Consider the following 54,754-nt stretch of genomic DNA (forward strand, 5'->3'; position numbering starts at 1 on the left):
AATAATGACTTCCAAGCAACGTTCAAACAATTGACGATTAATGCTGGTGAGGCGCCTGCGGCTAAAACACTTTATACGTTAGCATCGAAAAAATTGTATACCACTGACTCAGCATCAGGTGATGCGCAAGGTCAATTATACCCTGCATCAAAAGTTGAAGTGCTAGGTACAAGTGGTGACATGATTAAAGTACAAATTACCGGTTGGCAGCAGCAAGGTTCAACAACTGGTATGTTAGTACAAGACATGGCGAAACAAATTCAAACTGTCTCTTTAAATGCAGACTTACAAAAGTCAGCAACTATCTTACAAACAGTGAAAGCTAAAGATGGTCAGACATGGCAGCAAGAACAAGTATCAGCGTGGATCACTCAGCGTAATATGCTAGCAAGCATGAAGCCTATTTGGGCATACGGTAAAGAGATCTTAGATGCAAGTTGTAATCAATGTCATGCTATTCCAGATCCAAAACACCTAACAGCAAATGGTTGGGTTCAGGGTCTAAAAGCGATGCAACAATACTACATGCTTAATAAAGATGAAGAGCGTACATTACTGAAGTATCTTCAAGATAATGCGAAGGATGCACCAGTAGCTGCACCTCAAGCTGCTCAATAAAATTGAGATAATAAACTTTATCTTTGACTAATAAAAAGCCTGCGTTTAGCGCAGGCTTTTTTGTGCGTGATTGTTTTTATTTTGCTTTACTTTGCGATAGCAATCGCATTTGTTTGAGGTGAAAGGTTATCACCTAGCGCATGAAGTTCAGGCAGCATGCAGTGAATCAAATGCAGTTGTTGTAATACCATGCGAGTTGAGGTGCAATCTTCATCTCGCCATTGTCCCAAACGTTGCTCGAGACTGAGGTTTAATGATGGTGATGTTTCAATAAGAGAACCACTAAGTTGCGATGATATACATTCTAAATGATTATGAATTATACGATGAGCTTCTGATACTAACTGATGGGTTTGATTATCTTGTAGCTGAGTACGATGGGCACCGAGTGCAGAAATATAGCTCAACATAGCATGGTTTAATGTCAAAAAACGAAAGCTCTTATCCGTATCTATTTGGTATTTATCAGGCTCTGCTAGCATATTATTGATAGCCGTACTCAGTTGTGCGTCTTTATTGTGAGCTTCACGACGTGCAATACGATAATTCATATTATCGCGTTTACCAATACGGTATTGAGCAATGATTTGTGCTAAGTAATCTTTATTGGCAAGCGTGGCTTCTGCCATTACTTTATGTAAACGTTTTGATTCCCAATCAGGCAAGATGAAACTGACGGCTAATACGGCTAATAAACAGCCCAGTAATGTATCACCTAAACGCGGTAGAATAACGGCAAAACCTTCTCCTAATTGGTTAAAACAAAACAACACTAATAATGTGATAAAAGCAGTTGCCCAATCATATTTTACCGCCCTAAAGGCAAAGAATAGCACCCCCATTAGCACCATGAGAACTAATTGGCCTTCTTGACCTGGAAATAAATACAGTAGGGGGATGCCCGCAAGTAAGCCGCCTAAGGTACCAATAACACGCTGTACTAGCTTTTGACGAGTGGCGCTATAGTTCGGTTGGCATACAAAGAGGGTCGTTAATAAGATCCAATACCCACGTTGAAGATCTAGCACTTGAATAAAGCCATAGCCCACAATTAATGCAATTCCCAAGCGAATAGCATGACGAAATAACATTGAATCAGTATTAAGTTGACTGCTAATACGCTTCCACATTTCTTTGATGCTGTGCGCTTCAGTATCTACTAACTCAATATCAATTTGTTGTTCAATGTGCTCTGCATCTGGATTATTAATATTTTGTAGTTGCCGTTCTACTGTCGCTAAATTATTAAATAAATAATCCAATTGATTCAGCAGTAAACGCCATTGCGGGTTGTTTTGTTGTTTGAGGTAATTCAGGGATTGTTGCAGTTCATCTAACGCACTGATGGAATCAGAACCATGATGATAGGGCTTACCTTGTTTTAGCGCATCAGCAATGCCGTGACAAGCTTGAGCCTGTACGTGTAATAAACGTTGAAAGCGAAATAAGACATCACTACGCTGAAAAGCTAACGCCAGTTCTCGATAACGATAATGTGATGAACTTGCGCGTTCATGGATATCTTGCGCCATAAAATAAATTTTAAGGAATTTATCACTTTGACCACGGCCTGCACGATGTAGCAATGTCATTTTAACGGCGTTTAATGCGTTAACGACTTTAGCATTTTGTTTGGCTGCTTGAATTCGAAATGGATGTGAGGTGAGATCAACTACCGGCTCAAATAATTTACTTTTATTATCGAGATAGTAACCAAATTCAGTGAACACATTTGCCAGCCCTTGTTGAACCGGTTGATTGGGCCATAAAACATGCCATAGCAAAGATAGCATTCCATACCAACAAGCGCCCGCTAGCAGTAACATTGGTTGGTACCAAAGATCAGCGCTGCTATTTGCGCCAAGCATGGTGTAAACCGCCAATAATAATGAGGCAAATGCGATATTGGCATAACGAGGCCCCATAGCCCCCAACATAATAAAGCCAAAGGTTGAACTAAATAATCCGATTGCAAATAAAATGGGGTAATCAAAGAGAATTTCAATCGAAAGAGAGGCAATTAAAAAGCAAATTAAAGTAATGGTTAAACCTTTAATACGGCCTGTTAAATTGTCATCAGATTCAGCCAGTGCTGCAGCAATAATACCAAGTACAAGTGGGGTTACTGCATGATTTGCGCCCAGATACCAACAGGGTAATACAACGCCAACTAAAGCAATCAATACTCGAATTGAATAATTGATTCGGTCATTAACCCAATATTTGCGGAATTTTACGTGTAACTCTTTAGTTTGCATGGATATTAACAATCTTCTGATAATAAGGAATGGAGAAAACGATAGAATCATCTAACGTTATAAAAACGTGACTAAAGATAACAGATATCTTGTTATTGCCGATCAAAAAAATAAACTTTTAGCTCATGGAATAATATTTAGTCAAATAGACGTTTCAATACTATGGCTACACGAGAGTTATTGATACTCTAAGTAACATTATCCCGATAAGCGGGTGACAAGTAATGATTCAATTGAGGTTGGTGACGCTGTTATCAGCCAGTAATGAGTGTTACAGCCTAATTAAAGCATGGAACAATTGGTGGAATCACAATGCAATTAAGTGCCAGTCGACTAGCACAATGGCTAGTTCAAGGTGATTATTACAGTATCGCTTTAGACGGTAATAGCTTGGTATTAGATAGTCAGACTTCTTCTGACGTTATCTCTTTTGATGATTGGGATGGTTCGATTGAAATCCATCGCGGTGTATTATGGGGTGCGCTTGAGCTTACGTCTTCAAACCAACAATACTGTTGGACAGTTCACGGTTTACCTTGGCACGAATGTAAGTCTTTCGCGGCATTTTTAGTCCGTAGTTATCAAGATTGGGCACAAAGCCGTGTTGATAAACTAGATTCGATGTTGCCAGAAATGTTGCAACGTATCGCTTTGTTTTCTAATAAATCAGGGTATTTACGTCATTCTGAACATCATGAATTACATCAGTTTCTTAATGATGGTTTAGCCAACTCAGACTTAACGCCAGAGCTTGCTGCAACATTTAGACCTCGTAGTTTTGAAAAAATATCACCTTGGCTTGGTGAGCATCAAGCGTGGGTTGAAGAACACAATCAACAGTGGTTAACACAACAGTCGCAAAAATGGGGCTCATGGTTTGATAGCTTTGAGAAATCACCATTAAATGAATCACAGCGTTTAGCGACTTTGATTAACCAAGATTATAATTTAGTTCTCGCTGGCGCAGGTACGGGTAAAACCAGTGTTTTGATTGCGCGCGCAGGTTATTTAATTGCGAGTCAAGCTGCCGTGCCTGAAGATATTCTAATGCTGTCATTTGGGCGTAAAGCTGCTGATGAAATGGCTGATAGACTAAAAGAGAAAGTCAGCGATCGCGTTAAAGTCGCAACGTTCCATAGTTTGGGATCGCAGATTATTCGAGATGTTGAACTAGATAAACCTAATGTAGCTTCAATTACCTTAGATACGCGTGCTCGTAGTGCATGGCTTGCTCGCATGTTAATTGAACAATGGAATAATACGACCTCTGCCAATAAGTGGCAGCGTCACCTTACGCAGTGGCGAGTTCCTGGGTTTAGTAAAGAAAACTCAATGGAACAACAAGCGGAAAATGAGCAGTTACAAGCTTGGGTGTGGCGCCATATTGAGTTATTAGGCCAGTCAGGGATGAATAAGGAATCATTGCTTGAGGCTATTCAAAATAATAATAATCCTGCAATGCGACCTCGTATGAAAAGTGAGTTAACATTGTTATGGCCATGCTATCAGGCGTATTTGCAGCACTTGAAAGTGAAAAAGCAAATTGACTTCAATAGTATGATTGAAGTGGCAACTGAGTATGTTAAAACGGGTAAATTTATCTCACCATGGCGTTATATTATGGTTGATGAATACCAAGATATTTCGCCACAACGATTAGCATTGATTGATGCTTTATGTCATCAAAAAATTGTAGGACATGCAACATCAACATTATTTGCAGTTGGCGATGACTGGCAGGCAATTTACCATTTTGCGGGTGCTGATGTTAATTTAACCACTGATTTTGAAAGTCGTTTTAGTAATAGTCGTATTACTGAACTTTCTACCACATATCGCTTTAATAGTATGATTGGTGAAGTGGCAAATGTATTTATACAACAAAATCCATTCCAAATTAAAAAGCAATTAACCAGCTTTACTAAGCAGAGTAAAAAAGCGGTTACCTTATTGGCGACTGATTTATTGCCACAAGAGTTAATTCGGTTAAGTAAGCATTACGAGAAGAAGACAACGACAGTACTTATTCTTGGGCGTAATAATAAGCAAAAACCAGAGAAATTTGAAACATGGAAGAATCAGTGGCCACAACTTAACTTGGAATACATGACGTGCCATTCAAGTAAGGGACGTGAGGCTGACTATGTATTTATCGTTGATGTAAATAAAGGTATTTTCCCGTCGCCAGATCGTGAAACGGGATTAGCTGCCATTATGCAATCGCGTACTGAAACTTATAATGATGCAGAAGAGCGCCGCTTATTCTATGTTGCATTAACGCGAGCTAAAAAACATGTGTGGGTATGCGCTGATCCTGACAAGACATCACCGTTTATTAATGAATTAATTGAAGATAAATATCCCGTCAATAATAAAATTAAACGCACTAAGTAAATATTATTAGTTGATTGAAGCCCTGTTATTATGATTGCTTGTTATTATAGCAATAAATAGTACAGGGCTTTTTGTTGCTCAATTTTCACCTTATGAGCCGACGTGAACGACGATTTTACCTGAATGGGTATTGTTTTTTAGTTCTGTTAAGGCAACGGCAAGTTTATCAAAGGGAACGATTTTTTCGACCATGCTGTGTAAACGGCCATTAGCGACCCACTCGCTGAGGTTGTTTCCAATATCGGCTAGATGAGAAATGTGTTCAGGAGCGCCATGGGCATAGGTGCCATGAAGGGCGACCTCGTGAATGCTGAGGGCTTTAGTTGTGGCAAGCATTGGTACTTGGTCAAACTGATTCGCAACCATAACTATATGACCATTATAACGAATCAATGCACTCATTATGCTGCCTGACTTGGCCGAAATACAATCAATTACGCCATGCAATAATCTATCTTCTGTCAGGTTTATAAGCTCAAGTGCAACATTTTGTTGAGGACAAATAACCGCATCAATACCATAGCTGAGTAATCGAGCATGGTGTTGTCGTTCTGCAATTGCATAGACATGCGCGCCTGCAAGCTTGGCTAATTGTGCTGCAAATCCACCAACGCCACCTCCTGCTCCTGTGATTGCAATGTGCTGTCCTGCTGTAACTTGTAATTTATCATGTACTGCTATCCATGCACTGTATCCAGCACAGGGGAGAGCGGCAGCATCAGTAAATGATAATGTAACTGGAATGCGACTGACAGCAATAGCTTTTACACAGATATATTCAGCAAACCCACCAGCAGTACGGGGATCGGCAAAAAACATAACTCTATCATTTATATGAAAATGGTGAACATTTTCACCAACACTTTCAATGCTACCGGTAACATCTAATCCGATAATCTGTGGATAATTCCATGTTGCATACCCCCAATCGGTTAACTTGTAATCGATTGGATTTAATCCAACGGCAGCAACTTTGACGCAAATTTCATCTGCGGTTGGTACTGGTTTATTGGTAGTTGTGAGTGATAAGGCTTGAAGCCCATCTGGCTGTTGTAAAATCCACGCTTGCATAGGCGACTCCTTGAGGTACTACTTATAACCATATAATGAATTATTTTTTTTGCCTTAAATATTATGTCTAAATAATAAAAAGCCTTTGATAATAACAAAGGCTTATGATTGAAATAACAAAAGCTATTGATGCTTAATCAATGCGTTCTTTAAGGTAAGCATCATAGTCTGGAATTTCAATATCAATTTCTTTATCAAGTAATGGTGATGTAACAATAAAGTTAGCACTTGCACGGTTAGTTGCAACGGGAATATTCCACACAGCAGATATGCGTAATAATGCTTTCACATCAGGATCATGTGGTACTGCATTAAGTGGATCCCAAAAGAAGATCATGATATCAATTTTGCTTTGTGAAATTAATGCGCCCAGTTGTTGATCGCCACCCATAGGGCCACTGATTAAACAAGTGATTGGTAAGCCAGTTTCTTTTGCGAGTAGGTGCCCAGTAGTACCGGTTGCATAGAGTTCATGATTTGCTAACTTATGTTGGTGTTCTTTCACCCAACGCAGTAAAGCTGTTTTACAATTGTCATGAGCAACTAAGGCGATATTTTTTTTAGCTGCCATTTTGCGTGTTGTAGTGATCATGCTCTTCCTTTTTATCTCAAATTCATCTTGATGAAACGAGGTGACGATGTTTATAAGTAACAAAGACTAGGCATAGTGTAAATCAAATTAGACTAAAAGTTAGTGGTAGCCCATAAATTATTGATATTCATCTTTATAGGCACCATCTAAACATGACTTATCTACTGATATGATGATTATTAACGTAGAATGAAGGTCTAAACTCTGCTGGCGATAAAGAATCACTAATTACAGTGGCAGGTAAATATTGTGGTGTTAAATCAACAATTAATGGCGAAATATCCAGGACAACAGGTTTCTTCTCTAAGTAACGTACAGTTTGATCTATTGATAGTCGTGCTTGTTCAGCCATTTTATCGGTTGGTGCAAATAAAATTTTATTGCGGCGTAAACCACGATAAACACCATGACTAAGATAGGTCGAGATTATCTTTATATTGGTTATGTGGTTAGTCCGTAATTCACTGATCGCAACTTCAGCTGCGACTGCGCCACCGACAATATAATCAATGTTTTTATAGTCGGTAAATAATTGCTGTAATAGGTTTCGTTGGAGTTCTTTACTGTTATCACCCCATAAGGTCGTTATAATTTCGACATCACTATTGGCAATAGCAGCTTTAAAACCTTTAGTTACAGGTTTAGTTCCACCACGTAATTGTGGTCCTGGTAGCCAAGCAATGCGTACTTTACCAGAGCCTTTAGGATGGTGTTTTGCAAGGTAGGTTCCCGCGGCTTTGCCCATTTTATACCAATCGACACCAACTTTAGCTTTTACATGTTGACGAATATCAGGATCAGAAAAATCGATGTCATTGGTCATCAGAAAGACGGGAGTATTACCGATTAATTTAGAGAGTTTACCGTTATAAGCTTGAGCATCGACGGTGCCTAAAATAATGGCATCTGCCCCCCAATCACGGCAAGCAACGAGTTGGCTTTGTTGTTTATCAAGGTTGCTATAACCACCGGCTTCAAGCACTTTTAATGTAATACCAAGCTTTTTTGCTTGTTCAACCATTCCATAATTGATCGATAACCAATAAGAATCTTTTAAATGTGGGTACACTGCACATACTTTCCACGGTTTAGAAACTGAGGTTAAAAAAGAATATTGAATTTCTGTCGGTTTTTTATCCGTTTGAAAAGGGGGTTTATATGAGATCACCTCAAGCGCAGATGCGGATTGAGCAGAGAAAATCATTAACATAAAAAATAAAATGCGCATTGTTACCAACATTATTTAGGTCTAAAGCCATATCGCTGGCAAAATAGTACCGTTTTATTGTGTCTGGTGAAATAGCCAGTATCGAACAAGGCATATTTATGCTGATTATGAACTGTTCTAAACAAGATTTTTGAGATAGAGACTATTTATGACGTTTACCCGAAAAGGTATCGGAGCCAAACTGTTATTAGCCTTTTCTGCCATGGCTGGTTTAATGATCATCGCGGTGATGATTGGTGTGGCAGGCTTTTCGTTAGTTGCTAAAACCGAGCGTACTGTTATTAATTCTGCGGTACCTTCATTAGCGGAAGCGCGAAAATTATCAGATTTAAGCTCACGTATTATCTTTAATGCTCAAGTTCTTGCTAAATCGAAACTTGAATCAGAACGAATGCAGCAAGGGCGAGCATTGACTGTGCATATTGAGGCTTTAACCCGTAGCCTGCATGCACTTGAGCTGTATTCGTTTGATCAACCGCTAATGTTGAAATTAGAAGATGATGTAAAACGCATTGTTGATAATTTAGCTCTACTTGGATTACTTGTTGGTCGACAAATTGATTTGCAAAGTCAGCTCGATGAATTAATCGCAGTAATGACCAAAGCCACTCATCAAATTGACAGTTTGTCACAGTCGCAAGTTGCGAATGCTAATACTATTGCTGTCGCAAACGTGTCCCGTATTTATGATCTTGTTGCTGATAATAATAAACCTGCCGTTTATAACGCGTTAGATAGCTTGGTTGAAGTTGATATGGACTTATCTGAGCGTTTATTTGAGTTACGTTTTCTATCATTACAAGTGATTAATATGCTCGATGATTCTGAACGTATCATGGATATTAAATCGCTGGTGGCGCTAAAAAAACGGTTTAATAATGCGGTTAATATTATTAGTCATCGTGTAAAGTCTGTTGAAGATCCTAGTCGTTCAGCACAATTAATGAAACAAACGGCGAAACTTGAGCGTGGTAATGTACTGTTTGGTGTTAGTGAACAGCTTATTTATGCAAAACAAGATGTACAACGATTAGATCAACAGAACTTGGTCTTATTTCAAGAGTTAAATAGTACGGTAGATAATATTATTGCTGCCGCTAATACCAATACTCAACAGGCGGTTAAGCAGGTTGATCAAACATTGACGGTGGCGCGTAATACGCTGATCGTAATCTCTGGTATTGGCTTGCTCGCCTTAGTATTAATTATGTGGCGTATCGTTTATATTCGCGTTATTTGTCGCATTAACCGCTATAGCCGTGCTTTATTATCACTTGCGCGTGGTGACTTATGTATTCAGTTGGACGTTGATGGTGACGATGAGCTAGCACAAATGGGACGGGCTATTTTAGTGGCGCGTGATACCGCGAGTGAACGGCATCGCTTAGCTCAGGCTGAAGCTAAAATTCGTCAGGAATTACAGCAGCACAAGGCAAGTTTAGAACGGTTGGTTGCTAAACGAACGGGTGAGCTAGAGAGTATCAATAGTCGCCTCAATGAAGAAGTCTATAACCACTATAAAGCACGCGATGAAGCAGAAAAAGCAAACCGTGCAAAGTCTGCATTCTTAGCAACCATGAGTCATGAGATTAGAACCCCAATGAATGGCGTATTAGGTACGGCGTCATTATTGGCTGATACCACGTTAAGTACACAACAAAAACGCTATTTAGATGTGATTAACCGTAGTGGTGAAACTTTATTAGATATTCTAAATGACATTCTAGATTACTCTAAAATCGAAGCAGGACATTTAGATATAAGACCAAGTGATTTTGCTTTAAAACGTATGGTTGTTGATGTGTTTAATATGCTTCAAGGTCGTGCAATGGCAAAACGAATTGGGTTTGAATATCACATTGAACCTAATGCGGATGCGATTTGGTTTGGCGATGAAAGCCGTATTCGACAAGTGTTAGTCAACTTGGTTGGGAATGCGATTAAATTTACTGATAAAGGTAAAGTCACTATTAATGTTCAACTTCATCCTGATATGCCTGATGAAATACTATTTTCAGTGCAAGATACGGGGATTGGCATTGATGACAACGAACAGTCACTGCTATTTAGTGCCTTCCAACAAGCGGAAGCTGGCCGTAAATCAATTGAAGGTACAGGTTTAGGCTTGGCTATTAGTAAGCATATTGTTGCTGCAATGGATGGTGAAATTGGCGTTGATTCAATCGTGGGGGCGGGGAGTTGTTTTTGGTTCTCGTTACCATTAGAGCGTGGCCAAGTTGTTTTAAATACAGATATTGACCAAGTGCTAGTTCCTGCCGCGCACATTCTGTTAGTTGAAGATAATCCTGTAAATAGCATGGTTGCAGAAGGGTTTCTTAAACGGCTAGGGCATAGTGTTGTTATTGCAGAAGATGGGGCTCAAGCTGAACGGCTTTATCAAAATGAACAGTTTGATTTAGCGTTACTTGATATTAATTTACCCGATACCGATGGTGTAACTCTATTACATCAATTACGCCGTATTGATAGTCATCGTAAAGATACATGGCAAGAACCAACGCCGATGGTCGCTTTTTCTGCGCATGTATTTAGAGAAGAAGTTGAAATTTACTTAAATGCAGGGTTTGCAGGTTTCTTACCTAAGCCTTTAGTTGAGCAACAATTAATTGATACGATAAGCAGTATTTTAAAAGGAGATAAACGCGTGGTTATTGAGAAAGGTGCGGGTGAGGAAAAACCGCAATTTGTTGAGAATGATGAATTATTTCCATTAGTGAAAGAATCTGTTTTAGGTAGTGATTTACAAGTACTAGGCGAAGCGCAAGTAAAACAACTCATCAGCCTATTTGGTGATTCTGCCAGTAAGACACTTGCCATGTTGCACCAAGCAATTACCGATAATGATTTATCCAATGTGGCTAAGCAAGCCCATACATTGAAAGGCGCTGCTGGTACGATGGGGTTAATGCAGTTACATCAATTATGTTTAACGTTTGAGAAAGCAGCCCAAGAAGGCTCTATTGATGGGCTTGAGGTTGCACCATTACAGCAAGTGTTTGATGATTCTGTCGCGGCGTTAGCAACGACTTTTCTTAATGATTAATGGTTAGTAATGTAATCGTTATAATAAAAAAGAACGCTTCGACGTTCTTTTTTTATGCCTACAGATCCAATGTCATAAAAGTGCTATGAGGATCGGATTGATAATCAGCAAAGGGCGGGCATTCGATAAACCCATGCTTTGCATAAAGAGCGCGTGACGCAGCAAAGAAGTCCATAGATCCTGTCTCTAAACTTAATTGTTGGTAGCCCTGTGTTTTGGCATAAGAAATAATATGTTGGAGTAATTGTGATGCCACACCTTGGCCGCGAAATGTATCAGCAGTTCGCATTGATTTTATTTCAGCTGTGGTTGTATTTAAGCTCTTTATTGCGCCGCATCCTGCCAATTGATTTTGATGCCATATAGACCAAAAAGTCACACTCTGTTGTTGAAGTTCGGTTAGATCTAAGGCATGAACGCTTTCTGCTGGAGCGGTAGAATTCATATCTATCAAGTGTGCTTGTAATAACGCTTGTATGGCGTGTCCTTGCAAGTCATCAATAATAATATTCATATATATTGTCATTAATAAAAGCATCACTTTACGTTCAAACGGGGGTTTTATCTAGTTATTTTAGCGGTAATAAAAAATAACCCCGAGAACAAAGTCCTCGGGGTTAATGTATCACTTAGAGTAATTTAAAAATTACTTCTTAGCGTTACGTTCTTTCTGCTCAGCGATAACTTTTTCAGAAACGTTAGCAGGACATGGTGCGTAGTGTGAGAACTCCATAGAGAACTGACCACGACCAGAAGTCATAGTACGTAGAGTACCGATGTAACCAAACATTTCTGAAAGTGGTACGTCAGCTTTAATACGAGAACCAGTTACGCCAGCGATCTGGTCTTTGATCATGCCACGACGACGGTTAAGGTCACCGATAACATCACCAACGTGATCTTCTGGAGTAAATACGTCAACGTTCATGATTGGCTCAAGAAGTTGCGCACCAGCTTTAGGCATAGATTGACGGAATGCGCCTTTCGCTGCGATTTCAAATGCTACTGCAGATGAATCGACTGCGTGGAATGCACCATCAAGAAGTTCGATTTCAACGTCAAGAACAGGGAAACCAGCTAGAACACCAGTATCCATCATGCCCTTGAAGCCTTTCTCGATTGCAGGCCAGAATTCTTTAGGAACGTTACCACCAATTACTGATGATGTGAACGTAAAGCCTGAACCTACTTCGCCTGGTTTCATGATGTAGTCGATCTTACCGAACTGACCAGAACCACCAGATTGCTTCTTATGCGTGTAGCTATCTTCAACTGGCTTCGTGATTGTTTCACGGTAAGCTACTTGAGGTTGACCAACAATTAGGTCTACGCCGTATGTACGCTTAAGGATATCAACCTTAATGTCTAGGTGAAGTTCACCCATACCTTTAAGGATTGTTTCGCCAGTTTCTTCGTCAGTTTCAACTTGGAAAGATGGATCTTCTGCAACCATTTTACCGATCGCGATACCCATTTTCTCAGAACCGCCTTTATCTTTAGGCGTTACAGCAATCGAGATTACTGGAGTTGGGAAGATCATTGGCTCAAGAGTACACTCGTGCTTAACATCACAAAGAGTGTGACCAGTTTGAACGTTCTTCATACCAACGATAGCGATGATATCACCAGCTTGTGCTGAAGTAAGTTCGTTACGATCGTTCGCTTGCATCTCAACCATACGGCCGATACGCTCAGTTTTACCTGTAGCAGAGTTAAGGATGGTGTCACCCTTGTTTAGCTTACCAGAGTAAATACGAACGAATGTTAGAGCACCAAAACGGTCATCCATGATTTTGAATGCTAGCGCTTTGAATGGTTCGTCAACAGATACAGTTGCAACTTCACCAGTTGGTTCACCAGTTTCTGGATCAGTTAACGGCTGTGGGTCTACTTCTGTTGGAGAAGGTAGGTAATCAATTACCGCATCAAGAACAAGTTGCATACCCTTGTTTTTGAATGCTGAACCACAGAACGTTGGGAAGAAAGTACAAGTACGAGTACCAGCACGGATACAACGCTTGATGTCAGCGATAGAAGGCTCTTCACCTTCCATGTAAGCTTCTAGAAGATCGTCGTCTTGCTCAAGAGCAGTTTCGATCATTTCTTCACGGTAAGCTTCAACGTCGTCAACCATGTCTTCAGGAACAGGTAGAACTTCGAAGTTCTCTGGAAGACCTGAGTCATCCCATACGAATGCTTGACGGTTTAGAACGTCAACAACACCAACGAAATCATCTTCACGACCGATTGGAAGTGTCATGATTAGTGGAGTAGCGCCTAGTACCTTCTTAACTTGATCTGTAACGCGGAAGAAATCTGCGCCCATACGGTCTAGTTTGTTAACGAAGATGATACGAGCAACTTCTGATTCGTTCGCGTAACGCCAGTTAGTTTCTGATTGTGGTTCAACACCACCAGAACCACAGAATACACCGATGCCGCCATCAAGTACTTTAAGAGAACGGTAAACTTCAACTGTGAAGTCAACGTGTCCCGGAGTATCGATAACGTTAAAACGGTGATCTTTCCAGAAACAGCTTACTGCTGCAGACTGGATAGTAATACCGCGCTCAGCTTCCTGTTCCATGAAGTCAGTTGTTGACTCACCGTCATGAACTTCACCAATCTTGTGGATTTGGCCAGTTAGCTTAAGGATACGCTCTGTTGTAGTAGTTTTGCCCGCATCAACGTGCGCGAAAATACCAATGTTTCTGTATTTAGATAAATCTGTCATTGTTTTTCTCTATAAACAATTACTGTCACATGTGAGGTCGCGGATTATAGCACTACTTGTGCTAATCAGAACATAGTCATGTGTAATAAAATAGTTATTCGCTTGCTTTTTGCCCTAGGTAGCATACCTGTTGACGAAGATCCGAGCAAATAACGGTGATAAAAACCAAGATTAGTCGAGGTTAGTTATTATTGTAAGTCCATTAAAGGATATTTTAGTGATATTTTAAGGTCACAATGTTGAATATGTGTTGTTATGAGGTGTCCATAAAAATGGACAAAACTGATTTTTTAACAGGTTAGACGTTAAAAAATAGTAAGTCAGTTGGAATTTGTCATTTGTTTCACTTTCTGTTTGTTAGTGAGGTAGAATTCAACTAAGTCCTGTTTTGTTATTTGAGTGTGCAAGATGTCTGAAGAAATAGAAGTAGAAGCACTGGAAGTGGAAGTTTCAGTTCAACCGATTGAACTGTATAAAGTGCTAAAGATTGCCAATTTAGTGAGTGGTGGTGGTGAAGCAAAGTATGCCATTTCTGATGGTTATGTTGCTGTTAATGGTGAAATTGAATTACGTAAGCGCTGTAAAATCTATGATGGTGACGTGATTGAGTTTAACGGTGAGTATTTTGTGGTTATTTGTGACCAACCAGTACAAGAAGCCGTACCCCGCGATCAGCAAGCAACCAAAGTAACCCCTGCAGCAAAAGCGCCTAAAAAAGATAAAAAAGTACCAGCAGCAAAAGCAAAGAAAAATAAATCGGCACCAGCGACCAGTAAAAACCGCTCTGTAACCAAAAAAGAAGCACTAAAAACAGAGAATAAAGCAGACACTGCAACTGGACGTAAGCCAATAAGCTTTTAGATGATGAATTAAATGACAGAGGCGTGCGATTGCACGTCTTTTTTATTACTATTTTTTGAGATAGGACGAATTAGGATGATAACTGCTTCTCGTAATATGTGGGTTTCGTTATTTTTGTTTTCTGCTGGTGCTGTGACATTACCCGTTAATGCTGCTCAAATTAGTATGTTATCAACAGGAGAGTGCCAACTAATGACCAAAGCTGGCGTTATTTCGGCAACAGCGCCTGTGCCATGTCAACGATTGAGAAAAGTTACCTTTAATTACCGTGATTTTGCAGGTAAAGCACATACCAATGGAAAGTTAGTGGTAATGGATGCCGTAGCACCTTATGTGGGGAAAATTTTTGATGAATTATATAAAGAAGGGTTTCCTATTCATAAAGCAGTACCCATTGAAATGTATGACGGTGATGATACCCGTTCGATGACGGCTAATAATACTTCAGCATTTAATTACCGCCCGGTCGCCGGTAGCAATAGTTTATCGTTGCATGCCTATGGGGCGGCAATAGACATTAACCCATTACAAAATCCATTTGTGACTTTTGGTAGTAATGGCAATGTTAAATTTAGCCCAGTACAAGGGACGCGTTATGCAAATCGAGCTCAATATCGGTTTGGTAAACCAGACAGTCGAGGTATGGCTGAAACTGTGATTACAATCTTTGCTCGTCATGGTTTTCAATATTGGGGTGGTTTTTGGGATTCACCGATTGATTATCAGCATTTTCAATTGACCAAAGATATGGCGTTAACCATGAGTAAAATGACGCCAGCTCAAGCGACATTGTTTTTTCAACGTTATGTTGCTTGGTATGACAGCTGTAGCAAGATGTACCCAACAGCATATAGCCACTATAAATTTAACGATTACGCCGAATACCTAAAGCATCAGTTATCTGTTAAGTCATTGCATACGGCTTATAGTGCCAACCCTCAACGGGTAATGGATGCAATTAAACTTCAGCCTGTACGTTCAGCTATTTGTGTAAAGCGTTAGTTGGCAAGGGGTTTATTGATAAGTTGTAATCTAAGTCATAGTTTTTAGTCTGCATACTTTGTTTTTAATTAATTCATTTGCGGCAATGATTTGAGGCTCTTAGGATGGTGAGTAATTCGTTTTACTCTTACAAAGGATGGTTCAATGGTTAGCCAAGTCACAATGGTTGCACAGCAATTACAATTTTCAGAGTTAGTGCAAGGCTATTGGCGTTTAGCTGAGTGGGGCATGACTGCGCAACAACGATTGGCTTTTATAGAGCAGCACCTTGAATTAGGGATCACGACGGTTGATCATGCTGATATTTATGGTGGTTACCAATGTGAGGCATTATTTGGAGAAGCGTTAGCGTTACAACCAAGCCTACGTCAGCAACTACAATTGGTGACAAAGTGTGATATTAATTTATGCAATGCTAAATACCCTCAACGTCAAATTAATCATTACGATACCAGTAAGCAGCATATTGTTGAGTCTGTAAATAACTCACTGGCAAACTTGCGCGTTGAAAATATTGACTTGTTATTAATTCACCGCCCAGATTTACTAATGGATGCTGATGAAGTTGCTTTCGCTTTTGCTGAATTAAAACAACAAGGAAAAGTGAATCATTTTGGGGTGTCGAATTTTTCACCTGCACAATTTGAGTTATTGCAATCTCGTTTAGAGCAGCCGCTGGTTACCAATCAAGTTGAAATTAATCCACTTAATTTTGAAGTCGCACGTGATGGTACGCTTGATCACTTACAAATGAAGCGCATCCATCCAATGGCATGGTCATGCTTAGCTGGAGGGGATATTTTCTCTGGTCGCTCTGAGCAACATGTTCGTGTACGTGAAACCTTAAGTGAAATAGCCACTGAAATCGGTGCTGATAGTCTTGATCAAGTCATTTATGCTTGGATCAGATGCCTACCATCAAAACCATTAGCGATTATAGGTTCGGGAAATATTGAACGTGTAAGATCAGCTGTTGCAGCCCTTGATTTTTCATTGTCACGAGAGCAGTTTTACCGAGTATGGGTAGCTGCAAAAGGTCACGGTGTGCCATAACAGAATGTAAAAATGGCAGCTGCTATCGTGAATTAGGATCGAGATAGCTTGCTGCCATTGGTGTTGTTAGTGCACGTGAGCGGGTGTTATCGTCCCATCCGTTATAGGGTTATTTTTATTGGCACTCCATTGGTACCAACCACCATCGTATACACTGATATTCTTCCAACCGAGAACATGCGCGAAAAAGAAGGCTTCTGATGCTCGCCAGCCAGTACCACAGAAAAATGCCACATCTTGATGCGGTTTAATATTCCATTTAGCCCATTGTGCTGTAATTTCATTACCGCTTTTCATTGTTTGATCTGGGTTAAGAAAATCTTGCATATGGTAAGAATCAGAACCTGCGTGTCCCCATTTTGCACCCTCAATACGTCCTTTAGGCTTAATATAATCATAACCACTGGTCTCGCCAATATATTCAGGCCAGGTACGAATACTGACAACGGATTGTTTATCTGCTGGCATTTTTAATAACGATTTTACTTGAGCCGTATCAATTATATATTGAGGATTCGCTGGAATTGGTTTGCCAAATGGTACGGGTTTTGTATTGTAATTAGGTAAGTTTTCTGTGGGGTAATCAGCATTATCCCATGCAGTCCAGCCGCCATTTAATAAGCGTACATCTTTAACGCCAGCATACATTAAGAAGTTTGCAAAACGTGCTGCTGACATATTGTTGCGAGCATAGAGAATAACGGTCGTGTTATATCGAATACCAAGATTAGCAATGACTTTGGCTAATGCAGCATTGCTGACTTTATTCCACCAAGGTTCTGATTCAATACTATTGGTATTAACGTACAGTGAGCCTGGAATATGGTCGAGTAAATATTTCGCTGGTGGTCCCCACTCAACTTCAATCACTTTATAACCATGTGTTGGTGCATAACGAGGATGTTTATTATTGATTAGTGCATATAGCCATGATGCGGGCACTAATTGCTGAAAATTAGGTAAGGCGCTGAGTTGACCATGATAGAGGTTTAATGGTTGCTCAATCGTTGTGACTGAATGATAACCTTGTGCTTTTAAGGCTGTTGTGAGTTGTTGGGCTTTGTCTGTTGCACAATATAAGTAAGTTGGAAGTGTTGATTTAAGATGCTTGTCGTGCAGCAGTGCTTGAAACGCTGAAGTATCTAATGTTTTTAACCAGCTAGCATCAATATTAACCGCTCCTGCAATATGACCACCATGTTGTTGTTGCGGCTCAGGCCAGCCGTTGTAAAAATTACTGTTACGGCAATCAATAATTTGCAATGGTACATGATGTGCTTGCTGTTGAGCTAGTTGCTCAAATGTGGCAGTCGTAGGTGATACAGAGGACGCAGCAAATAGGGTTCCAGATGTCAATAATAGCGCGACCATAGCTGTTGTTTTAATAAGCATAATTAAATCAAATCACCTCAGTGATAGTTAAAAGCAAGCGCGCATTTTAACTTTTTCAAAATGTAATACAATTGGATTCCACTATTTTTTAAGTGGCTTACTATGAGTAATCTTTAAATAAGTGCCATATCAGTATTTATTGAGGAACTATTGCTATGATTCTATGTCTGAAATGTATTACGTCATGAGATATTAATTTGAAGCATTAATAAGGAATATATATGAAACGTTTGCTCTCTGCATTTATAAGCTTATTAACGATTTATAGTTCAACGTTAATGGCAGCAGAGATGACAACAATAACCCCTGATGCAAGTTCACCTGCCTCCTCGAGCTTGATATTAACGTCAAAAACATCTTCTTTAACGGCAACGGCTCATTCATTCGATTATTCATTATCAGCATTACAACAGGCCTATTATCGTGGAATAGATGGTATTGATAGTACTATTCATTTGCAACAAGGCTTATGGGCTGGCGATCCTTATCAACCAGGGGGAAACGTCATGCCACAAGTGATGTTATTAGGTGATTTAAAAGCGATTGGTGCGTTAAATTCCCATAATAATCCAATGGCGGTAGTTTTGTTAAATTATTCTCCTGGTGGTAGTGGGCAATTTTTATATTTGGCTGTAATGGCGTATCAACAAGGTAAACTCGTTAATCTGGTGACTCAATATGTTGGAGATAGAGTACGAGTTAAAGATTTAGCGATTAAAAATCATACTATAATCTTAGATGTTATTCAGGCAGGAGAACACGATCCTGCTTGCTGCCCTGGGGATGTTGCTCGACATATTTGGCGCTTTAACCACAATAAATTGATTGAAGTTCCAAGTAATCAAGCCATTGTTAGATTAACTCCAGCAATATTAGCTAATACGGATTGGCGTCTTGAAAGTTGGCGCTATGGTGATCCTGTCACTGACGGCAGTAAAATTAGCTTACGTTATATTAATGGCCATTTTGTTGGTATGGTTGACTGTAATAATTATACCGTGACGGTGAATGCATTGTTGCGACCAGGATTTATTGATGTATTAGAACAGCATGCTGCAATTACGGATCGTCAGTGTGATGATCCTTTATCAGTACATCGTCAAAAACGTTATTTTGAACAGTTAGCTAATGTGACTCAGTTTACGTATTTTGCAGGAAAATTAGCGCTCACTTATCGGCATGATAATCAAGTTGGAGTCATGATATTCACCGCGGAAAAAATATGATAACAGTACTTATTCAACAATGATTGATTTGATATAAAAATACCGCCACTTAGCCCTCTAAGTGGCGGTATTTTTATATCAACATTATTTTGTGACTATTGTGCTAACCATTCAATAATAAACTGGTAAATATTTTGAGGATTATTTAAATCTAGTTGTGGTAATGAACAATTTTCCGGTGCAGGCTGATCACTGGCAAAAGCTAAAATAGTGTTGTCAGTTGGGTAGAGTAATGGTTTTCCATAGCTTGGACGATGAATTTCTATTTTTGGAAAAGGTTGGTCACGAAAGCCTTCAATTAAAACAAGATCTAGTAGGTCATGATTAAGCTGGCTTAAACAATGATTTAATTCAGGATCTTGGCGTTCTGCTTGTGGATATTCAAAATACAGCATGTGGCGAGATTTAGTGGCAAGCAAGGTTTGGCTGCAGCCGGCATGACGTAAACGGTAGCTATCTTTTCCCGGTGTATCTGGGTCAATATCATGATGACTGTGTTTAAGTAGTCCAATTCGTAAGTTGTGTTGTTTAAAAAGAGGGATCAGTTGTTCAAGAAGTGTCGTCTTTCCTGAGCCACTAAAACCAGCGAAACCAAGTATAGGTGTAGGAGATGTAATCATTATGAGACCCGTTGATATTGATTCTTTTGCTATTATATACCTAACAAAAGTGAACACCTATCTACAGTGTGTATTTATTGATATATAAGGGATTTATTTAAATAGACTCAATTTATTACTGGTTGCATAAAAAACAATATACCTCTTCATTGGTAATTATTATGTAACTGTCTACATTTAATTTGTATTGAGTTTGTTGTCAGTAATAAGTACTACAAAAAATCATAAATGCGACAATTAATATAATATTTCCTAAGCGGGAGTGTGTAATGTGGGCGACGTTAGATTTTGAAGCATCAGGACTCTCCGAATTTTCTTATCCAATAGAGGTTGGCTATTCATTACCAAGTGGTATCGATGATAGCTTATTAATTAATCCGTTATCAGCGAGTGATGAGTGGGTGCATTGGGATACTTTTTCGGAATTACACATTCATGGCATTACACGCGATGAACTAGAACGAGATGGCAAACAAGTTGTCGATGTTTGCCAACATCTTAATACAGTTTTAGGGCAATATGAGTTGGTGTTTTGTGATAGTGAATGGGATTTATTTTGGTTAGGTAGGTTGTATCATGCTGCCCATATGCGGCCATCATTTATGTTGACGGAAATATGTTGTTGGTTAAAACAACATAATGGTATTGACCGTACCTACTTCCAATTAGCTCTAGAACGGCAAGGACCTGTTAAACATCGAGCACGTTATGACGCTAAACAGATTCGATTAGCACTTAATACTGTTATCGGTAATCGGTAGTATTTTATATTTATAAATCCTGTGTTTATTATTGGCGCTATAGTCAATGCCGATTACAATGTTTGATATAAAAGCATATGTATATGAGAATTTTGAGTGAAATCTGTGTTTAGTCATCATCAATCACTACGTGTGGCGATGTTTAATATTTCAATGTCAGATAGTGAACAGGGCAAAATATTAGCATTAACAATGAACCCTAATATTACTCGTTTGCAACGTCTTGCGGCCATTATTCAGCATGCTGCGCCTGATGTTATATTGCTGTGTGAGTTTGATCATCCTGGTGATGGTGGAGATGATGGTGCTTTAGCGTATTTCTGTGATAATTATTTAGCCATTTCTCAATATGGCCAAAAGCCTATTGAGTATCCATACCGTTTGTGCCCAGCAACCAATACAGGGTTATTCACCGATGTTGATCTCAATAATGACGGCATAATTTCATTACCAGCAGATGGAATGGGGTTTGGTAATTTTCATGGTAATTTTGGTTTTGTATTATTATCAAAATACCCAATTCAAGATAATAATATACGTTCATGGCAACATTTATTATGGAATTCGATGCCAAATACATTGATTCCACACGACTTTTATACGCCTGAAGCGGTAAATATATTACGGTTATCATCTAAAAATCATCTCAGTGTGCCAATACAAATTGAACAACAAGTGATAAACCTTGTGTGTTGCCATCCTACGCCGCCTGTTTTTGATGGACCTGAACGCCGTAATGCGAAACGTAATCATGATGAAATCCAATTAATTTGTGATCTTATTGATAATGCCGATTATTTAAAAGATGACACTGGTATTGCTGGTGGATTGCATATCGAGCAACCTTTTGTCGTATTAGGTGATTTAAATGCGGATGTGGTTGATGGTGACGGTTTAAAAAAAACAATTAAACAATTACTTAATCATCCACGAATTCATCAGCAGGTAAGTCATGGGTCATTGACTCCGAAAAGTTGTGGTGGATATGAGTATCGTCCGTGGCAGCGACGTAAAGGGCGTAATAGTGAATGGACGCATTTAGGTGGAATGCGTTTAGATTATGTTTTGCCATCGTCTAATTTAACGGTTTTAAATAGTGGCGTATTTTGGCCTGAAAAAGATCATCCACTACGGCACTTAGTGCTGGATGATAAAAGGCGAGAAAAGCCAACAGCAGGATCTGATCACCGATTGGTTTGGGTAGATATAAAACTGACTGAGCCGTTATTATAATAATAAAAGTGGAACAATTGCGACTGTTCCACTTTAAGTTTGCATTACTTATTGGTATCAGCAGATTTCTTTGCCCAAATTTCAAGTTTGGCTTTTTTTGTTACACCCGCTAAATTTAGTGTCGTATTGCCGACACTACTATATGTCAAATCAATTGATTTTATTTTATTCTGATCTCGATCTAGTTTCATTGCGCGCGTCGAGCTATTTTTAGTCAGTAGGCCTAATGTTGACAGTTTTTGAACATGCCCATTGGCATAATTAACTTGAATAGAATCTATTTGTACCGAGCCTTGGATACAAGTTAATTTAAGAGAATCATAATGGTTAGAACCAAATAATGAATTAGGTGTTATTTTGTCGGTATCTGTTTGAAAATTAGCTGTTTTAGTTGCTAACTTAACCCAGCCGTTATCGGTTTCTTTTGGGGTGGTGTTACAACCAACCAATGTTATTAGTAAAATAAAGCCAGTTAAAAATGGATATAAAAATTTACGCATAAAACCCCATTAAAGTAATAATAAAATACATGGTGTATTTTTAATTAAAGTTGAAATTACGTAAAGTATGCCATTTTTCATGAGTTAAATGTTATAGAAATGATAAAATGACTAAATATTTTAGTCATTTTATATTGATGGTATTTTAAGTTATTCGTTAAAAATATTTACCACGGATAGTATTAAAGTTTTCTTTAAGTGCGCAGGTAGTGAATGTTTTAATCACCATAGTGTCAGACCAATAATTTGCGGGCCATCCTGCTTTCTGTTTAAGTAATTGTATAAATTGAGGGGTTGATAGTCCTCGACGCCAAGCACTCGGTAATACAACTGTCTGTACATGTCTATCAGTCAGTAGGACACCTTGCTTGTTGTGCGATAAATATTCGGCTAATTCTGCTTCAGTATTGAATGGCTGTATAATTAACGGTGATAGTACTTCTACTTCAATACTTAAATCATCAAGTTGATCTTCTGCTAGAGGCATAAAGCGACGATCTTCATAAGCGCTTCCAATGGCTTTGTTGTGCATTTCTAAGATTAATGGTTTTGTTGCAATCGTTGAGCCAATACAACCTTGTAGCTGGCCATTGACTTCTAATGTCACAAAGCATGCTGCTGGCTGCAGCATTTTACGTGTGTAATGTTCAAGTTTAGGTGCTGACGTTGAAATTGCTTTTTCTGAAAAATGACCTCGAATAGCGTCACGGGCAATATCTAATAGCTGCGTTAGTTCACCTTTATTGTATGTTTGATGTGTGACAGCTGAAATATCCACCAGTGTTCTCCTTTTTGAATCTATGAATTATCAATACATCCGTATATAAATAATGAATGACGAAAATGTGTATTTATAAAATATTAGCAGTGATAAAAAATGTTTTATGGGCAATAACTTATTTTTATATTTGATTAATATCATCTATTTTTACTGATTATTCAATATGTACTGAAGTAAAAAGTGTTAACTTGTTTGTCAAACTTATACTGTGTGTAAGTTTTCTATCTGAACATTATTAAATCACTATAATTGAGTGATATTTGTGCTTTTTTGATTGTTTTTAGGCTTGTACTGTTTATAGGTTTTACTCGTAACGTAGATTGTTTTATCGTTAATGCCATTTTTAATACTGAAGATAAATGAGTTTATGAATAGCGACCACGGTTTGACGATTGAACAATTATGTGAATACCAAAATGTAATCATTACTCAGCCTAATTGTCCATATTGTGTAAAAGCAAAATTATTACTGGATAAGTTGGGTACTGAATATACAACATTAGTATTGGGGCAAGAGTTAACAAAGACTGTCATGGTAGATTTTATTCAACATGTAGCTAATGTTAATGTTCGTACGGTACCACAAATTATTTTAGATGGTCACTACATTGGTGGTCATGACGATTTAGTTGCTTTTCTTGATCGTCAGGTAGATAAGACAAGCTTTGATGATTTTGAGTTATAAGATTAACATCATATAGTTATCAAACAAGGGGGGAGAAAGCTTCCCCCTTTTTTATATTAATTTTAATTAGAGACAGACGATGAAATTGGATTTTTCACAATTAAATAAACAAACTAAACAGTCATTTAGCGATCAACATGCAGTGATAAAAAAGGTCATGCAAGGTAAGGTTGTTGCTTGTGAACAATGTCGACAACCGTTAGTTCTTATTACACCAGAACAAAGTGAAAAACCGGGTATTGGTTGTTCAAAAGGATGTACGTTTATCTCGCTTGAGTTTGCTTAAGCGTTAATATCATTTACTAACACCCCTTTTTTTGATTAAAAAACAGTCTATATTGATTGATTTTTGAAAACTTACTAATTAATTATATGTCGTTTTTAGGTCGTCTTCTTCTACCAATAAGCTTTATTATTTACCCTAAAAGCAATCGGTCAATAATGGGCTTATTCATTTTTATAAAATAGTAAGTTAACACTTATATTCTTTGTTTATTTGTATTGATAATGGTTTCTTTTATTTTTAGTGTGTATTGCTTCTAATTTATTGATTAAAAACAATAAAGCTAAATTTAATTTACTATAACCACATATAAAAAGTAGTTAAAAATTTCAAATGGACTAAAGTTGTAGCAATAGATAGTTAGAGTACAAATGAAAAAATATTCATGGTGATTAAAAGTAACTTATTTCACCGCTATATTTTAGGCTTAAAATCAGCCATTTTAGGCTATTTGGTTGTTTTGTCTCTCTATTGACAGTTCTTGTCTACTAGTGGTTATATAATGGCGCTTTGATTTTTATTTACATGACTAAATATTATGGTTGGGGCGATATCTAACAGGATGTAATAATGAGTAAACACGATAAATATAGTATAAATAATACGGATTACACGATTGGCCAAGATAATGTCCAAAAGTGGGGATTCGATGTACATAACGCCGTTTTTGGTGTCAGTGCTGGACTAATAATCATTTTTTTAGTTGCGATTTTAATCTCAGATCCAGCAACCGCAAAAGCAACTTTGGACAGTGTAAAAAGTGCCATTGTTAACCAATTCGCCTCTTTATTTCTTTGGGCTGGTAATTTCTTTGTCTTCTTTTGTTTAGCATTAATCGTTTCACCGTACGGTCGTATTCGTTTAGGCGGTAAAGATGCCGAAGCTGAACATACAACATTATCATGGTTATCAATGCTATTTGCCGCAGGTATGGGTATTGGCTTGATGTTTTGGAGTGTGGCTGAACCTGCTGCATATTTCACAGGTTGGGGCGGTTCTACACCTTTGAACGTTACCCCTGAAACACCTGAAGCATTTAAAGTAGCGATGGGTGCAACCATGTACCATTGGGGTCTCCACCCTTGGGCTATTTATGGTGTTGTTGCTTTATCAATGGCATATTTTGCTTACAATAAGGGATTACCGCTTTCTATTCGCTCTGTGTTTTACCCTATTCTTGGTGATCGCACTTGGGGTTGGGCTGGCCACATCATCGATATTCTTGCTGTATTGGCAACACTATTTGGTTTAGCGACTTCATTAGGCTTAGGCGCACAACAAGCGGCAAGTGGTATTAATCATGTATTTGGTACTCATGGCGGTTTAGAGCTGCAAATTGGCATTATCATTGTTGTTACTTGCGTCGCTATTTTTTCTGTAGCGAAAGGTATCGATTCGGGTGTTAAATTACTCAGTAACATTAATATGATGGTTGCGGTTGTCTTATTAATATTTGTTGCGCTGGTTGGTTTTGCTATTTCTATTGATACGATTCCTAAAACAGTAATGGGATACATTGAAAACTTTATTCCGCTAAGTAATCCTTATGATCGTACTGATGAAAAATGGATGCATGCTTGGACGGTTGTTTATTGGGCTTGGTGGATTTCATGGTCACCATTTGTCGGTTCATTTATTGCGCGTATTTCAAAAGGTCGTACTGTTCGTGAATTCTTAATTGCAGTATTAATTATTCCAACATTAGTAACGATTGTTTGGATGTCAGTATTTGGTGGCCAAGCTATTCACCAAATTATGGATCATATCGGTACATTAGGTACTAAAGGTATTACTCAAGTACCATTAGCGATGTTTGAAATGTACGATGCATTACCATTTGGTACTATTTTATCGTTCATTTCAGTGATTCTAATTTTGGTGTTCTTTGTAACATCGTCAGATTCAGGATCATTGGTAATCGATAGCATTACCGCAGGTGGTAAAGTTGATAACCCTGTCGCTCAACGTATTTTCTGGGCAGCGGTTGAAGGTGTTATTGCTATTGCTTTGTTATGGGTCGGTGGTACACAAGCCATTGAAGCATTACAAGCCGGTACGATTTCGACAGCATTACCGTTTACGTTTATTTTATTACTTATGTGTGTCAGCTTATTGATGGGCTTTAGGACTGAACGTAAATAATCGTTGCGTTTATTTACTGTAATAAAGTTAATGTTATAAAAAAGCAGCCATTCAGAATATTTACTGAATGGCTGCTTTTTTATGGAAATAGAGTAGAGGGCGTGTTGTTTATTCCCAAAGGTAGCCAATAGGAGTCTCGGGTGTAAAATGATAAGCTATCTGTGCTTGAAGTAATTCAGCCGTAGCTAAAGAATCGGTTAGCGCATGATGTGGTTGATAGGCGGGAAGACCATAACGGGAACGACATTTTCCTAGCCTTACTGAACCGGGACGTTTTCCTTTTAATCTATTCCATAAACCACTAATTTGTTGCTGTTGAATGGTCGCTTCAATCGCTAGAGTATCTACAACTGGAAATTGAATTCCTTCACCTAAGCGAATTTTTAAGGCGCGATCCATAAACTGACGTTCGATACTTTTATAATGAACGACAACGACTTTACCGGCTAAGGCGTCAAGTACTGATTCAAGAATACGACGTAAATCAGGTGCTTGTTGAACATCAGAATGCGTAATACCATGAATAACGACAGAGTCTTCTTCTAATTTTACCTTTGGCTTTACCACCCAGTGTTGCGATTGACGGCAGTAAATACGGTGTAAATCAAAGGGAACTAATCCGACACTGACAATATCATCAATTTCTGAATTGAGTCCTGTTGTTTCAAAATCGAGAGCGACAAAAGACACGTCACTCAGAGGGGTGTTTTCAGAGATAATACCAGCCTGATAATAAGACTTTATACGGCTATCTTGTGCTTCTTGCGCTAACGTTTTAAAACGTAAATGCCAGTCTAGTACTGGCGTATTACGAGTGAAGTGCGCAGAAACAGGTTGTTTTGATCCGTGATGAAACATTAACTGCTCTTTTTATTATCTGGCTGATTGATAGCGAAACTTCACAAAGTTTTGCGCTTTACTCAATATCTGAAATGCGTCTTTAAGATTTCTGCGTTCAAAATCAGACATGTTTTCAGGTTCAATACTGTTGTCGGGTTCGATTCCAGCTTCAATATCTAATGCTTGGTGACGAATACGCACTAAAGAAATGTATTCCATTGCATCACGTAAGTCTTGTGCTCGACCTGGTGGTAATATGCCACTATCGATAATGTCATCAAGACGTTCAAGCGAGTTTTGTGAACGAGAACCAACTGCAAGTGCATGTACACGAATTAGGTCAGCTAATGGTGCTGTGCCACGGCGTTTTAGATTGATTGAATTATTATGTCGGCCATCTTTTTCCATAACAAAATCTTTAAAAAATCCCAATGGAGGAGTGCGGTTTAAAGCGTTACGTGCAAGACAGGACAAGAAACGAGAGCTATTTCGTGCTCGACGAACAATGAAGCCATTTAGTTGCTTAGCCCATTTAGTTTTACCCCATACACCACCAAGATCAAAAAATATTGAGCTATTAAGTAATGCAACGGGTTTAGGATTATCAATCCAATCAGCAAAGCAATCTTCCCATTGCTGGCGTGTCTTACGCCATTCTGGATTGGTCGCCATAATATCGCCAGTACAATAGGCATAGCCGCATTCAGCTAACCCATCACAAACAAATTTGGATAGTTGCTCAAAATAAGTATTGTGTTTGTCATAATTGAAGTTGTTATCAAGAATGATAGCGTTATCTTGATCTGTCACAATCAGTTGTTCATCACGCGCCATTGAACCGAGAGCTAGAAAACAATATGGCACGGGTGGTGGGCCGTATTTTTCTTCTGCAAGTTCAAGTAAACGTTGTTTAAAGCTGCGTCCGATTTCAGCCATCGCACTACCAATCATGTGAGAATTAGCATCTTCATTAACCATTCTCACAAAGCAATCTTTTACCTGTGTCGATAGTACGGCGAGCTCTTCCACCGATTGTTGCTGATAAATACTGCTAACGAGTAGTAGGCTATTTTGAGATTCGTAGCGCACAATATCCGAGACACTAATAACACCTACGGGGTGTTTATTTCGCATGACTGGCAAGTGGTGGATGTTAGAGCGCAGCATGGTTAACATGGCTTCAAATACATAAGCATTATGGTCAAGAGTGATAGGCTCTGCTGACATCACGGTTGAGACAGGCTCTGAGGTTGAAACGCCAAGTGCTAATACGCGAGTGCATAAATCACGATCAGTAATAATACCAACGATTAAATCATTATCATCATCATCGTCAGTGATATTTTCATCGCAGATAAGCAGGGCTGATATGCCTTCTTCTGCCATGGCTTGTGCTGCAACTTGAATGGTCGCATTTTGATCGAGGATCACAGCATCACGTGTAAGTAAGGTGCGGACTTTAGATGTGGTTAAATCATTTTCATCATTTTGACGTGATACTGCGTGGCGGAGACGAGAGCCATCATCGACTTCAACAAAGTCAGCAAAACTATCATAATCGTCACAAAGCTTGGTAAAAAGAGTACCCGGTACACAATAGAGAAGAGTGTCTTCTAATGCTTTAGCAGGCATTCTTACGCGATTATTCATCAATAATCCCATTTGCCCAAAAATATCACCTTCATCTAAACGGTTATATAATTCTCCTTTGCGGCGATAAACTTCAACGGCACCACTACGAATAAGAAACAAATCATTAATGCTATCACCGAGATTTAAAATCATGCTGTCTGCGCGGTGGTAAGCGACTTCAATTTCGATTGCTATTTCATTCAACTGTTCTTCTGGCAGCAGATCAAAAGGCGGGTATTGGCTAATAAAGTTAAGTATTTCTATTTGTTCTGCTTCCATATCTCAGTCCATATCAGTAAAAAACAGGAGCAAGGCTCCGCAGATAATAATTAGAGAGCGATAGATCTTATCGAATTCTAAATAGCCTATTACTCCTAGAATTGTAACCTATGCCAGAGTGGAAATCATATATTGTTAGTATTAACGATTACAGCTGTAATTATTAATACTGATATTTATTGTTAGATAAGTTTTAATGATAATTTTTTATTGTCAACAAATACCCTTAATAATTTTGGAGATAAAGTTCATAAATATAAACATTTAATAAGTAGCACAAAATAGTGTCAAAATATTAATAATTAGGGATATTTTGTTATTGTCAAATAAACCCTATTTTAATCTAAAAAAACTGTAAATCTAGAACATTGTAAGGTTTGAGGTAAAACGGAATGTATTACGCTTTTAATGAGCAAATGTTAATCGTGTATTACTATTTATCGTTATCTCTAACAAGGGTAGATATGAAGATTGTTTTTTTTGGAGAGGCATTAGTTGAGCTTAACCATTCACCTCGATACCAAACATATGGCGGTAATGTGGTTAATAGAGCCTTATATTTAGCTAGATTAGGCGGTTCCCGTGCCATTAGTGTTAGTTATGCAACATGTATTGGTATTGAAAAGATATCAATGAGTATGCTGCAATGTTGGCAACGAGAAAATATCGACACGAGTTTAGTCAAATGCCTCGCAACAAAATTTCCTAATTTATGTTTTATTGAAACAGACCGTCATGGTTTGCAGCACTATCATTATTGGAATAAAGATAACGCGATGCGGTATTACTTTTCTTATGGTCCTGCATTATTAAATCGTGCACTGACGAATAGTGACTATGGAGCGATTTATATTAGTGGTAGTAGTATTGCAGCCCTAACTGATGATGATAAAACATTGTTATTAAGCTTACTTGAAATACATAAGAGAGATGGCGGTAAAGTATATTTAGATAACAGTTTTCGCTCTGATCTTTGGTCAACAAGGCAAGCTCAATATTGGTATGAAAAACTATTTTCTTATGCTGATATTGCTTTTGTTGATTTGAACGACGAAATGAGAATTTGGGGAAGTTCACGTTATTTAACTCAGCGCTATATTAAGTGGGGCTGTCGTGAGGTTGTATTTAAACAAGCGAATGGAACAGAATGTACGGTATGTAGCTTAATTATACGTTCGAATGCACGACTACGAGTCGCGAGTATTAAACTGGCAGTGCAATATGGCGATTCGATAGTAGATAATGCTTTTGTTGCTGGTTACCTCGCGGCTCGAATTAATCAACAATCCATTTCACAGTCATTATTATTGGCACAAAAGCTCAGTCATCGAGTGACAACATGTTCTGATGCGATTATTCCTTCAGATTCAATGCGCGATATCATGTGAATAATCGTGCAGTATATGATCGGAATAACTTGTTTTGTATGTAAAATAATCAAACGAACGTAATTTTCAAAAATGCTGTTGACTCATCTACAGTAATCCGTAGAATGCACCCCATACCGCGAGACAACAACATCTCTTCGGTTAGGAAATATGGCGCGTTGGCAGAGTGGCTATGCAGCGGATTGCAAATCCGTGTACCTCGGTTCGACTCCGGGACGCGCCTCCATACTTCCTCTTGCGACACTAGCTCAGCTGGTAGAGCGCAACCTTGCCAAGGTTGAGGTCACGAGTTCGAACCTCGTGTGTCGCTCCAAATTAAAAAATATGGCTTCAGAGCGATATTTACAGATGGTGTCTTACCCATCGCATTAAATTGCGTGCCCTGGTGGTGGAATTGGTAGACACAAGGGATTTAAAATCCCTCGGCGTTCGCGCTGTGCCGGTTCAAGTCCGGCCCGGGGCACCATCTTTTTACTTACTATCCGTAAGTAAAGTAGCAACAACAGAATTAAAAGATATGGCTTTAATTAGTGGTATCTACAGATGGTGTCTTACCCATCGCAAGAAATTGCGTGCCCTGGTGGTGGAATTGGTAGACACAAGGGATTTAAAATCCCTCGGCGTTCGCGCTGTGCCGGTTCAAGTCCGGCCCGGGGCACCATCTTTTAAAAAAGCTTATCATTCGATGAGCTTTTTTTTCGCCTATTGTATTTGCCTTAACTTTCACCATCTTCATAACATACAAAATAGTAAGCTAAGTTATTTCTTATCATCATGGGAACGAAGAATACAGTTTTGGGTGAATTGAACGGCTTCATTCGCACTCCATTCTCCTTTTGCTTTTTCTTTTAGCTGGTTACACCATTTTTCACTGCCAATGGTTGGTGAGCATGCTGATAATAAAAATACCATACTTATCAAAACTATGAGTGTTTTCATGGGACGCCCTTCTTTATGTGGTATTTTACTCTTCATTATTTGGTCATGATTAGAATGAAAGTAATTAGATCATTATACGAGCTATTTAATACTACACTCAGTGGAGAATAACGGCATTATATTTACACCTATATTGTTTAGCGCTAGGAAGGTGAATGAAATTAAATTGCGATATGAGTGATGACTAGATCTGTGCTGCTATTGTGAAAACATTGGGTAAACTTAAGCTTATAAAATTATTGGTGATAAAGTAGTTGCAAAATAAGTTAATTAAACAGCCAAAAAATATATGGCTGCTTAACACTGTTATGCCTACTTTATTAGTGTTGGAGTAGGGCAGATGATTTTTTTACTAACCAATACTGCTTTTAAATCAAGTAATTTACGCTTGTAAGTTGCACGTACAAGCTGGTAGTCAATTGATGGTGCAAACCACAATGAAAGTTTTCGATCATTTTTCTTGATTTGGTCGACTCTAATTGCTTTTAGATTGCCAAAATTAGTCGCAATGGTTTCTTCTCCGATAACTTTAAAATAGTAATGGCTAGTGTCATCACTATTTTGCAATATAAAGTCAAAACTCTTCTTACCTTGCATAATATCTAATCGCATCTGCGCTCCAATCGTATCGCCATCAAGAATTGGCAATAAGCTTTCGCTAAATTGATGTGATTTACCGTCTTCGATTACGGTTGATTTGGTACCGTTATCAGTAAAAGTAGCGGATACTTTACCCGTCATTAATCCCTTTATATGACGTTCAAAAGAATCCGTTACAAAACTATGACGTTGTGGCGACCAATGTAGCTTTGAATGTTGATTTAGCTTTGCTGTGGTGATTAATACATTAACGGTACTCTTAGTATAAATATCTGCTTGAGTACCATTCCATACCAAATTACGTTGATAATTACCGATATCATGACCTTCAAAAAAAACTTTATAATTCAGAGTCTTGTTGCACTGATTGTTTTTGTTTGGTAATGATTGCTTTAAATTATTCTGTACATTTGTAGGAGTATTATTTTTTTGAATTGGCACACTGCCAATAGTAGAAGATGGCACCAATGTGTCTGCGTTAGCATTAATAGTGATACTCAGTAAGCCCACTAAAGAAAAAGTCATAATCGGTAATAAACGCACGAATACTCCTGGAATAATTACAAATAACCGTATTGCTTGATATTAATTATAGTTGCTCAATAGTCTAACAGATGTACTATAAAATTAACGCTGTTAATTATGACCTAATACTGAGATTACTGTATGAATTATTAAGAATTGCAGAAAAAAAATATTATTTAAAAGTTTATGATAATCATATGGTTAAATTAATCCAAACATAGAGCTATTTTAAATATAGATATAACAAACAGTAACATGTTGTTTTTTAAATAATAAAATTTTTAGATTGTAAGTTTGCGATATACCAATTTGATATTGACTATTTGACGTAATCCTCGGAGAAGCCTATTTTTATCTGGTCATTATTTATTGTATTTCACTGAGAGGAGTTAAAGATGAAAAAGATGAACTCGTCATATCGATTACAGATTATTAAGGAAATTGCCCAAAAACGGCAAATGCGGTCCACCGATGATCCGATGGCGAGGCATATATCTGAACTTCTTGAATGTCATCATGATAACCCGATAAAAACATCACCTACTTTTTCAGATAACCACTATGATGATCATATTGGTGGCTGGGTCAGCGACCTATGGGGGCAAAATAAATAAGTGCGCTTGCAATAATGCAAATGAGTACAATTTTGTTGTACCTTTTTATATTGCAAAGAATTGATATAAAAATTATGGGCTAGATACTGGAACAAATATCACCACTGATGTACATTGCGTCGTCTTTATTTTTTTAGGCTGACAAATGAATTATACCGAATTTGATAGTTACGCACGTAAATGGATTTTCACTCATGCTTCAATGCCAGTACCTGAAGCTGACTTAGTACAAATAAAGCCATTTACTCAAGCTCGTTCGGCGCAATTGTGGTGTGAACACGTGAGTAGTCAAAGTCCTGATGCCGATCATTTTGAGAAAGGTGATTGGGCCTTTGATAAAAAAATATGGTCAGATGCAATAGATTGGCAGCGAGCATGGGACAGTGATGAACCTGAGTTACCAGCAGAATTGTTAGCTGATATAAAGTGGGAAGATAACACGACCATTTTTTTCTGTTATGAAAAATATAATATTATCGAAACTAAATGGGGTGTATTTAAACGTAATTGGAAGAATTTTTTGTTTTTTGATGATGGCCCTTTATTACTTGGGCGCAAACAGAAGCAAGCGGTTTGGTTTCAATCAAATGGTACTTTTCAATTAGCGACTCGCCCATAAATTGATATTCATGTTAAGTGCCGTATCTATTATCACAGATACGGCATTTTTATTAAAATGAATTACATTCTACAAGACATCCCTTGCCTGCCATTTTTGCCTGATACATCGCTATATCTGCTTGAGATAAAATATCATCGATGGCCTGTTGCATATTTGGATGCGCATAATAGCACCCAATGCTAGCATTTATAGCTAAATGGTGTTGGTCTATGATTATCGGTTGTTGGAGTATTTTCAGTATGCGCTTGCATGTTTGAATGACATCAGTATGTTCCGTGACTGGATTAATTATTGCGATAAACTCATCTCCAGAAAGACGTGCAATCATATCGCTTTTTTTTACGGCATTACGCAATTTATTTGCTGTAATTTTCAATACCTTATCGCCCATTTGATGGCCATAATTATCATTAATTACTTTAAAACTATCTAAATCAATAAATAATACCGCAAAAATATGATGAGTAATAAGTTGAATTTTGAGTTCATCATTTAAGCGATTGGTTAGTGCTATTCTATTTGGCAGTTCTGTTAATGAGTCATGGTGATTGATATGTACTAAGCGATCTATTTCTTTTATTGTCGTAAGGTCAGTCGCAATAATAGAATATTGTATAAGATTATTTTTATTATCAACTAATTTGTTGATTTTGACATATAATGGAATCTTTTTTTTACTGATCATATTTTGTATATTAAATTCACCTTGCCATTGATGTGAGTTATTGAGTTCATGAGAAAGAGATGCTCTAATTTTTTTATATGTATGAGTGTTAATGAAATTAATTAATGGTTGCTTGATGATATTTTCATAGTTAATGCCGATTAGATGGCAGAATATGGGGTTTACATGAGTGATAATTCCATTATTGTCCAGAAAAATAATGATATCCTGACTATTGTTAAATATATTTAATGTTAATTGTAGTTGATGTATGTCTGCCTGATTTTCTATTATTTTATCTGGTAAATCTACGTTTTTATCATTTTTTCATTCGTAATGTTATTAACTAATACTTGATGGTTTTTTAAAAAACGACCAGCATCATTACCGTGAATGCTTTTGTTGTTAAATATATCACTTTGTTTATTGGTTTCATTTTTTAATTGTTGTAATGGTTTAATAAACCATTTATTGATGCGATTTAAAATATAGATAAAAACAAATGTAAAAGTACAAAGCAATAAAATATTTAGTTTTATATAATGCTTATGAATAACATTTAAAGTATCTGTATTAAAGAAGTTTAACTTTATAAGTAATTGAAAAACAATGTAAATTGAAACGAAAAAAAGGATCAATTGAAATGATATTTTTATATATATTGAGTAGTTTGAAGAAAACCTTTTGAAGGCCTGCATAAAAAATACCTTGTAACATTAACTATGATACTGAAATAACAACACTAGCCATGCTGTTTATTACACATTAATGCATTATTTTTAGTATAGGAATAATTTTGAATAATATCATGCTATGAACTTAATTGTGTATATTGAACTTATAAGATTTTTTTATTGATATATCATCTGGTCTAACTATTCCTCTTTGTTATTAATAGTTGATATTAGTTTTTTTAATAACATATTACTTATGTCCATGTTATTTTTACTAGAATGAACTGAATGTTGATTGGTTATTAATGGTTGTTTTAATGGTACAGCACAAGCAATGAAAAAACGTGAGCTTTGATCTGTTGTAGTAACTATTATAGGTGCAGGTGATGATTCAAAAAAACCTATTTGAAATGGCATTAATTTATTATTTGCACTATAAGATATACCTGATTTTAAATAAATAAAGCAGGATTGATAATCTTTGGGTGGGGTAAAGCACCATGTACTATAGGAGGCCATAATAATGTCGAGCAATATAAGTTCACAATGGCTTTTAATTGGACTGGTGTGTTGCTGGTAATGCCCGATCAATACTTTTGTTGTTGAATGGTTATCTTCAACGAGGGGAAGGTAGTGTTTATTAAATAGTTGGCTTTTGGGATGACACATTTCATGATTATTTGTTTCAGGTAACGCCGTCCATAATTGAAATGTCTCTGTTGTCGATTGTTGAGGTAATGTAGTTGATTTATGAATAATACCTTGGCCACTCGTCATCATGTGAACATCACCACTTTTAACTACATGATGTTGTTGTGTTGAATCATGGTGCAAAATAGTACCTGTAATGGGATAACTGATAGCTTCTATGCCTGAATGGCCATGAAAACTTAAACTATGACTTGAGGGGTTCTTTGATGTGGTATGTTCCCATAAAACAAATGGATTTGTGGTAGGGAAATGTTGTTCATGGATGAAAGAAGTTGTAAACCCCTTTTTTATGCCATGACGAATATGGGTCAGTTGTCTGCTTTTTTGCATAAGATATTTCTATCCACTTTAAAATAAAAGTAAAGCTATCGTTCATTTTTTAATATCTATGTTATTTAAAGCTTAGTCGTGATAATAATTATTTGCTGATGAATGGCATGATATTTTTAATTTTATTTTTAACGATTATGCATTATTGAATACATACCTAAGCTGTTATCTTGCTAAGGTTGTAATATAATAATGTAATCAGTTACTTATTTATTTCAATGTACACTTTTGGCTAACATTTTTTGTCACTTTTGCATTGAAAAAATAAACAAAGGTATCGTAATGACATTATCTTTAGGTGGTTTGTTTAAGCAACAGGCGTTTATTAATGGTGAATGGGTAAACGCATATTCAGGAAAACATACAGTTATTAATAATCCTGCAACAGGAAAAGTGATTGGAAATGTTCCTTTAATGGGGGTTGAAGAAACACGTGTAGCAATAGATAGTGCAGATAGTGCTTATCGACGATGGTCAAAAACAACAGCGAAATATAAGGCTACTGTTTTACGACAATGGTATGAACTTATTATGGATCATTCAGTTGAACTAGCGACTATTTTGACCTTAGAGCAAGGTAAACCATTAAATGAAGCTAAAGGTGAAATAGCCTATGCAGCAAGTTTTATTGAGTGGTATGCCGAAGAAGCTAAGCGCATGAATGGTGAAATCATTCCAAGCCACAAAGCAGATGCAAGAATTTTGGTTTCACGCCAACCTGTTGGTGTTGTCGCTGCTATTACGCCATGGAATTTCCCCGCGGCAATGATCACGCGTAAATGTGGCCCTGCTTTTGCCGCAGGTTGTGCTGTAGTATTGAAACCTGCCCCTGATACACCTTTTACGGCATTAGCATTTGCAGCATTAGCGCAAGAAGCGGGTATTCCTGATGGTTTATTCAGTGTTGTAACGGGTGATGCCGTTAAGATTGGCGCTGAATTAACCGGTAATAAAAAAGTTAAAAAGATCTCTTTCACGGGTTCTACGGCGATAGGTAAGCTGTTGATGGCACAAGCTGCTGCAAGTGTAAAAAAAGTATCATTAGAATTAGGTGGCAATGCGCCATTTATTATTTTTGATGATGCAGATATTGATCGTGCAATAGAAGGGGTAATGGTTGCTAAATTTCGTAATGCTGGACAAACCTGTGTCTGCGCTAATCGTATCTATGTCCATAACAGTATTTATGAACAATTTATTGATCGTCTACGTCAGCAAGTTGCGTTATTGAAGGTTGGTAACGGGCTGGATGAAGGTGTAACTATGGGACCTTTGATTAATCGAGCCGCCGTAGATAAAGTTGAACGTCACATTCATGATGCGATGTTAAAGGGGGCGCATTTAGTGCTTGGTAGTCAACATGTATCAAATGATTGCTTTATTGCACCGACGATTATTCGTGATGTTAGAGATGACATGCTTGTTGCAACAGAAGAAACATTTGGACCATTAGCGGCTATTTTTAGCTTTGATGACGATCAAGATGTGATTGATCGTGCCAATAATACTGATTCAGGCTTGGCTGCTTATATTTATACGCAATCATTGTCGCGCGCATTTAATGTGAGTGAAGCATTAGAATATGGCATGGTTGGTGTGAATGAAGGTCTTATTTCTACAGAATTGGCCCCTTTTGGTGGCGTTAAAGAGTCTGGATTAGGGCGTGAAGGTGCACATCAAGGGTTAGAAGAATACACTGAAATGAAATATACGTTGATGGGTGGCATTTAAAGATCTTTGTACATAGAGTCCTATTAAAATAAAGCTCTATTATTAGGGCTTTATTTAATTAACTCGTAGTATAAGTAATAGACACGTTATAAATTGAGACTTATTTAGTGCTAGTTATCATTAAACACAGTAGCTTTATTGGCGGATGATATAGCCGATGGACTTATAAATTGTTTTGTTTAGTTTCTAGGTAGAGTAAAGTGAAATTATACATTTAACGTATTGTTAAAGTGACTAATAATGAATAGTAAATCCAGTGCTATTGGATATGGCAACGCATGAATGCGTAATCACTGGAAAAGGGAGAGTAAAAAATATGTTACCTGCATTAACCTATCAAAGTAGTATTGATAATAGCGTACTATCATATTTAACCGCATTATTCGATGCTGGTTTTCAAGGTGATATTGAACAAAGTTATGCTAGCCGGTTAGCGGTTGCAACTGATAATAGTGTCTATCAACAGTTACCTCAAGCTGTGGTATTACCTCGTAATATTGATGATCTTATTCTTATTGGGAAAGTTGGTTGTCATGATGACTATCAGAGTGTGACATTTTCTCCTCGCGGTGGCGGTACGGGTACAAATGGGCAATCATTAACATTAGGAATTGTGGTTGATCTTTCTCGCTATTTAAATCAAATATTAGAGCTTAATATTGCTGAAGGTTGGGTACGTGTTCAAAGTGGTGTAATTAAAGATCAACTCAATGATGCTTTACGGCCACATGGCTATTTCTTCTCTCCCGATCTTTCAACCAGTAATCGTGCCACAATTGGGGGAATGATTAATACCGATGCGTCTGGGCAGGGCTCGTTGAAATACGGTAAAACCTCTGATCATGTTTTGGCATTGACCGCAGTACTTGTTGATGGCTCTGTTCTCAGTACTGAACCATTTAATAGCGAACAAATACAGGCTCTAGATGATGCTGAAATGGCTAATAACGCCATTAAAATAACGTCTCAAATTTGTCGGAATAAACGTCAACAAATAGTCGATAAATTTCCACAACTAAATCGATTTCTTACCGGTTATGATTTAAAAAATGTATACGATGAAAAAATTAAACAATTTGATATTGCACGTTTATTATGTGGAGCTGAAGGCTCTTTAGCTTTTATAGCGGAAGCAAAGTTAAATATTACGCCGATTCCACAGTCCCGTACTTTGGTGAATATTAAATATGATAGTTTTGATTCGGCATTACGTAATGCCCCTATGATGGTAGATGCTCTTGCATTATCAGTTGAAACCATTGATTCCAAAGTTTTGAATTTAGCGAAACAAGATATCGTTTGGAATACAGTTGAAAACTTATTAACTGATGTCGTAGGGAAAACCATGTTAGGTATTAATATGGTGGAATATGCTAGTAATGATATTACAGAAAATCAGCAACACGTTGCGGCATTATGCCAACAGCTTGATCAATTAATTGCCAAGCAACAAGCGGGTATTATTGGTTATCAAGTGTGTGATGATTTAGCCAGTATTCAAAAAATGTATACCATGAGAAAAAAAGCCGTGGGTCTATTAGGTGCTGCAAAAGGCACTAAAAAGCCGATAGCATTTGCTGAGGATACTTGTGTACCGCCTGAAAACTTAGCCGATTTTATTGCTGAGTTTAGACAGTTATTGGATGGGAAAGGGCTTAATTACGGCATGTTTGGTCATGTTGATGCTGGGGTCTTACATGTACGTCCAGCATTAGATATGTGCGATCCTCAACAAGAATTGTTAATGAAAGAAGTATCAGATCAGGTGGTTACATTGGTCGCTAAATATGGTGGTCTAATGTGGGGTGAACACGGTAAAGGATTCCGTTCTGAATATGGTGCTGCTTTTTTTGGTGAAGAACTATTTACCGAGTTACGTCGAATTAAGGCGGCGTTTGATCCTCATAATCGTATGAATCCAGGAAAAATTTGTACTCCGCTGGGTAATAACAGTGAATTAGTGAAAGTTGATAGTGTGAAACGGGGTTTTTATGATCGTCAAATAGCGGTCACTACACGAGATAGCTTTAAGCAAGCCATGGAATGTAACGGTAATGGTTTGTGTTTTAACTATGACACTAGTTCACCAATGTGTCCTTCAATGAAGATTTCTGCTGATCGTCGCCATTCGCCGAAAGGACGTGCGGGCTTAGTTCGTGAATGGCTAAGGCAATTAGCTGAGCAGGGAATTAATGCCGACGAGTTAGAACAACAGTTGTTAACAACATCTCCAACAATAAAACAAATTATAGAACGCTTGAAAAATACCTATGGTTCAGATCGCCACCACTATGACTTTTCCCATGAAGTCATGGAAGCGATGAATGGTTGTTTAGCGTGTAAAGCGTGTGCTAGTCAATGTCCGATTAAAGTTGATGTGCCGAGCTTTCGCTCACGATTTATGAATATCTATTACAGCCGTTATCAACGTCCGGTAAAAGATTATTTAGTGGCGTATGTTGAAAATATTTTACCACTAATGGCGAAAGCCCCTGTCATCGTAAACAGTGCAATCAGACCACAATGGTCGAAAAAGTTAACCTTAAAGACAATTGGCTACGTTGATATGCCTTTATTGTCAGTGCCAACTTTAGCTGAAAGTTTAAGTGGTCATCATGTGTTATGTTTTGACATGTTATGGCTACAAGCTTTATCAGATCATGAGCGAAAAAATTACGTTCTGGTTGTTCAAGATCCTTTCACTAGCTTTTATGATGCGCAAGTTGTGCGTGATTTTATTCATTTAATTGAAAAATTAGGTAAAAAGCCGATTTTACTGCCATTTAAACCCAATGGAAAAGCGCAACATGTAAAAGGGTTCTTAAAAGCGTTTGCGAAAACAGCGACATCAACGGCCGATTTTTTAAATCAATTAGCAGTCTTGGATATTCCAATGGTGGGGGTCGACCCTGCTTTAGTGTTGTGTTATCGCGATGAATATACTGAAGTGCTACAACAAGGTCGAGGTAAATTTACAGTTTTAACCGTCCATGAATGGCTATTGCCATTATTACAGCAAGTACCTCAAAGGCCAGTATTAAATGAAAAACCGTGGTATCTGTTTGCCCATTGTACGGAAAAAACGAAACTGCCTAATGCGGAAAAGCAGTGGGGGGCTATTTTCACACATTTTGGTGCTGTCATGGAATCGGTGCCGGTGGGGTGCTGTGGAATGGCTGGTACTTTTGGTCATGAAAGCGATAAATTAGAAGCGTCAAAGAGCGTGTTCAATTTAAGCTGGAAAGAGAAGATTGACCAGTATGATGTCACTCACTGTATGGCAACAGGATATTCATGCCGCAGCCAAGTTAAGCGATTAGAACATATTCAATTTAAACATCCAGTACAAGTATTGTTACAGTTGGTTGATCTCTAAATTTGAAGCTGATTAGCACCGTATAAATTATAAGCAATAAAAAAAGCGAGCTAATGATTAGCTCGCTTTTTTATATTCAATATTTGTCTTAATAACTTAGCTTACTGAACGGTATTCGTTATCAGGACATAACCAACGGTATACAACACCCGCAATTGCAGCACCAATAAGAGGAGCTACCCAGAACATCCATAGCTGTGATGTTGCCCAATCACCAACAAATAATGCAGGACCAGTACTACGAGCAGGGTTAACTGAAGTATTGGTTACTGGAATACTGATTAAGTGAATCAGCGTTAGTGCAAGACCAATTGCAAGGCCAGCCATTTGTGGTGAAGCAAGCTTATGTGTAGCACCTAAGATTACGAATAGGAACATGAATGTCATTACTACTTCAGTAACAAATGCTGATAGCAAAGAGTAATGGCCAGGAGAATGGGCACCGTAACCGTTAGAAGCAAAACCATTGGCAAGATCAAAACCTGCTTGACCGCTTGCAATAATATAAAGTACACCAGCGCCAGCGATGCCGCCAAGTACTTGTGATGCGATGTAAGGAACAACCTCACCAGTAGGGAAACGACCGCCAGCCCATAGACCAACTGTAACTGCTGGATTTAAATGACAACCAGAGATATGACCAATCGCGTATGCCATTGTTACAACGGTTAAACCAAATGCTAGCGCAACACCTAGAAATCCAATACCTAAATCTGGGTATGCTGCAGCTAATACAGCACTACCACAGCCACCGAGTACTAGCCAGCCGGTGCCAATGAATTCAGCAACTAATTTTCTCATCATAAAGCTTATTTCCTTTTAAATTACGATTAAGGGTACGTTAGAAAAGATAAACAACGAATGATATAACTTTCTTCTTTACTCTTGTAACGGCTGCACGCTTACACCAAACCCGTCACTGCTATTGTTACGTTATTACAAATATGTTAGGTCGTCTTTAATCGTTATCGGTATCATTAATGATACAGGTATTAGACGACTTCATTTGCGGCGCACATATTGAATTAAAAACGCTGTGCAATCTAGACCGTGGTTGAAAATTTAACTATAAATTATTTTATTAAAGAATAATTTATTCTCATAGGTACTGAGTGTTCGTTGAATATTTATTTATAGATGGGAATAAGTTTAGCAATAAACCGCCGTTTGTCAGGTATGTTTACCATTATTTTAGATATTACACCTAAAATGTGAGTACTTTATAAATCAATACTTAGACTGTATTTATGTGATTAATTTTGCTGCTATAAATGTGAATATTCAAAATTAGTCGCTTTCATCGAATAAATAGGTTTCTAATTGTTCTGATAACCATTTTACAACTGTTCCACGTCGTGACTCATTTTCAACAACTTCGCCATATGATTGCCAATTCATCGCGCGATTATATTTAATCACCTTAAGTGTACCTTCGCGTAAATGTTGTTTAATGAGTATTGCGGGTAAAGATGACCAACCCGTTTGATCGAGCACGGCATCGCGCAGATGCTCATAAAAAGATAAAGCGATATATTTCCCAGCCTTAGGTGTCACGATACGTAAACTTTCTTCATCAAAATAAGCGACTGCAATTTCAGTGTAGCGTTCTAGATCTGCATCATTTACTTTTCGAAGCTGGCTAAGAGGGTGGTCCTTATGAGCCACAGACATCATGCGTATTTGGCCAAGGTCTGTTTGTTGTAAGCGTGAAAAAAGATGTGTATTAGGTAATAAACCATAAGCGACATCAACAAGATTTTGCGCGACCATTTCTTCTAATTCTTGGGTTGGAGCACTATAAATTGAAACGCTTGTTTGTGGAAATTGAGTTCGAATCTGACGTAATAATTGACGCCATAATGATTCTGGTAATGAATCATCACGTGCAATTCGAATGCTGGCTTCTACACCTACATTGTATTGCTCACAACGTGTATGAATATCTCTGGCGATTAAGATGATACGTTCAAAGTCATTGACAGTTGCTTCGCCAATAACGGTAGGTGTAATTCGATTACCACTGCGATTTAACAATTCAACGCCTAAGCTATCTTCTAATGAGCTTAAAGCTGCACTGACTGTGGTTCGACTTTTTCCATGACGACGAGCAGCTTCGGCAATTGAGCCTGTCTTTATCGTTGATAAAAACATTTCGATTTGAGCTATTTTCATTGATGGCACCAATGCATTAAAAGTTGAGATATAGATAAGTATAATAATGCTTATCAGCGACGATAAAATTGACGCTCAGTGATTATAGTATTAATAGAAGTGGTTGTATTATCTTATTAGTTTCACAATTAAACAAAAAACGACGAAAAATTTGTCGATTGAGGTATGTATGTCTAGTTCAATGCAACAAGAGCGCGGTTTACTCCTGTTGTCTACCGTGTCATCGTTTACTTTTGCTATTTTAGGGATTGTACTTGGGTCACTAGTTGGTTCTTTAGTGATTATTTTTGATGGTGCATATTCTTTAGTAAGCTTGGCGTTAACCATGTTGTCTCTGGGTGCTGCGCATTATCTTCATAAACCTGAAATAAATAAAGATAGTTCGCAAGTCGCAATGATAGCACCTGCTGTTATTGCAATTAAAGGCTCAGTAATTGCTTTAATGTGTATGTGGTCTTTTTATTCAGCTGTAGAAGCTATTTTGGCTGGTGGGCGTGATATTAATGCGGGTGTAGCTTTAGCTTTTGGTATGATCAGTGTTGTGGGTTGTTATGGCACATATCGTTATATCAAAATCAAAAGTAAAAATATTGCGTCAGCATTAGCAGATGCAGAAGCGAAACAGTGGGTCATGGATACCGTGATCAGTGCTGCGGTATTAATGGGCTTTGTAGTCGCAAAAATTCTAATGATGACTCAATATGCACATTTAGCTGTTTATGCGGATCCAACAATGGTGATTTTAGCATCTATCTATTTCATTATTGTTCCTGTAAAAATGGTACGTCAAGCAACTGGCGAACTCATGGATATATATAGTCATCCAGATCTTGTTCATGCGCAGCATATAAAATAAAATTTGATTAAAGAATGAAAGAAAGGCCAACATAATTGTTGGCCTTTTTTATATATTAACGTCCGAGTAATAAGGTGTTTTCAATTTCTCGATAATATTGTGCAGTATTAATTAATGAGGTCGCGGTTAAACCAGGAACACCATATATTTCTACAGTGGTATTATATTTAGTTTGTACTTTATCAACCAATAAATCGAAATCACCATCACCTGATAATAAAATAATACGATCAGCATCAGCTGCATGTTCTAATACATCGATAGTGATTCCAACATCCCAGTCACCTTTTGCTGAGCCATCACTGCGTTGAATAAAGGGTTTCAATTTAACGTCAAAACCAATTCCTCGTAGGATATTTTGAAATTGGCGCTGTTTTTCATCACCTTTATGGATGGCATAAGCATAAGCTGCAATAATTTCACGGCCTTGTGATACTTCTGCCCAAAAAGCATTGTAATCGAAATTACAGTGGTACTTTTCTTTGACGGTGTAATAGATGTTTTGGACATCGACAAAAATAGCAACTTTTTCCACGAGAATCCTAAATAGTTTAAATAACTAGTTTGTTATGTTGGACAAACTGGCTATACATTACAACTATTATTAATTAAATAATTATACGTATGACTATCATCACTCTTTATTGGTTGATGATTGATTGATATTACCATTACGTAATGTTTGCAATACTTGTTCTTTAGGTCCATCAGCCACAATATGGCCATGCTCCATTACGATTAATCGATCAACCACATCAAGCATACCTGTTTTATGAGTGATAAGAATCAACGTCTCATCTTGCTTCATTTGACGTAGCTGCTGCTTAATATACATTTCTGAGCGGTTATCCATACTGCTTGTTGGTTCATCCATAATCAGTACAGGAGGTTGACTAAGAAATGCACGTGCAATCGCAATAGCTTGACGTTGACCGCCTGAAAGTGCGTGACCACCTTCGCCAACCTGTTTTTCTAAACCTGCAGCATCGTGTTGAGTGAATGCAGTGACTCCTGCACGCTCTGCCGCAAATAGAATCTCTTTATCTGTTGCTAACGGGCGTCCAAGGACAATATTATCGCGAATTGAACCAAAAAATAGGGTTATATCTTGTGGAACACAACCAATATTACGTCGTATATCAATATGATGTAATTGGTTTATATCAGTATCATCAACACGAACAGAGCCTTGTTGTGGTTGATATAATCCCATTAATATACGCTCTAGACTGGTTTTTCCTGAACCAATTCTACCTATAATGGCTACTTTTTCACCAGGGGTAATCGTGAAACTAATATTTTTTAATGCTGCTTGGGTCGCATTTGGATAGCTAAATGTGACATTATCAAATTCTATTTTTCCACGAATAATTGGGCGGTGAATATAACGTTTACCTTCTTCTTGCTCGAGGGGCATTGCCATTAATTGTTCAATAATAGTCATTGCTGATTTAGCTTGATTATAGCGGGTAGATAGTAATGCAAGCTGTACCATTGGACCAACAGCACGACCACTTAACATGGTTGAAGCTATTAGTCCGCCCATGGTTAAATCACCATTAGCAATTAAATAGACGCCAACAACAATCATTGCAACTGAAACAAATTGTTGTAAGAACCCTGCCGTATTTTGGACAGAATCTGTTAGGCGGCGAGATTTTAGCCCCCAGTTTGAAATGTGAGTAACGGCTTCTTCCCAACGGTATTGAAATTGGCTCTGTGCGCCAAACATTTTTATAGTTTCTAAACCAGATAAACTTTCAATTAAATTAGCGTGTTTTTGAGATGCTAAACGAGATCCTTCTTCAATGGTGTGGCGAAGTGGACGTTGAATAAGGTAGCTATAGATGACCAGAATTAATACTGCAATAAGTGGTACTAACGCTAATGGTCCAGCCATAACATAGATTATAAGTAAGAACAGTAGTGCAAACGGTAGGTCGATTAATGATGAAACCGTTGCCGAGGTGAAAAATTCACGAATTGATTCAAATTCTTGTAAATGACGAGCAAAAGCACCTACAGAAGGTGGTTTTGCTTCCATTCTGATGCCCATTACTTTGCTATATATTTTAGCTGAAATTAAAAGGTCTGATTTTTTACCTGCTAAATCAATAAAATAACTTCTTAATATTTTTAGAATAAAATCAAAAATAAAAATAATGGTAATACCGACTGCAAGTACCCACAGAGAATCAAAGGCAAGATTTGGAACAATTTTATCATACACTAAACGAGTAAATAACGGCGCGGCAATGGCAAACATATTGATTAAAATTGATGCTATAAAAACATCGCGATAAATACTGCGAGACTCCCACAAGGTGCTCCAAAACCAATGGCCTTGACGTGTTTTTAGAATCTCGGGTGAGCGTTCATCGTAACGAAAACGTTTTTTTATTAAGAATAAATGGCCACTGTATTGTGCATTTAATTCATCAATATTAAGCCATTGTTCTGAGCCGTCATTTTGTGGTAGTACAACTTCAGCTTCGCCTTTTTCTTGATCAATGCTAAGGATGACGCAAGCATCTCCACCTTTTAATAGGGCAATGATAGGAAAGAGTAATGGTGATAATTGGGTCAGCTCCAATTGTGTTTGCTTTGCTTGTAGCCCTGCTTTTTCTGCTGCACGCGGTAATAAAAACGGAGTCAGTAAACCGTCGGTGAGAGGGAGATCTGCAATTAATGCGTCAGGTGAATTTGCTTGCCCGTAGAAACGGCTAATATAAACAAGTGATTGAAGTAATGGATCTTTCATTTTATTTCCCATGTACTAACTGAGCTGTGACATAACCTTGGAAACCTTGAACCTTTAGTTGTGTTAATTTTTCTTTTTGTTCAATTGTTTCAACACGAGAAGCAACCGTTAATATTGCTAAGTTATTGGCACTACGTGTTATTGACTCTAAAACATCGGTTTTTACTTGATCATCTAATTGTGATGTATAAGCAAAATCTAGTTTTACATAGTTAGGTCGTAATTTATTAAGGTAGCCCAGAGAGCTAAAATTATGACCATAATTATCGATACCAAATTGAAAACCGTTTTGACGAATGATTTCACAAAGTAAGCTGGTGTTATCGATATTTTTGATAAAGCAAATTTCAGGCAATTCAAATAAAACATATTTTTTCATTTGAGAATTAGATTGAAGTTTACTGTTAAGCCAACGAATAAAGCCCGTATCATTAATACTACTTTGCGTAATGTTTACCGCGATAGGAACCGACTTTGCTTGTTTAGTTAATTGGTTAAAAATAGTGTCAATAACATAGCAATCAAATTTGGCACCTTCATTGAGTTTTTCAATAGCAGATAAAAACTGTCCAGCATTAAAGCGGTGTTGGCCTTTTTTAATGTAAGTAAACATCTCTTTATGGATGACATTATTATTGTTATCGATAGCTTTTTGAAAGGTGAAATGAAGTAGGTTATTTGCAATTGCTTCATCAACTAATGTTTTCCATTGTTGTTTACCCATTGCTGGTATTGTTTTGTTCTTATTACTATCTAGTAGAGCGATCGGTTCTTTTACTTGTTGGCGTGCTTTATTTAGAGCGTTGTCTGCATGAGCAAGTAAAGCGGTGATCGTAAGTGTTGCTGAGCATACGACAATACCAACGGCTGCTTGTAGAGGCGCAATACCTAGAGGATCTGAGTTCAGTTCTGATGTCATATAAAGCATACTACGTCCGGTTTCCATAAGGTCATCTTCAGAAGCATTTGGAGCGATAAGTATAAATTCAGATTGGTTTAAACGGGCGATAGTGACGTCATCTGCTGATAATTCTTTTAAGCGTTCTGCAAGTTTGAGTACTAACTGATCACCTGCTTCATAACCTGATTGTTGATAACTATTTTCTATAGTGTCGGATTTTAATAAAATAATCCCACCACTTGGATTACCAAGTAACCATGATTGAAGTTTAGTGATTAAGTAGCTGCGGTTGGCTAGACCTGAAACAGGATCTTGATAAGCGCGGATGCGTAATGTGTCTGCTTCTTGCGCTTGCTGTTCAAAGTGCTGTTGAAGTTGGACATTCATTGAATTAAAAGCGGTAACAAGATCAATTAATTCACGAGTATGAGGTTCTGGTAGTGGATCTGTAAAATGGTTAAGCGCCATTTCTTGAGCGCTTTTTTGAAGATATTTTAAAGGCTTTAAGACCTTATTGATGACTAATGATAGAACAATAGAGCTAAATAAAAGACATGCAATAAACCCAATCAATAGCTGGATGGTTGCGTTCCATAATTGAATGTAGGCTGGAATCGGACTACTTGTCACGGTTAAATTAGCGAGTTGTAACCAACCACTGGTTAAGGTAGTTGTTTGAGTTATTGCTTCAATATGGATTATTGACTGAAACCAATCTGGAATATTATCTATCTTTTGTGGGTACTGACGAATAATTTCTTTGTTAGAGTCTAATAACGTTAGTTTTACTTGGCTGTAATAGCCTGAGTCAAAAGTTGCATTGATAACGGATTCCGCAGCAATAAAATCTTTAGCCTTGATATAAGGAGATAAAGCAAAGCCGACTGAACTAACAACATTATTAAGTTCTGTTGATTGTTGTTCAATTAAATAATTTTTAGTGGTATTAAATTGAATTGCAAATACAGCACTGGTTAGTAAAAATAATACGACTAGCATCCACAGTAGAAGTTGTCGGTAAAGGGTCATTATAATTTACCTATTAAAAAGTATATCGTGGTCGATTTAGTTTTATATGTTGTGAACGATTACGTAAATCATTCCAAAGACTTAAACGTGAAGCATTACCAGCTATTTGTCCTTGTCCTTTTTGTTTCATTAGCCATAACTTACTACCATTAAAACTGTATATTGGTAATAAATCTTTACGTTGAGAAGCAGATAGAATCTCTCCTTTAAGATTATCTAAGACTAATGGTATTGCTGATGGTGTTGGATAATAAGTTACAACCATGTGGAATTGGTTAAGTTCAAGTGCTTTTACATATACTAATCTGAGTTTATTATCATCAATACCAAGCTTCAGTAATGTCTTATATTTAGCAATACTAAAATCCTCACAATCACCAGCTCCTGCACCAATAAATTCGTAAGGTGTTGCCCAATAATCTTCTTTTCCCCATAGTTTTTGATCACTAATAAAAATAAATTGATTAAAGAAATTATTAACGGCCTTAAGCTTTTGATGGTCAGTTAAATGCTGTGATTTTTGGATAAGATCATACCAAGCGATAGCACGTTTTCCTGCTCGTTCACCATAAAATTGTTTTATTTTTTCTATTTGGCAGCTGTTATTAGCAGCCGATACATTAAGCGCTAATAACAAGCAAGCTAGCCATAATATTATTTTTTCCAATAGCTGTTATCTGTTTAGTTTTCACGAATGGTATAGACTGTCCATTCTTTCACAATATTTTGCTGATAGCCAATAACTTGCGCGATAACACGGCGACTGAGAGTATTACTTTCTTCTATGTTATAAGCTGCTACGGGATCACTGTCGCCAAACCCCATAGTTTTAATTCGTGATGGTGGAATACCATCATTAATTAATGCCTGACGAATAACACTAGCACGACGTTTTGATAAAGCGATATTATAAGTCGCATTTCCTACAGGGCTTGCATAACCTTTAAGTTCAATATGCGTTTTGGGATATTTCATTAAAAATTGGCTCATCTGCTTAATGTTTTGCATATAATTTTCAGGAAGTTCTGCAGAGTCATTAGCAAATAAGATGTGAATTTTATTTTCTTCTGAACTATCAATGTAAGTTGGACAACCATCATTATCGACGATTGCGTCTAGTGGTGTTTTCGCACAATGATCACGTTGATTAATAACGCCGTCACTGTCGTTATCAAATAGATTTTTTGTTTGCTTAGCTACAGGGGGGGGGGGCACTGAAAGTGAGCAGCCAAATAATGATAGTGCGAGTAACCCTATAATTGTGTATTTCATGTTTTGTTCCTTTATTTAGCAGACTGTACCCAAGACTGAGGTATTTCAACTCGCATTTCACTAAGAATGAGTCCTGTTGCATTTAACACGCGATATTTTGCTAATATGCCATCATACTCGGCGCTTAAATAGGCTTTACGTGCTTCAAATAGTTCGTTTTCAGTGTTAAGCACATCTAATAAAGAACGTTGACCAATTTTAAATTGTTTTTCATAAGCAATAACGGTACGGGCTGATGCATCAACATGTTCCTGAAGGAATATTTTTTGTTTCTTTGATAGTGTTAATGCACTCCACGAAAGGCGTGTTCCTTCCTCTAACATACGATGAGCACGATCTCGAATGTCTTTAGATTTATTGATTTGATAAGCCGCGCGACGTGATTTAGCAGCGTCACTACCACCATTAAAAAGGTTATACCGCATTTTTAGCATTGCTTTTAGCTCATCGGTATCACCTGCTGAACCATTAAGATCTTGTCCCCACTCTTGTGAGGCTTCAATGCTAAAAGAAGGATAGAAAGTACCTTGTGCTTGTTTATATTGATATTCAGCTGCATTAATATCATTTGATGCAATGTATACCACAGGATTACTTTTTTGTGCTTTTACAAGAGCATCATCTAAAGATGTCGGTAAGTAATTACTATCAACCTCAGGTTTTACAAGGTCGGCAGGGTAGGTACCAACAATACGCACAAAAGCTGTGATCTTATCTTGAAGATTACTTTCTGCCGCTAATAAGTTGGTATTAGAGCTTGCTAAACGGCCGTCAACTTGTGCTAAATCGGCTGTAGAACCAATACCCGCATCTGCACGTTTTTTGATATCAACGTACATTTTTTGATGCACTTTTAAATTTGACTGCGACAGAGTTAACACATCTTGAGCATGAAGAACATTTAAGTAAGCTTCCGTTGCTTTAAGTGCTTTATCTTGTGCATCAGACAATAGTTGATAACGTTGAGCTTCTGTCTCTGCTTTATTACGTTGAATATCATTATACGTAATAGATCCATCCCAGATTAACTGACGAATATTTATTTGTGCACTTTGAGGTGTGTATTCCCCTGATGGACTTTTAGCTTTGTAATCATCACGCCCAATACCTGCTTCTAGATCTACTGAGGGTAAATAATCCCCCTTAGCAGCGTTAATTAGTTGGTGTTTACTTTGAAATTCATTGTAAGCACTTTTTATATCAGGGTTGGTTGAAAGTGTTTCGGCAATAGCTTGTTCTAATGATTGTGCCATTACAGGCATCGCTAAGCATTGAGCGCTGATTAATAAAGCAATATTTCTATAAAGGTATGTTTTTTTCATATAATTATTCTCTTAACGCCGTTTGACTCGCTCTAAGGACAGGTTTCAATAGATAATCAAGTACTGACCGCTTACCCGTAATGATATCTGCTGATGCTGTCATTCCCGGAATGATAGGTAATGCTTCGCCATTGGGACCTTTAAGGCTACTAGCATCAGTACGAATTTTTACCTGATAAAAACTATTACCTTCTTTATCTTGAATAGTATCCGCACTGATTGTTTCTAATGTACCTTTTAGACCCCCATAATTCGTAAAATCATAAGCACTGAATTTTATTATTGTTGGCAGTCCTGGTCTTAAAAAGCCTATGTCTTGTGGTGCTATTTTTGCTTCAATCAAAAGGGTGTCTTCAGTAGGTACAATTTCTACTAATGGCATACCTGGTTGAATAACGCCACCAACAGTATTGACATATATTTTTTGAATTGTGCCTGTGACAGGAGAAACGACAGTAGTACGTTTCACGCGATCCTTTAGTCCCACCTGTGTTTCCGTCATGCTTGATAATTTATCACTAGTTTCATTTAGTTTAGCCTGAATTTCTGAACGGAACTGCAAAGCAATATCTATATACTTAAATCCAGCCTCTTGAATGGCTGCTTGTGTAACGGGGATTTGTAATTTAGCTGAGTTTAAATCACGTTTGGTATCGTTAAGAGAGCGTTGTAACTTTAATAATTCAATACGAGGAACCACACCTTCATCAGCTAATGGTTTGGTGATGTTATATTCTTTTAAGGCAATATTATAACTAGCACGCAGATTTGATACTCGAGAGCGTGTTTCTGTTAGTTCTCGCTCTTTTTGAGAGGCTTGTTGTGACGCAACAGATAGCTGGTTCTCGAGGTTATTTAATTTACCTGAAAATTGATTAAGTTGTCGCTGTACTAACTGAGGATGTTTTGTTTTAAATTCAGCACTGAAAACGGGTGGTAATCTCGTAACATCAACACTTTTTCGCCATTGGGTATTTTTAGTGTTTTTATTAATAGTCACACTAGTAAGTAGGGCGTTAAGGCGTAACGAATCTGCGTGTGTTGCTGCTAGACTCTGTGTTTTTTCTTCAAAATCAGATTTAAATTGAGTGTCATCAATAAGTAATAATGTTTGACCTTTTTTTACCGCTTGACCTTCTTTGACTAAAATCTGTTTAACAATTCCGCCTTCAAGGTTTTGTACAACTTGCAGTTGTGATGATGGAATAACCTTACCAGACCCTGTGGTTACTTTATCTAACTTTGCAAAAGAAGCCCAAATAATGGCTATAAAGAGAAATAACACCATTACCCATAAAATTATTCTGGCATTTTTGGGTGTATTTAGTAGTAATGCGGCAGATTTATCATCAACAAAATCGAGATCATTGGTTGATATCGAGATGTTTTTTTTACTCATTATAAAAACCTATGTACCTAGAAATAATTGCTGACAAGAAGTTTGAAAATTAGCTTGGTTGTGCTCATAAACAAACATGTAGCTATAATTGTTGCAAATGAAAACAAGCTTGTTTACAACACGCTCAACCTTGATGTGTAAAATATAAGTTATCTAAGTAGAATATATAGCATTGTTTTTGGTTGGTGTGTTATTTGTTTGTAGTTAATGCTAATGATAAGCTGTTGTGATATTGACGTAAAGTTGTTTTATTCTTTAGTACGCAACAGCTGTATGATTGATTTATCATTATTTAGACATATAGCTGGTGACTTCACATTATACAGTTCGATTGTTATATCATCAGAAATTCTAAGGGTTGGGCATTTTCATGACTACAAATGATAATAATATAGTTGAAGAGTTTAAGCTTGTTGATGGAGACGGTTTTGTTCTTAAACCAAATCAACAACCTATAGCAATTGTTGATTTTCATACTCTTCAAGAAGATGAAGTTATCGTTACCAATCGTGATGCCAAATTTATTTTTATGAAAGATGGCATAGAACAAGTGGTTAATCTTCCTTGTCCTACTTGTACCGTATTAACGCCTGCGGGTGTTGAAACTGTAGAATTAGATAATAGTCTCTCTTTTAATGGAGAGGCAAAAGAAGGTAAAACATTTTCTGTTGATGATATTACAGCATTACAAAATGCTATCTTAGCAGGGCAAGATCCAACCGAATTATTTGAAGCCCCAGCGGCAGGTAATGAGAGTGCTGCTGGTAATGTCGGATTAAATGGGTCATCAGCAACCGCTAGTTTTATTACAATCAATTATGATAATGATTCCGTATTAGCTAAAGCTGGTTTTGATACAGCCTATGATCCTTTGCGTAATGCTCAAGTTATCGATCCAAATGTTATTTTAGCAGCGGATGGCGGTGAATCCGGCACTATGACTGTTGTGGAGGGTGATTTATCTCCACAAGCAGGTGAACAGGGGTATCCAGTCCAATCTTCAGTATCTATTGTTATCGACGCGGCAACACTTCCTCTTGAGACAGATTCTTTTATTTTTGACCCTTTATCTGTTAATTCTTTGATATCTGAACTTAATAATGAAATTACGGCTGGTGGTGAAGCTGTTAGTTTTGTTTATGATATCCAAACAAATTCAATTGTTGGCTCGCTTAATGGCGAAACTATCATGTCAATTTCTTTGAGTGCAGTGTCTGAAAATGGGCGTAATGTTAATGTAAAGGTTACTACAACTATTAATCAGCCGATTGATCATATCGGAAGTAATGATGATGGATTGGTCACGCATGATGGCGATATAATTACTGTAGATGTATCAATTCAGGGCGCAGATTCAAACGGAAATCTACTTGATAAACCTATTAATGTTGATATCACTATCAAGGATGGCGCTAACCCCGAGTTTGGTACCGATAGCGGTACTACCATTGATGAAACGACTCAGCAAGGGCAAGTCATCCATGGCGATGTGCCTCTTGATGTTGGCTCTGATACTATTCACCACATTGATTTCAATGCCGACCAACCGAGTTTAAATACAATCACCAGTAACGGTGAAGCAACAACATTTACGGTTTCAGGTAATGTTCTTACTGTTG

Annotated in this window: 45 protein-coding genes and 4 tRNA genes (1 of these 49 running past the window's edge); 23 read left to right on the forward strand and 26 right to left on the reverse strand. The window is 37.6% G+C overall.

Annotated features, from left to right (window positions below; all coding sequences use genetic code 11):
- Positions 1 to 618 carry the 3' portion of a pentaheme c-type cytochrome TorC gene (gene torC / locus VXS03_RS06640; RefSeq protein ID WP_327762741.1) on the forward strand. The gene continues 555 nt to the left of window position 1, outside the view, so 618 of the gene's 1,173 nt are visible here — the last part of the coding sequence; the start codon falls outside the window, past its left edge; it ends in the stop codon at positions 616 to 618.
- An 86-nt stretch (positions 619 to 704) separates the two neighbouring features.
- Here torC and yccS read toward each other — a convergent pair whose 3' ends face one another.
- Complete coding sequence (yccS, locus tag VXS03_RS06645) at positions 705 to 2,876, reverse strand: YccS family putative transporter (RefSeq protein WP_327762742.1); 2,172 nt, start codon at positions 2,874 to 2,876, stop codon at positions 705 to 707.
- Between the two features lie 312 nt (positions 2,877 to 3,188).
- On the opposite strand from yccS, the gene helD reads away from it, so the two are divergent.
- Positions 3,189 to 5,270, forward strand: a complete 2,082-nt coding sequence (helD, locus tag VXS03_RS06650; RefSeq protein ID WP_327762744.1) for a DNA helicase IV — start codon at positions 3,189 to 3,191, stop codon at positions 5,268 to 5,270.
- Between the two features lie 90 nt (positions 5,271 to 5,360).
- Here the strand turns inward: helD and VXS03_RS06655 are convergent, their stop codons facing one another.
- From VXS03_RS06655 to torT, 3 genes are all read right to left on the reverse strand, one after another.
- On the reverse strand, positions 5,361 to 6,341 hold the full coding sequence (locus tag VXS03_RS06655) for an alcohol dehydrogenase catalytic domain-containing protein (RefSeq protein WP_327762746.1): 981 nt from the start codon (positions 6,339 to 6,341) through the stop codon (positions 5,361 to 5,363).
- A 133-nt stretch (positions 6,342 to 6,474) separates the two neighbouring features.
- Positions 6,475 to 6,933, reverse strand: a complete 459-nt coding sequence (locus VXS03_RS06660; protein WP_327762747.1) for a methylglyoxal synthase — start codon at positions 6,931 to 6,933, stop codon at positions 6,475 to 6,477.
- A 157-nt stretch (positions 6,934 to 7,090) separates the two neighbouring features.
- Positions 7,091 to 8,161 (reverse strand): TMAO reductase system periplasmic protein TorT, encoded by a 1,071-nt coding sequence (torT, locus tag VXS03_RS06665; protein WP_327762748.1) that lies wholly within the window; start codon positions 8,159 to 8,161, stop codon positions 7,091 to 7,093.
- A gap of 148 nt (positions 8,162 to 8,309) precedes the next feature.
- Here torT and torS point away from each other — a divergent pair, with 148 nt between their 5' ends.
- On the forward strand, positions 8,310 to 11,225 hold the full coding sequence (gene torS, locus VXS03_RS06670; RefSeq protein ID WP_327762750.1) for a TMAO reductase system sensor histidine kinase/response regulator TorS: 2,916 nt from the start codon (positions 8,310 to 8,312) through the stop codon (positions 11,223 to 11,225).
- Between the two features lie 58 nt (positions 11,226 to 11,283).
- On the opposite strand, the gene VXS03_RS06675 is transcribed toward torS, so the two are convergent.
- Entirely contained in the window at positions 11,284 to 11,739 is a 456-nt protein-coding gene (locus tag VXS03_RS06675) for a GNAT family N-acetyltransferase (RefSeq protein WP_327762751.1), read from the reverse strand.
- Between the two features lie 132 nt (positions 11,740 to 11,871).
- A complete protein-coding gene (gene fusA, locus VXS03_RS06680; protein WP_327762753.1) occupies positions 11,872 to 13,959 on the reverse strand; it encodes an elongation factor G in 2,088 nt (695 codons plus the stop codon).
- A 408-nt stretch (positions 13,960 to 14,367) separates the two neighbouring features.
- On the opposite strand from fusA, the gene VXS03_RS06685 reads away from it, so the two are divergent.
- The 3 genes from VXS03_RS06685 (at position 14,368) to VXS03_RS06695 (ending at position 16,875) form a co-directional block, all read left to right on the forward strand.
- Positions 14,368 to 14,820, forward strand: coding sequence for an RNA-binding S4 domain-containing protein (locus VXS03_RS06685; protein ID WP_327762755.1), 453 nt, complete (start codon positions 14,368 to 14,370; stop codon positions 14,818 to 14,820).
- Between the two features lie 75 nt (positions 14,821 to 14,895).
- Positions 14,896 to 15,822: a M15 family metallopeptidase gene (locus tag VXS03_RS06690; protein WP_442957427.1), complete on the forward strand. Its 927-nt coding sequence runs from the start codon at positions 14,896 to 14,898 to the stop codon at positions 15,820 to 15,822.
- 144 nt (positions 15,823 to 15,966) lie between these two features.
- A complete protein-coding gene (locus VXS03_RS06695) occupies positions 15,967 to 16,875 on the forward strand; it encodes an aldo/keto reductase (RefSeq protein ID WP_327762756.1) in 909 nt (302 codons plus the stop codon).
- A 66-nt stretch (positions 16,876 to 16,941) separates the two neighbouring features.
- Here VXS03_RS06695 and VXS03_RS06700 read toward each other — a convergent pair whose 3' ends face one another.
- Positions 16,942 to 18,267 carry a rhodanese-like domain-containing protein gene (locus tag VXS03_RS06700; RefSeq protein ID WP_327762758.1) on the reverse strand — a complete coding sequence of 442 codons (1,326 nt, stop codon included), beginning with the start codon at positions 18,265 to 18,267 and terminating at the stop codon, positions 16,942 to 16,944.
- 221 nt (positions 18,268 to 18,488) lie between these two features.
- On the opposite strand from VXS03_RS06700, the gene VXS03_RS06705 reads away from it, so the two are divergent.
- Positions 18,489 to 19,493, forward strand: a complete 1,005-nt coding sequence (locus tag VXS03_RS06705) for an META domain-containing protein (RefSeq protein WP_327762759.1) — start codon at positions 18,489 to 18,491, stop codon at positions 19,491 to 19,493.
- 95 nt (positions 19,494 to 19,588) lie between these two features.
- On the opposite strand, the gene mobB is transcribed toward VXS03_RS06705, so the two are convergent.
- Complete coding sequence (mobB, locus tag VXS03_RS06710) at positions 19,589 to 20,113, reverse strand: molybdopterin-guanine dinucleotide biosynthesis protein B (protein ID WP_327762760.1); 525 nt, start codon at positions 20,111 to 20,113, stop codon at positions 19,589 to 19,591.
- Positions 20,114 to 20,382: 269 nt separating this feature from the next.
- On the opposite strand from mobB, the gene VXS03_RS06715 reads away from it, so the two are divergent.
- Positions 20,383 to 20,874, forward strand: coding sequence for a hypothetical protein (locus tag VXS03_RS06715; protein ID WP_327762761.1), 492 nt, complete (start codon positions 20,383 to 20,385; stop codon positions 20,872 to 20,874).
- 96 nt (positions 20,875 to 20,970) lie between these two features.
- On the forward strand, positions 20,971 to 22,107 hold the full coding sequence (locus tag VXS03_RS06720; RefSeq protein ID WP_327762762.1) for an endonuclease/exonuclease/phosphatase family protein: 1,137 nt from the start codon (positions 20,971 to 20,973) through the stop codon (positions 22,105 to 22,107).
- Between the two features lie 44 nt (positions 22,108 to 22,151).
- Here the strand turns inward: VXS03_RS06720 and VXS03_RS06725 are convergent, their stop codons facing one another.
- Positions 22,152 to 22,607: a hypothetical protein gene (locus VXS03_RS06725; RefSeq protein WP_327762763.1), complete on the reverse strand. Its 456-nt coding sequence runs from the start codon at positions 22,605 to 22,607 to the stop codon at positions 22,152 to 22,154.
- Positions 22,608 to 22,764: 157 nt separating this feature from the next.
- Complete coding sequence (gene amrA / locus VXS03_RS06730; protein WP_327762764.1) at positions 22,765 to 23,385, reverse strand: AmmeMemoRadiSam system protein A; 621 nt, start codon at positions 23,383 to 23,385, stop codon at positions 22,765 to 22,767.
- Positions 23,386 to 23,755: 370 nt separating this feature from the next.
- On the opposite strand from amrA, the gene VXS03_RS06735 reads away from it, so the two are divergent.
- The 3 genes from VXS03_RS06735 to VXS03_RS06745 all read left to right on the forward strand — a co-directional run bounded on the left by VXS03_RS06735 (position 23,756) and on the right by VXS03_RS06745 (position 26,498).
- On the forward strand, positions 23,756 to 24,073 hold the full coding sequence (locus VXS03_RS06735) for a glutaredoxin domain-containing protein (RefSeq protein WP_327762766.1): 318 nt from the start codon (positions 23,756 to 23,758) through the stop codon (positions 24,071 to 24,073).
- Between the two features lie 79 nt (positions 24,074 to 24,152).
- The gene (locus VXS03_RS06740; RefSeq protein WP_327762767.1) at positions 24,153 to 24,359 is read left to right on the forward strand and encodes a hypothetical protein; all 207 of its coding nucleotides are present in this window, start codon (positions 24,153 to 24,155) and stop codon (positions 24,357 to 24,359) included.
- A 567-nt stretch (positions 24,360 to 24,926) separates the two neighbouring features.
- Positions 24,927 to 26,498: a BCCT family transporter gene (locus tag VXS03_RS06745; RefSeq protein ID WP_327762768.1), complete on the forward strand. Its 1,572-nt coding sequence runs from the start codon at positions 24,927 to 24,929 to the stop codon at positions 26,496 to 26,498.
- Between the two features lie 108 nt (positions 26,499 to 26,606).
- Here VXS03_RS06745 and VXS03_RS06750 read toward each other — a convergent pair whose 3' ends face one another.
- On the reverse strand, positions 26,607 to 27,356 hold the full coding sequence (locus VXS03_RS06750) for a 3'-5' exonuclease (protein WP_327762769.1): 750 nt from the start codon (positions 27,354 to 27,356) through the stop codon (positions 26,607 to 26,609).
- A gap of 15 nt (positions 27,357 to 27,371) precedes the next feature.
- Positions 27,372 to 29,249 carry a DUF294 nucleotidyltransferase-like domain-containing protein gene (locus VXS03_RS06755; RefSeq protein ID WP_327762770.1) on the reverse strand — a complete coding sequence of 626 codons (1,878 nt, stop codon included), beginning with the start codon at positions 29,247 to 29,249 and terminating at the stop codon, positions 27,372 to 27,374.
- 464 nt (positions 29,250 to 29,713) lie between these two features.
- Between VXS03_RS06755 and VXS03_RS06760 the strand changes: the two genes are divergently transcribed.
- The 5 genes from VXS03_RS06760 (at position 29,714) to VXS03_RS06780 (ending at position 31,298) form a co-directional block, all read left to right on the forward strand.
- Entirely contained in the window at positions 29,714 to 30,637 is a 924-nt protein-coding gene (locus VXS03_RS06760) for a PfkB family carbohydrate kinase (protein WP_327762771.1), read from the forward strand.
- A gap of 152 nt (positions 30,638 to 30,789) precedes the next feature.
- Positions 30,790 to 30,863: transfer RNA gene (locus tag VXS03_RS06765), tRNA-Cys, on the forward strand.
- Positions 30,864 to 30,874: 11 nt separating this feature from the next.
- Positions 30,875 to 30,950: transfer RNA gene (locus VXS03_RS06770), tRNA-Gly, on the forward strand.
- Between the two features lie 66 nt (positions 30,951 to 31,016).
- Positions 31,017 to 31,103, forward strand: a tRNA-Leu gene (locus VXS03_RS06775).
- Positions 31,104 to 31,211: 108 nt separating this feature from the next.
- Positions 31,212 to 31,298, forward strand: a tRNA-Leu gene (locus VXS03_RS06780).
- Positions 31,299 to 31,396: 98 nt separating this feature from the next.
- Here VXS03_RS06780 and VXS03_RS06785 read toward each other — a convergent pair.
- Positions 31,397 to 31,576: a DUF3012 domain-containing protein gene (locus tag VXS03_RS06785; protein WP_327762773.1), complete on the reverse strand. Its 180-nt coding sequence runs from the start codon at positions 31,574 to 31,576 to the stop codon at positions 31,397 to 31,399.
- 312 nt (positions 31,577 to 31,888) lie between these two features.
- Positions 31,889 to 32,719 carry a DUF3108 domain-containing protein gene (locus VXS03_RS06790; protein ID WP_327762774.1) on the reverse strand — a complete coding sequence of 277 codons (831 nt, stop codon included), beginning with the start codon at positions 32,717 to 32,719 and terminating at the stop codon, positions 31,889 to 31,891.
- 377 nt (positions 32,720 to 33,096) lie between these two features.
- On the opposite strand from VXS03_RS06790, the gene VXS03_RS06795 reads away from it, so the two are divergent.
- The gene (locus VXS03_RS06795; protein WP_327762776.1) at positions 33,097 to 33,315 is read left to right on the forward strand and encodes a hypothetical protein; all 219 of its coding nucleotides are present in this window, start codon (positions 33,097 to 33,099) and stop codon (positions 33,313 to 33,315) included.
- A 145-nt stretch (positions 33,316 to 33,460) separates the two neighbouring features.
- On the forward strand, positions 33,461 to 33,934 hold the full coding sequence (locus VXS03_RS06800; protein ID WP_327762777.1) for a DUF2947 domain-containing protein: 474 nt from the start codon (positions 33,461 to 33,463) through the stop codon (positions 33,932 to 33,934).
- Positions 33,935 to 33,986: 52 nt separating this feature from the next.
- Here the strand turns inward: VXS03_RS06800 and VXS03_RS06805 are convergent, their stop codons facing one another.
- The 3 genes from VXS03_RS06805 to VXS03_RS06815 form a co-directional block, all read right to left on the reverse strand.
- Positions 33,987 to 34,895 (reverse strand): GGDEF domain-containing protein, encoded by a 909-nt coding sequence (locus VXS03_RS06805; protein WP_327762808.1) that lies wholly within the window; start codon positions 34,893 to 34,895, stop codon positions 33,987 to 33,989.
- Between the two features lie 14 nt (positions 34,896 to 34,909).
- Entirely contained in the window at positions 34,910 to 35,299 is a 390-nt protein-coding gene (locus tag VXS03_RS06810; protein ID WP_327762778.1) for a hypothetical protein, read from the reverse strand.
- A gap of 177 nt (positions 35,300 to 35,476) precedes the next feature.
- The gene (locus VXS03_RS06815) at positions 35,477 to 36,316 is read right to left on the reverse strand and encodes a pirin family protein (protein WP_327762780.1); all 840 of its coding nucleotides are present in this window, start codon (positions 36,314 to 36,316) and stop codon (positions 35,477 to 35,479) included.
- A gap of 282 nt (positions 36,317 to 36,598) precedes the next feature.
- On the opposite strand from VXS03_RS06815, the gene VXS03_RS06820 reads away from it, so the two are divergent.
- Complete coding sequence (locus VXS03_RS06820; RefSeq protein WP_327762781.1) at positions 36,599 to 38,047, forward strand: NAD-dependent succinate-semialdehyde dehydrogenase; 1,449 nt, start codon at positions 36,599 to 36,601, stop codon at positions 38,045 to 38,047.
- A gap of 316 nt (positions 38,048 to 38,363) precedes the next feature.
- Positions 38,364 to 41,423 (forward strand): D-2-hydroxyglutarate dehydrogenase YdiJ, encoded by a 3,060-nt coding sequence (ydiJ, locus tag VXS03_RS06825; RefSeq protein ID WP_327762782.1) that lies wholly within the window; start codon positions 38,364 to 38,366, stop codon positions 41,421 to 41,423.
- A gap of 96 nt (positions 41,424 to 41,519) precedes the next feature.
- Here ydiJ and aqpZ read toward each other — a convergent pair whose 3' ends face one another.
- Both aqpZ and VXS03_RS06835 read right to left on the reverse strand, forming a co-directional pair.
- Entirely contained in the window at positions 41,520 to 42,224 is a 705-nt protein-coding gene (aqpZ, locus tag VXS03_RS06830; RefSeq protein WP_327762809.1) for an aquaporin Z, read from the reverse strand.
- A gap of 486 nt (positions 42,225 to 42,710) precedes the next feature.
- The gene (locus VXS03_RS06835; protein ID WP_327762783.1) at positions 42,711 to 43,595 is read right to left on the reverse strand and encodes a LysR family transcriptional regulator; all 885 of its coding nucleotides are present in this window, start codon (positions 43,593 to 43,595) and stop codon (positions 42,711 to 42,713) included.
- Between the two features lie 169 nt (positions 43,596 to 43,764).
- Between VXS03_RS06835 and VXS03_RS06840 the strand changes: the two genes are divergently transcribed.
- A complete protein-coding gene (locus VXS03_RS06840; protein WP_327762784.1) occupies positions 43,765 to 44,451 on the forward strand; it encodes a cation transporter in 687 nt (228 codons plus the stop codon).
- Between the two features lie 55 nt (positions 44,452 to 44,506).
- Here the strand turns inward: VXS03_RS06840 and VXS03_RS06845 are convergent, their stop codons facing one another.
- The 7 genes from VXS03_RS06845 to VXS03_RS06875 form a co-directional block, all read right to left on the reverse strand.
- Entirely contained in the window at positions 44,507 to 44,986 is a 480-nt protein-coding gene (locus VXS03_RS06845) for a LabA-like NYN domain-containing protein (RefSeq protein ID WP_327762785.1), read from the reverse strand.
- Between the two features lie 99 nt (positions 44,987 to 45,085).
- Positions 45,086 to 47,212 carry a type I secretion system permease/ATPase gene (locus VXS03_RS06850; protein ID WP_327762786.1) on the reverse strand — a complete coding sequence of 709 codons (2,127 nt, stop codon included), beginning with the start codon at positions 47,210 to 47,212 and terminating at the stop codon, positions 45,086 to 45,088.
- A gap of 1 nt (position 47,213) precedes the next feature.
- Positions 47,214 to 49,142, reverse strand: a complete 1,929-nt coding sequence (locus VXS03_RS06855; protein ID WP_327762787.1) for an EAL domain-containing protein — start codon at positions 49,140 to 49,142, stop codon at positions 47,214 to 47,216.
- A 13-nt stretch (positions 49,143 to 49,155) separates the two neighbouring features.
- Complete coding sequence (locus VXS03_RS06860; protein ID WP_442957428.1) at positions 49,156 to 49,809, reverse strand: transglutaminase-like cysteine peptidase; 654 nt, start codon at positions 49,807 to 49,809, stop codon at positions 49,156 to 49,158.
- Between the two features lie 14 nt (positions 49,810 to 49,823).
- Positions 49,824 to 50,414, reverse strand: a complete 591-nt coding sequence (locus tag VXS03_RS06865; protein WP_327762788.1) for an OmpA family protein — start codon at positions 50,412 to 50,414, stop codon at positions 49,824 to 49,826.
- A gap of 11 nt (positions 50,415 to 50,425) precedes the next feature.
- On the reverse strand, positions 50,426 to 51,736 hold the full coding sequence (locus VXS03_RS06870) for a TolC family outer membrane protein (protein ID WP_327762789.1): 1,311 nt from the start codon (positions 51,734 to 51,736) through the stop codon (positions 50,426 to 50,428).
- 4 nt (positions 51,737 to 51,740) lie between these two features.
- Complete coding sequence (locus VXS03_RS06875; RefSeq protein ID WP_327762790.1) at positions 51,741 to 53,135, reverse strand: HlyD family type I secretion periplasmic adaptor subunit; 1,395 nt, start codon at positions 53,133 to 53,135, stop codon at positions 51,741 to 51,743.
- A 370-nt stretch (positions 53,136 to 53,505) separates the two neighbouring features.
- Between VXS03_RS06875 and VXS03_RS06880 the strand changes: the two genes are divergently transcribed.
- Positions 53,506 to 54,754, forward strand: a 1,249-nt coding sequence (locus tag VXS03_RS06880; protein WP_327762791.1) for a retention module-containing protein, incomplete at its 3' end; no start/stop codon positions are given.

This window comes from Photobacterium sp. S4TG1 (genome assembly GCF_036040035.1).
GTDB lineage: Bacteria > Pseudomonadota > Gammaproteobacteria > Enterobacterales > Vibrionaceae > Photobacterium.

Excerpts from the sequence above, each read along its gene's own strand:
- VXS03_RS06835 (WP_327762783.1), bottom strand. The coding sequence starts at position 43,595 with ATGAAAATAGCTCAAATCGAAATGTTTTTATCAACGATAAAGACAGGC.
- VXS03_RS06875 (WP_327762790.1), bottom strand. The coding sequence starts at position 53,135 with ATGAGTAAAAAAAACATCTCGATATCAACCAATGATCTCGATTTTGTT.
- VXS03_RS06855 (WP_327762787.1), bottom strand. The coding sequence starts at position 49,142 with ATGACCCTTTACCGACAACTTCTACTGTGGATGCTAGTCGTATTATTT.
- VXS03_RS06750 (WP_327762769.1), bottom strand. The coding sequence starts at position 27,356 with ATGTTTCATCACGGATCAAAACAACCTGTTTCTGCGCACTTCACTCGT.
- VXS03_RS06700 (WP_327762758.1), bottom strand. The coding sequence starts at position 18,267 with ATGCTTATTAAAACAACAGCTATGGTCGCGCTATTATTGACATCTGGA.
- VXS03_RS06755 (WP_327762770.1), bottom strand. The coding sequence starts at position 29,249 with ATGGAAGCAGAACAAATAGAAATACTTAACTTTATTAGCCAATACCCG.
- aqpZ (WP_327762809.1), bottom strand. The coding sequence starts at position 42,224 with ATGAGAAAATTAGTTGCTGAATTCATTGGCACCGGCTGGCTAGTACTC.
- VXS03_RS06705 (WP_327762759.1), top strand. The coding sequence starts at position 18,489 with ATGAAACGTTTGCTCTCTGCATTTATAAGCTTATTAACGATTTATAGT.
- VXS03_RS06795 (WP_327762776.1), top strand. The coding sequence starts at position 33,097 with ATGAAAAAGATGAACTCGTCATATCGATTACAGATTATTAAGGAAATT.
- VXS03_RS06675 (WP_327762751.1), bottom strand. The coding sequence starts at position 11,739 with ATGAATATTATTATTGATGACTTGCAAGGACACGCCATACAAGCGTTA.
- VXS03_RS06865 (WP_327762788.1), bottom strand. The coding sequence starts at position 50,414 with ATGAAATACACAATTATAGGGTTACTCGCACTATCATTATTTGGCTGC.
- VXS03_RS06815 (WP_327762780.1), bottom strand. The coding sequence starts at position 36,316 with ATGCAAAAAAGCAGACAACTGACCCATATTCGTCATGGCATAAAAAAG.
- VXS03_RS06850 (WP_327762786.1), bottom strand. The coding sequence starts at position 47,212 with ATGAAAGATCCATTACTTCAATCACTTGTTTATATTAGCCGTTTCTAC.
- mobB (WP_327762760.1), bottom strand. The coding sequence starts at position 20,113 with ATGATTACATCTCCTACACCTATACTTGGTTTCGCTGGTTTTAGTGGC.
- torT (WP_327762748.1), bottom strand. The coding sequence starts at position 8,161 with ATGCGCATTTTATTTTTTATGTTAATGATTTTCTCTGCTCAATCCGCA.
- VXS03_RS06840 (WP_327762784.1), top strand. The coding sequence starts at position 43,765 with ATGTCTAGTTCAATGCAACAAGAGCGCGGTTTACTCCTGTTGTCTACC.
- VXS03_RS06810 (WP_327762778.1), bottom strand. The coding sequence starts at position 35,299 with ATGCAGGCCTTCAAAAGGTTTTCTTCAAACTACTCAATATATATAAAA.
- VXS03_RS06820 (WP_327762781.1), top strand. The coding sequence starts at position 36,599 with ATGACATTATCTTTAGGTGGTTTGTTTAAGCAACAGGCGTTTATTAAT.
- VXS03_RS06725 (WP_327762763.1), bottom strand. The coding sequence starts at position 22,607 with ATGCGTAAATTTTTATATCCATTTTTAACTGGCTTTATTTTACTAATA.
- VXS03_RS06735 (WP_327762766.1), top strand. The coding sequence starts at position 23,756 with ATGAATAGCGACCACGGTTTGACGATTGAACAATTATGTGAATACCAA.
- VXS03_RS06760 (WP_327762771.1), top strand. The coding sequence starts at position 29,714 with ATGAAGATTGTTTTTTTTGGAGAGGCATTAGTTGAGCTTAACCATTCA.
- VXS03_RS06785 (WP_327762773.1), bottom strand. The coding sequence starts at position 31,576 with ATGAAAACACTCATAGTTTTGATAAGTATGGTATTTTTATTATCAGCA.
- VXS03_RS06800 (WP_327762777.1), top strand. The coding sequence starts at position 33,461 with ATGAATTATACCGAATTTGATAGTTACGCACGTAAATGGATTTTCACT.
- helD (WP_327762744.1), top strand. The coding sequence starts at position 3,189 with ATGCAATTAAGTGCCAGTCGACTAGCACAATGGCTAGTTCAAGGTGAT.
- ydiJ (WP_327762782.1), top strand. The coding sequence starts at position 38,364 with ATGTTACCTGCATTAACCTATCAAAGTAGTATTGATAATAGCGTACTA.
- VXS03_RS06695 (WP_327762756.1), top strand. The coding sequence starts at position 15,967 with ATGGTTAGCCAAGTCACAATGGTTGCACAGCAATTACAATTTTCAGAG.
- VXS03_RS06685 (WP_327762755.1), top strand. The coding sequence starts at position 14,368 with ATGTCTGAAGAAATAGAAGTAGAAGCACTGGAAGTGGAAGTTTCAGTT.
- torS (WP_327762750.1), top strand. The coding sequence starts at position 8,310 with ATGACGTTTACCCGAAAAGGTATCGGAGCCAAACTGTTATTAGCCTTT.
- fusA (WP_327762753.1), bottom strand. The coding sequence starts at position 13,959 with ATGACAGATTTATCTAAATACAGAAACATTGGTATTTTCGCGCACGTT.
- VXS03_RS06655 (WP_327762746.1), bottom strand. The coding sequence starts at position 6,341 with ATGCAAGCGTGGATTTTACAACAGCCAGATGGGCTTCAAGCCTTATCA.
- VXS03_RS06870 (WP_327762789.1), bottom strand. The coding sequence starts at position 51,736 with ATGAAAAAAACATACCTTTATAGAAATATTGCTTTATTAATCAGCGCT.
- VXS03_RS06690 (WP_442957427.1), top strand. The coding sequence starts at position 14,896 with ATGATAACTGCTTCTCGTAATATGTGGGTTTCGTTATTTTTGTTTTCT.
- VXS03_RS06660 (WP_327762747.1), bottom strand. The coding sequence starts at position 6,933 with ATGATCACTACAACACGCAAAATGGCAGCTAAAAAAAATATCGCCTTA.
- yccS (WP_327762742.1), bottom strand. The coding sequence starts at position 2,876 with ATGCAAACTAAAGAGTTACACGTAAAATTCCGCAAATATTGGGTTAAT.
- VXS03_RS06745 (WP_327762768.1), top strand. The coding sequence starts at position 24,927 with ATGAGTAAACACGATAAATATAGTATAAATAATACGGATTACACGATT.
- VXS03_RS06740 (WP_327762767.1), top strand. The coding sequence starts at position 24,153 with ATGAAATTGGATTTTTCACAATTAAATAAACAAACTAAACAGTCATTT.
- VXS03_RS06715 (WP_327762761.1), top strand. The coding sequence starts at position 20,383 with ATGTGGGCGACGTTAGATTTTGAAGCATCAGGACTCTCCGAATTTTCT.